This is a genomic window from Acinetobacter towneri DSM 14962 = CIP 107472 (assembly GCF_000368785.1).
GTDB classification, from domain to species: domain Bacteria; phylum Pseudomonadota; class Gammaproteobacteria; order Pseudomonadales; family Moraxellaceae; genus Acinetobacter; species Acinetobacter towneri.
Genome location: NZ_KB849688.1, coordinates 4943 through 62173, shown reverse-complemented (window position 1 = coordinate 62173; position 57231 = coordinate 4943). Strand labels below are relative to the sequence as shown.

Here is a 57231-nt window from a genome sequence, read left to right as displayed (position 1 = left end):
ACAAAATATAATTGAGCTTTATTTGGCATATTTCATGGCTTGCCATGCTAAGGTCAGCCAGCCCGCAATCATGAGCACACCACCAATTGGGGTAATCATGCCCAAGCCGCGTACAATGTCCAATGCCATGATATAAAGTGAACCGCAGAAAAATAAAATACCCAGTTGGATTAGAATAAAACTGGCTTTAATGGGAAGTTGTGGAATCACTTTAGCTAAGATGCCTAATGCCAAAAGTCCAAGGGCATGATAGAAAAAATAATCTGTTGCAGTTTGCCACCAAAGCAATTGCGCTTCAGTTGCACGGGCCTTTAAGCCATGTGCACCAAATGCACCGAGCATGACTGCTATAGCTAAATTCAGGGCAGAAATTGCAATCCACATACGCAAATTGACCTATTTAATTTTGCGCTTAACCTTAGCACATTTTTAAGCTTGGGAAAATCTGAGAATTGCCTGCCCGTATGTGGGTTGTACAAATCCAAGACAATAAAAAAGGGCAGTTTGCCCAATTTTATTTTTCGATGTGTTTGTATTCATCTTGAGAGTGTCAGTTTAGTTTGATGACATTGCCACTTTAATTTTTTCCATGGCATTTTTTTCGAGCTGACGAATACGTTCTGCTGAAACATTATATTCTGCTGCCAATTCATGCAGGGTCGATTTATCATCATCTAACCAGCGACGCTGCAAAATGTTACGTGAACGATCATCCAACTGCTCCATGGCTTCATGTAGGGCAGAAGTGCTTTGTTCTTCGTAGTCTTCGTTTTCGACTAAACGTGCAGGGTCGTAACGGTTATCTTCCAAATACAATGCAGGTGCAACATAAGTTGAACCTTCATCGTCATCATCGCCCTGTGCTTCAAAAGCTGCGTCATAAGCGGTTAAACGACCTTCCATTTCCAAGACTTGTTCTGCAGTTACATTTAAGTCATTGGCAATAGATTGTGCTTCTTCAAGCGTCAGTTTTTTGCTAGATTTTTTGAGGCTACGCAAATTAAAGAACAATTTACGCTGCGCCTTGGTGGTGGCAATTTTAACAATACGCCAGTTACGAATCACATATTCGTGAATTTCAGCTTTAATCCAGTGCACGGCAAATGACACCAAACGCACGCCCATATTCGGGTCAAAGCGTTTCACGGCTTTCATTAAGCCCAAGTTGCCTTCCTGAATTAAATCGCCCTGCGGTAAACCATAGCCCGCATAACTTCGTGCAATATGCACCACAAAACGTAAATGCGACATGACCAACATTTTGGCCGCGTCTAAATCTTGATCGTAATAATAACGCTCGGCTAACTCTTTTTCTTGTTCAGCCGTTAAAATAGGAATTTGGTTAACAGTACTAATATAAGCCCCGAGGTTTACCCCTGGTGCAGATAATGACAGGGGCATCAACTGATTGCTGCTGTCACTCATGAGATCTCCTTATAGGATTGGGTAGGTAAAATAACCGATGTCTTTATCTTAATGCCAATATTCTACTTAAATAAGTAAAATTGGTGTAGATATGTAAATCTTTATAGCAATAAGCGGCGAATATTAAGTCATTAAAATAAATGAACAATCAAATAGATGCACTTATTGCGATGATTTTGGCTTGGCAACATCAATCACATAATGAAACTCTGTTGCCGAAATCTGGCTTGCTTCACAGCCGTATTGATGTAACTGACAATAACGCGCCACATCTTGCTGGCTGTGCGGATCAGATGACTTCAATAAAAACCGTGCAGAATCTGAATGTTTAAGGGCACGTTTCAACATCAATAAAGGCATAGGACAAGGTTGTCCCATAGCATCAATCACTATGATAGGTTGTTCAGCATCACACAGCATTGAAGTAAAATTTCGCCTTAAAAAACAGAATGATCATATTAGCAAATTCGTTCACAAATCCCAAATAAATTTCATCTGAAGCATCGGGGCTATTCATTGCGCGGCTTACTGCGCATAAGGGCAAGAGAATTGGCTTATTTTGTGAGATATTTGCAATAAAATTTATAGATCAAAATTGTGCTAAGTCACTTAACAGAAATAAAAATTTTCCATTTGTTCAAATCGTTTCAAACTGAACAAGATAAATCAAAAAAAATCTATTAATTGTCATAAACCCGTGTTAAGCTCGATGCGTATTTAGGATTTTAGATAGACAATCGTTGTTTGTCGCCCTATTACAAATGGATGTAACCGGGATTTTGTTAATAGTTATACAGAATGATTACAAGCTTAGAAATAAAAATATTTTTAAACTTTGTTTGCTCTGCTGTTTGCAACACCGGGTGGTCCTTCTTTTTAATCAATGAGGATTAACTTATGACAGCTCGTGAACAAGGCGTAGTTAAATGGTTCAACGACACTAAAGGCTTTGGCTTTATCCAACGCAATGGCGGCGACGATGTATTCGTTCACTTCCGTGCGATCCAAGGTGACGGCCACCGTTCACTTCGTGACGGCCAACGTGTTGAATTCAGCGTAGTAAAAGGCCAAAAAGGCTTCCAAGCTGAAGAAGTACAGCCACTAGACTAATCACTCGATTATTCTAAAAAAACGCTCCAATCCTGATTGGGGCGTTTTTTATTTGTATTTCTGTTTATAATAGGTCAGTTTTTTGTCTGTATAAGTTCGAGCACATATTTATGTCATCTGGTTTTGAAACCTTAAATTTACATCCGCAATTGAAACAGGCTATTGATGCTTTGGGTTTCAAGGAAATGACGCCAATTCAGCAAAAGGTTTTAAAATTTACTTTGGCTGGACATGATGCCATTGGTCGTGCGCAAACAGGTACAGGAAAAACTGCTGCCTTTTTAATTAGTGTCATCAACGATTTATTGAATAACCCAATTCAAGGGCAGCGTTATCGTGGTGAACCACGTGCATTGGTTTTAGCGCCTACGCGTGAATTGGCTTTGCAAATCGAAAGTGATGCAAAAGACTTAACCAAATTTACCGACTTAAATGTGGTGACTTTGTTGGGTGGTGTAGATTTTGATAAGCAAAAGTCACAACTCAATAAAAACTTTGTCGATATTATTGTTGCGACACCAGGGCGCTTGATTGATTTTGTAGAACAAAAAGAAGTTTGGCTAGATCAGATTGAGTTTTTAGTGATTGATGAAGCAGACCGCTTGCTGGATATGGGCTTTATTCCATCGGTAAAACGTATTGTGCGTTATTCACCGCGTAAGGAACAGCGTCAGACGTTAATGTTCTCGGCAACTTTTAGTTATGATGTGTTGAACTTGGCTCAACAGTGGTTATTTGAACCTGTTACAGTCGAAATTGAACCTGAAAAGAAAACCAATGCCGATGTTGAGCAACGGGTATATATGGTTGCCAAAACCGATAAATACAAATTGCTTGAAGAAATTTTACGTGATGAGCCGATTGAAAAAGTCATGATTTTTGCCAATCGGCGTGATCAGGTGCGTAAGCTTTATGATCATTTAAAGCGTGATGGCTATAAAGTGGTGATGTTGTCAGGTGAAATTGCCCAAGACAAACGCTTAAAAATGCTGGATCAGTTTAAAAATGGCAAACATAACATCATGATTGCAACAGACGTTGCAGGGCGTGGTATTCATGTCGATGGTGTTTCGCATGTGGTGAATTTCACTTTGCCTGAACAGTCAGATGATTATGTGCACCGTATTGGTCGTACAGGTCGTGCAGGTACACGTGGTGTGAGTATTAGCTTCTTGTCGGAAGATGATGCGTTCTATTTACCAGAAATTGAAAAAGCCATTGGTCAAAAATTGCCATTAACACGTTTAGATGGTTATTGCTAATTACTCATTTAAGCTATTTTTTAGTTTAAATCCTGCTGTTCTTAGTTTAAAAGTCGCTCTCAGTGGAGCGACTTTTTTGTATTTGCTTCTTATGTCGTGCTGTAATAATTTACTTTGCCTGACATCTAAAGGTCAGCACAGTTTGATAATCATCATCACGGGCAATATCAGTATTACGTCCCGCAATTGTACCTAAAACAGTTGCTGCCGCCTGAATCATTTGTCCCGTTTGCTCATCGACTACACCTTTGAGTGCGCCGTTATAAGATGTTTTTTCATCAACCAAGACTGGAGCGGCACGAGTACCACAGGTTTTATTGGCAGCTGTAATTGCATTATTTTTGGCAATAATATTACTTTTACCTAAACCTGTGACTTCATATAGGTTGTTTTCTTTTTGAATGGCAAGAGAATTATTTGGCGTGGTGGCACATGCGGTTAAAAGTGCAAAAACGGCAAGGCTAGAAAAGGCGACTATTTTTTTCATATCTACCTCGGGGCTAAAACGCTGTAGCGCGTATTGTTTGTTGATGATATTTCAATTCAAATGTGTAGAGATTGAAAATAACAATTTGATCTAGTTGAACATAATCTGGATGGTTTTAGATGTAGACACTGTATAGGCTGTGTTGATAATTCGTCATTCATTTATACACATCAAACCCAATCCATAATGTATTTTCATGCTCTTAAACTATAGATGAATGCGTCAAAGCATCATTGTTTAGATGTGCTGAGCAGGTTCATCTTAAAAGTGCAGACATATAGACCCTAATCAGAATCTTGCAAATAAGCATACGGAAATAGCGCAATTTTTTGAGTTTATGCTAATCTTAACCGAGCTTTTTGAAATAGTTATATAAGTCAATGACGGATACAGCGGTAGAAATCGTTCATCAAAATATTCATCAACGTCAGTCTACGGGGCAGTTAGTTGAACCTGCACCAAATACTGAGCAGCTAGAAATGGCTTTTCAGGCAGCTTTAACCGCGCCAGATCATCATCGTTTAAAACCTACGCGCTTTGTGGTGATTACTGCCGAGCAACGTGCAGCATTTGGTGAGTTACTTTCTCAAGCCTTGGCAGACATGGGCGAAACCGATGCGGTTCAGTTGGAGCGAGTGAAACAGCATCCATTTCGTGCGCCACTTTTAGTGTTGGCGTTAACACAATTTCAGGATCATCCAAAAGTGCCATGTTTTGAGCAGACTTTAAGTACAGGTGCTGCGGTACAGAACTTTTTATTGTCTTTGCAGGCGCAGGGTTTTGCTAGTATGTGGCGCAGTGGTGCAGTCGTTGAGTCAAACTTGCTGAAACAAGCTTTAAACTTAAATGCAGATGATTTAATTTCAGGCATTATTTATGTGGGAACAGCGGCTAAAGCCATTCCTGCACGCGCTGAGTTGAATACGCAAGCTTATGTTCGTTATTGGAACGCATAAGTCTTTATTTTTAGGATATAACAATAATGTCAGAGTTAAATTTTGCCGATTTGGTTGAACCTGTTGCAATAGATCGAAAAACTGCGTTACGCATTACAGTGCTAGGTGGTGGCAGTTTTGGTACAGCAATGGCCAATACAGCAGTGCGTAATGGCTGCGACACGATGATTTGGATTCGTGATGAAGCGACTGCCAAAGAAATTAATGAAACGCATATTAATCGACGTTATTTGCCAGATTTTCAGTTGGAGCAGGGTTTAAGAGCCGTTTCAGATTTGGAAACTGCAGTTCGTGACCGTGACATTATTTTAGTGGCTATTCCAAGTCATTCTTTCCGTGATGTGTTGCGCCAAATTAAACCTTTTATTAGCGCACAAGCAGTGGTGTCTTTAACCAAGGGTATTGAAGCCAAAACCTTTAGTTTTATGAGCGATATTATCCGTGAAGAATTGCCAGAAGTGCCGTATGGTGTATTGTCTGGCCCGAACCTTGCCAAAGAAATTGTGGCGGGGCAGCCTGCAGGTACGGTTATTGCCAGTCATTCTGAATTGGTGCGTTATGCGGTGCAGCAAGCTTTACACAGTGCGTTATTCCGTGTTTTTGCCAGCGATGATGTGAATGGTGTGGAATTAGGCGGTGCGCTGAAAAATATTTATGCTGTGGCGATGGGCATGGCAGCCGCTTATAACGTGGGTGAAAATACCAAGAGTATGATTTTAACCCGCGCTTTGGCAGAAATGAGTCGTTTTGCGGTTAAGCTTGGTGCAAATCCATTGACCTTCTTAGGGTTGTCTGGTGTCGGTGACTTGTTTGCAACATGTAGCAGTCCATTGAGTCGTAACTATCAAGTGGGTTATGCACTGGGTAAAGGTAAAACTTTGGAACAAGCCACAGAAGAATTGGGGCAAACAGCCGAAGGGATTAATACCATTGTACAAGTGCGGGCGCGCTCGAATGAATTAGATGTGTATATGCCAATTACTTGTGCGCTTTATGAAGTGATTTTTGAAGGTGCGCCACCCATGAACATTGCGCTGTCTTTAATGAAGAATGGACATCGTAGTGATGTGGAATTTGTCTTGCCGCATCATCAAGTTTAGTTTTACATCCATAAAAACAGCGCCACAGTAGGTAAAAACTTGCATGGAATATGACAGTTTGGTGAACTGAATTGTCATATTCTCAGGTTATACTGAGCGCATAATTTGAGTTAAATTGACACAACTTAATGTGTATCATCCTATAAGGAAATTCTATGCAACTGACTCTTGTTCGTCATGGTGAAGCCGCTCCTGCGATTATGGGCAATGATCATCAGCGTCCTTTGACTGAGCGTGGTCATATACAAGCACAAGAAACGGCAGACTATTTAAAAAATATCATTCAGCCCGATGTGTTTGTGGTTAGTCCTTTATTGCGTGCACAAGAAACCTTGGCACATTTGCAGCAATATTTTAAAGATGTGCCTGTGGTGGTCTGCAATACCATTAAACCTGAAGATGATGCAAAAGTTGCGGTGGAATGGTTGTCACAATTGCCGTATGAGTCAATTGCGGTGGTGTGTCACATGAATGTGGTGGCACACATGGCAGAAATTTTGACTTCAGAATCTTTCCATCCCTATCATTTGGCAGAAGCACGTATTTATGAGCAGGCAGTAATTGCTGCGGGACTTTCAACCCAAATCAAAAGTTTTATTCCAAACGCATAAAATAAATGTATAAAGTTAAATACAATTCAACGGTAGAACGATAATAATGCTGTATTTATGGATGCCAGAAGCCAATGGGGTTTGGCAATGGTCAAATGGGGAACACTGGACACAGGCAGATAATCTTGATGCCTTGATTCAGGCATTGCAATTTTTTCAAGGAAAAGATGCTGTGGTGTTTTTCCCAAGCCGTGATGTGCAAATCATGCAACAAACTTTGCCTAAAGCTCAATATAAACAATTGGGTACCGATGGCGTGAAGTATTTATTAGAAGAATATACCGTATTGCCAATTGATGCGATGCAGGTGGTTCATCATTTTCAGCCACCTGAGCAAATAACCGTGCTGGGAGTTGCCAAGCATAGTATTGAAACCTATTTGCATGTATTAAGTTTGTTGCCAGTTAAAATCAGTGCATTGTTACCTGATTTTTTAATTTTGCCGCAACCTGAACCAGGGCAAACGGTGATTGGAAATATTTGCGGACGCTTGTTGGTACGTGAAAGTGAATTTTTAGGTTATTCAGTTGATGATCTGGCGCTTTATCTAGATTATCAAACTGCAGAACGAAACTATAAAATCACCAACTTTAGTGCAGAACAAATGCAAAGTATTGAAGCATTTGCAACACAAGAACAATTAGAAAGCTTTCATTATGTAGTACCTGCATTAGTGAAAGCCAAACAGCATCCATTCAATATGCTGCCAAAATCCAAGCAAGACACGGGTGTTTCAGGTTATTGGAAAGCCTGTGCAGCAGTATTTCTTGGGATTTTAATTGTACAGTTTAGCTATGATGCACTGCGTTGGAGCAAACTTAAAAAAGTAGCAGATCAAACAGCGGTTCAAGCCATAAAACAATATCAATATTGGTTTGGTGCAAATAGTCGTATTACCGAACAAAATATTCAAAGCCAGTTTGAAAGTCAGGTACGCATGAGTAAAAATGCAGATACTCAAGCGCTGCAATTGCTCAGTCGTGTTGGCCCTGTGTTGATGCAAAATCAAATTGTGGCCAATCGTGTGAGTTTTGATGCCAATATGTTGAACATGGAATTGAATGCCAACTCGGCAGCGACCTTACAAGCGCTCACTCAGCAATTGAATCAGCAGGGTTTTAAGGTCGAGCTGGGTAATATTCAGCCGAGCGCGTCAGGTGCAGTAGGATTGGTGAAAATACAATAATGAAAGCCATTGAAAAAATGTCAACTTGGTTCGATCAACGTATTGAACTGATACAAGATTATCTAGATCGTTTAAATACACGTGAACGTGTTTTGGTGGTATTTACCACAATCTTTGTGATCGTTGCTGCTGTGGGTTCTGCGTTGTGGTATATGCATGCCGCAGCCGAAAAACAGCAAAAACGGGTAAATGACCTTAAAGATTTGGTGGTGGTGATGCAAAGTCATGCAGTCACCATGAAACCTGCCAATGATGCACAACTCAGTGCAGCCGATAAAATTCAGCGTGTGGCTCAGCAACAGGGTTTATCGGTTGCTTCGCAGCAAAGTGGTGACAAGATGCTACTGGTGGCGAGTCATGCCAATTATGCTGTGTTGGCAAATTTTTTAACCCAATTGGCGCAAATGGGTTTAAGTATCGAAAAAATGGAATTAATTTCTGAAGCAGGGCAGATTAAATTAACAGCGACAGTCCAGTAAAGGTTAAAAATAAAGTCCGAAACTCGGAAAATAAACCCATGTCAAGCATAGCGTTTTGACTGGGCTAAGCCTATAATATGGCGACTTAGAAAGCAGTAGACTTTTGCAGATATGTTGTATTCTCTAGCCCGCCCGTTGTTATTTTCTTTAGCACCAGAGCGTGCACATGAGCTGACACTATCACTATTGAAATCGAGCCATAAAATGGGCTTGATGCGTCAAAAGACTGTAGCGAAACCTGTGACTTGTATGGGAATTGAATTCCCTAATCCAGTAGGTTTGGCAGCAGGTCTAGACAAAAATGGTGCATATATTGATGCCTTGGCTGGTTTAGGCTTTGGGTTTATTGAAATTGGCACCATTACGCCACGTCCTCAAGCGGGCAATCCGCATCCACGTTTATTCCGTATTCCACAGGCCAAAGCCATTATTAACCGTATGGGTTTTAATAATGATGGGGTCGATCAGCTGATTGAAAACGTCAAAGCGGCAAAATTTAAAGGTATTTTAGGGATTAATATTGGTAAAAATGCCGATACGCCTGTTGAAAATGCGGTAGATGATTATCTGATTTGTCTAGAAAAAGTCTATAACTATGCCTCTTATATTACTGTAAATATTTCATCACCCAATACCAAAAATTTGCGCAGTTTGCAAAGTGGTGATGCGCTGACTGAATTATTGCAAACCCTCAAACAGCGTCAGTTGGAGTTGGCAGAAGAACATCAACATTATGTGCCGTTGGTCTTAAAAGTTGCTCCAGATTTAGACCCTGAAGATATTCAGTTTATTGCCAAGCAATTATTGCAATTCAAAATTGATGGCCTGATTGTGACCAATACCACTTTGTCGCGTGAAGGCGTAGAAAACTTGCCGCATGGCGATGAAGCAGGTGGTTTATCGGGCGCGCCTGTGTTTGAAAAAAGTACTGCATGTTTGGCAGCATTTTCAGCAGCACTGAAAGGTGAAATTCCTTTAATTGGTGTCGGTGGCATTTTGTCGGGCGAACAAGCGGTTGCCAAAAAAAATGCAGGTGCAAGCTTGGTTCAGGTGTATAGTGGTTTAATCTATGCAGGTCCTGAGTTGGTTCAAGATTGTGTGAACGCCTTATAACTTATGAATACCATTGATATCGTTATTCTGATTCTCTTGCTTATTGGAGGGTTGAACGGTTTGCGACAAGGATTTATTAAAGCCTTTGCGAACTTGGTAGGATGGATTTTTGCCCTAATTGTTGCGGCAAAATATGCAGTTGTCCTAGCACCTTCGATGACAGCACTCAGTAGCGATCCTGTGGTACAAAAAATTGCAGCCTTTGCATTTATTGTCTTGGTGATTGTGGTACTGACCTGGATTGTAACCGCTGTTTTAAATGGTGTTTTAAAGAGCTTGAAACTTGGCCCATTAAATCGTTTGGCAGGCGGTGCATTTGGTACCTTGAAAGGCTTACTCATTGTTCTTATTACCATTCAAGGCATTGGTCCTTGGGTCGAAAGCTCGCCTTATTGGAAACAGTCTAAATTTGTGCAAACTTTATTGCCGTATGCACCGTGGGCAACAGAACTGTCCAAAGACGCTGCCAATGAGGCTTTACAGCACATCAAGTCGAAAGATGCCGCGCCATCTTCCGACATCGCATCTGACGCAAAAGAAAATCGCTCTGGCGCAGATGGCTCAACGAATAATCCTTTTTATTAATCCCTAGCTGGTCTGCGAGGTTGCTATGTGTGGAGTTGTTGGTATAGCTGGTAAATCACCTGTTAACCAAATGTTGTTTGATGCATTAACGATGTTACAACATCGTGGACAGGATGCAGCTGGGATCGTAACTTGCCACAATGGGCGTTTGTTCTTGCGTAAAGATAACGGTATGGTGCGTGATGTATTCCATACGCGTCACATGCGTGCGTTGCAAGGTAATTATGGTATTGGGCATGTGCGTTATCCAACTGCAGGTTCATCAAGCAGTGCTGAAGCGCAGCCATTTTATGTGAACTCGCCGTACGGGATTACTTTGGCACACAATGGCAATTTGACCAATGCCGAAGAAATTCACGAAGATCTGTTTAAAACAGATTTACGTCACATGAACACCGATTCTGACTCGGAAGTGTTATTGAACGTATTTGCACATGAGTTGCAAAAACGTGGCAAATTAAATCCAACGCCTGAAGATATTTTTCATGTGATCAGCCGTGTGCATGAGCGCTGCAAGGGTGCTTATGGCGTTGTCGCAATGATTACAGGTCAAGGCTTGGTTGGCTTCCGTGATCCAAATGGTATCCGTCCATTGATTTACGGTTCACGTGAAACTGAACAGGGCATGGAATATATTATTGCATCAGAATCTGTGGCAATTACTGCACTTGGCTTTAAAGTTGAACGTGATATTGCGCCGGGTGAAGCGATCTTTATTAATGACGCAGGTGAATTATTTACCCAGCAATGTGCCGCTAAACCTGAATATCGCCCATGTATTTTTGAGTATGTATATTTTGCTCGTCCAGATGCGACCATTGATGGTATTTCAGTGTATAAAGCGCGTTTGAAAATGGGTGAAAAACTGGCGCATAAAATTACCCAAGAGTGGGGCGAGCAACACGATATTGATGTCGTTATTCCAATTCCAGATACATCACGTACATCAGCTTTAGAATTGGCAAATACTTTAGGGGTTAAATTCCGTGAAGGTTTTATGAAAAACCGCTATATCGGACGTACCTTTATTATGCCAGGTCAGCAATTGCGTAAAAAATCAGTGCGCCAAAAACTGAACCCTGTAGAGCTTGAGTTTAAAGGCAAAAATGTACTGTTGGTGGATGACTCGATTGTCCGTGGTACGACCTGTAACGAAATTATTCAAATGGCACGTGATGCTGGGGCGAAAAAAGTATTCTTTGCTTCTGCAGCGCCAATGGTGAAATATCCAAACGTGTATGGTATTGATATGCCAGCCAAAGATGAATTAATCGCGTCTAACCGTAATGTCGAAGAAATTCGTGAAATTATTGGTGCAGACCGTTTAATTTTCCAAGATTTAGAAGATTTAAAACAAGCCGTTCGTACCCATAAAGTACCGCATTTAACTGAATTCGATTGTTCAGTATTTGATGGCGTGTATGTAGCTGGCGGAATTGACGAAGCTTATCTGAATGATCTTGAGCAAAAGCGCAACGACTTGGCTAAAAAAGGCAAAGATGGTTATATTGATGTCAATATTGATGCCGCGTCAGTAGACTTAACTGGTGTAAAAGAGAGTTAATTTTTTTTCTGATCAGCTCAGTGAGAAAAGCGGGAAATTCCCGCTTTTTTCATTTATGATGGTGGCTCAAATACAATGTAATTCAGGATGTTTACATTGAGGTCTGTGAGTAGTTACTTGATTAAAAACAAAAATATGATTTGGTCTGCAATTTTATGTTTGGTTGCAGTCGCTTTGACCCTGTTTATCTTAAACACAGTTTTGGGTCTGTTGGTCTATTATGTCGATTCAAGCCAATCCATCTATTGGCACAGTCTAAGCCCATACTGGATTACGGTCTTGGTGCTGATTATGACAGTATCCGTCATTTTGGAATTTTACGTTTTTCGCTCAGGTGGTCATTCTTTGGCAAAACAATTGGGTGCGCGTCGTTTAACCCAGTTCGAAAGTACCCCAGAAGAAAGTACCGCACTTAAACTGACCGAACAATTGGCCGATACCTTTCAAATCCCAGCGCCTACTGTATATGTATTGCCCGATGAAATTGGGGTAAATGCCCTCACTGCAGGCTTTAGTCATAAAGATATTGTGATTATTTTGACTTGGGGTGCTTTGCAAAACTTGGATGAGCAAGAGCTTTATGGACTACTCAGCCATGAGTTTAACCATATTTTAAGTGGTGAAACCATTGATAATACCAAGCTTAAAATCCTCTACAGTAGCCTAACCACGTTTAGTAAGTGGGGCAGTAGCATCGCCAAACTTGGCTTTGGACAACATCGTGATGCACCGCCACATAAGTTAGCGACTTTTTTTGTTGCTGTAGGTGGTGGTATCTGGTTGTTTGGTAGCTTGGGCGTGTTGATTACCCGCTTAATTAAATATATTAGTCTAAGCGGACGTACCTTTAAAAATGATTTAAAAACCAAACGTTTGATTCAAAATAATGCCAATATTCAAACTTTGCTGCGAATTTATGTGCATCATGCAGGGTCGCAAATTCATAGTGAATATTCAGAATCTATTTCCCACATGTGCTTTGCTAACTCGCTCAGTCCGCAAAGCTGGATGAACATTCATCCAAGTATTGAAGCCCGTATTTTTGAGCTTGATCCAACCTTGGTGCAAGACTTACAACTCGAAAATTTGAAGCGTTTACGCAATCAGCCTTTGTTTAGCCTATTTCGCTCGTTAGAAGAAATGAATGCTGAATATTATGCGCCGTGGAGCTCGCCGCAACCTTTGCCTTTGCTGCGCTTGTCGCCGATTAGCTTTGCAATTAATGATGCAATTAAGCCACTCAAGCCTGAAATTCGCAATAATATGCCGCGTCCAGAGCTAATTCAGCGTGCCTTACAAACGGCAACGGGTTCGCGTGAGGTGATTGTCGCTATTTTGATGATTCGCCAATATCGTGAATTTATTCCTGCTGAAGCAGAAGTGAGTCGTGCAATTGTAGATGCTTTATTACATTTGGATGGGCGAGTACATATCTCGATTTTCCATGAAGCGTGTAAAAATATTGGTGGTATGCCGCTGAGTATCGCACGGCAGTTTCTAACCAAATTGGCAAAAATCATTCAGGAAGATGGCGAGATTGGTTTGTTGGATGCCTTGCTGCTTGAACGTATTAAGTTTGAATTGAACTTGCTGCCTTTACATACACCTGCAGCGTTACACGAAGTTAAACCGCAAATTGTACGTTTAATCGATGCTTTATTGCATGTGCAGCAAATTAATAGTGTTAATCAGTTAGATGTACGTGAACGTATTTTAGAACGTGTTTTAACTGCAGATGAATTGATTGATTATGAAGAAATTTCAGATGAACCGATTGATTTATCAGAAATTTTAAATGATATGGCAGGTTTGCTGCTGCGTGATCGACTGATGGTGTTAGGCATTGCTGAAATTTGTTTGTGGAATGACCGTATTATCACCCAAGATGAATTGGATGTTTTGGAGTTGCTCTATTGGCGTTTAGGTTTTAAAACCGAAGAAATTGTCGAGCAAATGCAAAAACAAAACAGTTTGATGATTGTGTGACACTGATTGACTAGGTGTGTTTAAAGCAGATTTTGAAAAAATACGAATAGGTCAGATTGGGTGAAAGAAAGCACAGCATTGTGCAGCCTTTCTAGGTAGAATAGGTGCTATCTTGCATGTTGTTCTGTGATAAATACGTGCAGCGAAAAATTAGATAGGTGATGATAAACATGATGGGGCATCAGCGTGACATTTTAGCCAGTTTGGGAATCGATATTTGGGTTTCCAGAATGGCTGTGTCTCAAACTTTGCCACAATCATCGGTTTGGCGCGACCAAGCTGCACCTGAAATACACAGCGAAATTATTGTTCCTGCTGCAGTACCTCAACAATTAAAACAACAACAGCCGATTATTCACGAAAAGCCTAAGCAAGAACCATCTCCGCAACATACGACAGTTGAAGCGGCCGCGCCAGAAGTTGTTCCTGAAGCGCGTGTCATGCTGCAAATTGAAGCATTTAGTATTGAAGCTTTGCAGTTGCCACATTGTGTCATTTTGGTAGAAAGCACTACCTTGAGTCAGGAACAGCAACAATTGTGGCGTAATATTCAACATGCGCTACAGGCCGAATATCACGTATTGCAATGGCCTTTTGCTTTAGAAGTATTACAAGACGGCATCGGGGTAGAAAATTATGTGCAAGGTTTTGTTGATGTCTTGAGCACAGATAAAAACATGCTGATTTTAGGTCAATTACCACATTTTAAATCTGAACAATGTTTGCATTTAGCCAGCTTGCAAGAGATGTTAGATCAACCGCTGTTGAAAAAAAGTCTGTGGGATGCGATACAAATCACATCGTTACAGCCTAAAGCCTAAGTCAATTCAGATATTTAAAACTCTACATATACAAGCAATTGTAGACACGAAACAGGGATAATCATGCGTAAAAAAGTGGTAGTGTTTAGTCAAATTGATGCAGAAATTTTAAGTAAGCTAGAGCAAGATTATCAGGTGGTGCAGGTCAGCCCGAAGTTGGGTGACGTGAATCAACAGTTGCTTGAGCATGTGCAAGATGCGGATGGCATGATTGGTGCAGGGCGCTTGCTTAATCAAAGCAACTTGCATACTGCGACTAAACTCAAAGTGATTTCGAGTGTAAGTGTCGGTTACGACAACTATGATGTAGATTATTTAACCCAACAAAAGATTAGTCTTTGCCATACACCGCATGTCTTGACTGAAACCACAGCAGATTTAGCCTTTACCTTGCTAATGAGTGCCGCACGGCAAGTCCCGTATTTAGATCGATGGACCAAACAAGGGCAGTGGAAACGTACCGTAGGTGCAGCGCAGTTTGGACGGGATATTTATGGTAAAACTATCGGTATTGTAGGTTTGGGGCATATTGGTGCTGCTATCGCACGTCGAGCATTTCATGGTTTTAATATGAAGGTGGTGTACCACAATCGTCGTGAAAAAATGGAAGTGGCGCAGGCATTCAATGCGGAATATTTAAATCTGGATGAATTGCTGCAACAGTCTGATTTTGTGGTACTGGCAGTCGATTTAAATGCAGACTCTAAAGCCTTAATTGGTCAGCGTGAACTTGATTTAATGCCGTCTCATGCAATTTTGGTCAATATTTCGCGTGGTTCGGTCATTGATGAGCAGGCACTTATTCAGACCTTACAAGCAGGCAAAATTTTTGCCGCAGCTTTGGATGTCTATGACAAAGAACCACTGCAAGAATCACCATTATTTGAGTTAGATAATGTCGTGACTTTGCCGCACATTGGTTCAGCAACTGCAGCAACTCGTCGACAAATGGCAAACTTAGCCTATAAAAATTTAGTTGATGCGCTGGAAGGACGTCGCCCGCAATATGTTGTTAATCCTGCTTGTTATACGTCTTAAAGTTAAAGATGATTTGGTAAAAATTGATACACATCATTGCAAATGCGTTCATTTTTCAATGTTATAGTGAATCATTATGCAAAATATGTATTTGAGATCATCCATTGAAACATCTATTACTGATCTGCGGTTTGAGTTTTGCCAGTATTGCGACAACCCAAAGTGCCAATCTAACCACCACACCACAATTTAATGTGCCTGAAATAGGCAGTGGTGTGGGATTAATTGATCAGCAAAAAGAACGCAGTATTGGTGAAAAAGTCTATCGGGAAGTGCAGCGTAAAATGCCTGTCACGCAAAACCCGTGGCTGGAAGATCAATTAATCAATACGTTTTCGCATCTACTCAGCCAAACTCAATTGGGGCAACCCATTGGGCTACTCATTATCAATGATCCACAAATTAATGCTTTTGCTGTGCCGGGTGGTTTATTTGCGTTAAACACAGGTCTTATTAATTCTGCCCGTAATATGGATGAAGTTGCGGGCGTGATGGCGCATGAAATTGCGCATGTGTCGCAACGTCATTACAGTCGCTCTCAAGAGGCATTTAAAGGACAGGGTTTGTTGGCACTCGCTGGGGTTGTGGTTGGGGCATTGGTTGCCTCACAAGCCGATGGTGATGCAGGCGCAGCGGTGATGATGGGTTCTCAAGCCGCTTTAATGGATCAGCAATTGACTTATAGCCGTAATCAGGAACGTGAAGCAGACCGTATTGGCATGCAATATATGTATAGCGCAGGCTATAACCCACAAAGCATGGCAGACTTTTTTGAGGTGATGCACCGTACTACGAGTCGAGTGAGCTTCTTACCTGACTTTTGGTTTACCCATCCCTTAACCACAGAGCGGATGAGTGAGGCGCGTTTACGTGCCAATCAATTGCCACCAGTGCCAACCTCGCTGCGTGATGAAGACTTTGAGATTTTAAAGTTATATAGTTTGGTGGTTTCGCAGCAGGCGACAGAACAGCAGCTTAAAGCATTTGCAACCCGTAACCATTTTGCGGCGAATTTGGCTTTGGCTTATTTTTATAGCCAGCAAGGCGATTTTGTTTTGGCGCAACAAAGTATAGATCAGGCCAAAAGTCACAATCGTTTACATAATTTATTGATACTTATTCAAACTGACATTTATTTAGGGCAAAATAAAATTGATTTAGCGCTCAAAACAATTGGTTCACCTGCGCGAATTATGCCTGAAAATCGTGCGCTGAATTATAAATGGGCCGAGGTTTTGATTCGTCAAAATCAAACTACGCAAGCAGAAAGTATTTTGAAGGATTTCTTGCAAAAAAATCCACGTGATTTATCGGCATGGAATTTAATGCAGCAAGCGGCAAATATAGACCGAAGCTCTGCATTACGCACGGTAAATGTGTTACGGTATCGTGCAGAAGTACAGTATTGGTCAGGTTGGGAAGAAGAGGCAATTAAATCATTACTGCACGCGCAGCGTTTAGCCAAAGACAATCAGGCGATGTCGGCAAATATAAAAAACCGTGTGACTGAAATGCAAAGAGAACGACAGTTAAAAATATAAGTCGGGCGTACATACGGTGGCATAACAATAAAGAAAAGGAGTTTAAGAATGATTGAGGGACAATGTTTATGTGGTGCGGTGTATTACCGTTACCATGCCGAAATTGAAAAAACAATATTATGTTTTTGCCAGCATTGCCGTCGTGTGCAAGGCGGTATTATGGGATGGAATAGTCCAGTGGCACGCGAACATTTTGAAGTGGTGCGTGGCTTAAAATATCTAAAAGAATATTTTCATAGTCCCAATAAAGCACGGGTATTTTGTCAGGAGTGTGGCAGCCCGATTTATTCTTATCGGCTAGATTTACCCGATATTATTCGCTTACGCTTAGGGACAGTGACTCAAGGCAAAGTTCCCGAACCATGTGAGCAAGCATTTGCGCAATACAAACCCAACTTTTTGGCAATTGAGTCGTGTGAATAGTTATTCACCGAATATACAATGCTAAAATAGAACTTGAGTTGAAACGACCCTGACTTGAAAATGAAAAAATATATTTATTTATGCCTTACTTTGGGGATGACCTTGCAAAATGTCTATGCTGCGAGTGCAGAGCAGTATGTGTTGGCTGTTGAAGAAATTAATGCGCAATATAAACAAGATACCCGACAGTTTTTACGAGGCTTAAACCCACAACAGCAGGGTTTTAATCCGCAGCAACAGCAGCAGTTTTGCGGCATTGTTAGTCGTTATGTTGATCGTTTATATCAGGCAGCAGATGAAAACCGTGCCTATTTGGATCGTCGTTATCAGAATATTAATAAACAGGACGTGATTCAGCAGGTCAGCACATCTAAAGAAATGCAATTACTGAAAAAATATCAAGTGAACTGCGATTTAAAGTAAAAAGTTAAAGCAGAAGTGTCTAAGGGTGAATAGATAATCTATCTCATCCTAGGTTTAGCATTTTACTTAATAGCATTAGATAGAAAGATTAAAGCGGGCTTAATCTGACATTTAAATCAGTGTTCGGAGAAGCACAAATTTGGGGTGAGCTAATTAGCTTAATTTGGCTTTAATTTTGGCAGATACTTGAGCAGGATCGGCGCGCCCGGCTATGAGCGGACGCAGAGAGTTCATCACCTTACCCATATCTTTCATGCTAGTAGCTTGTTGCGCTTCAATGGTTTGCGCAATCATGGAATCAAGTTCTTCCTCAGTCATAGCTTCTGGTAGAAACTGAGATAACACCTCAATTTCGGCTTGTTCCTTACTAGCTAAATCTTCTCGGCCAGCGCCTTCAAAGGCTTTAACCGATTCTTTACGTTGTTTAATTTGCTTTTCAATGACCGCAAGAACCTGAGCATCGTCAAGCTCTTTGCGCTCATCGACTTCGATTTGCTTAATTGCCGCCTGTAGACTACGAATTACCGTTAACTTATCCATTTCTTTGGCGCGCATTGTCGCTTTCAAAACGACAGTAATTTGGTTTTTTAAAGTCGTCATCATTTAATCCAGACAGGCAATCACAAATTAATTAGTAAAGGCGAGTAGTACGTACTGATTCACGTGCCAATTTCTTTTGGTAGCGTTTAACAGCAGCAGCTTTTTTGCGCTTACGTTCTTGAGTTGGTTTTTCGTAGAATTCACGCTTACGTACGTCAGCTAAAACACCTGCTTTTTCGCAAGAACGTTTGAAACGACGGATAGCTACGTCTACTGGTTCGCCTTCTTTCAATTTAACTTGTGGCATGAAGAATCCTCATTAAGTTATGGATAAGATCTGGGCGAAATTGCCCACGATCACAAGTGAAGGTCAGTATTTTACTCATTTACATCTCATATCACAAGTCTATAATAGGTTTCGCAATAGAATTGATACAGGTTATAGGCAATTTAATGATCGTTTTAGGCTTAGAAACATCTTGTGATGAAACAGGACTTGCACTGTATGACAGCGAGTTAGGTTTGCGCGGGCAAGTACTGTATAGCCAAATTAAATTGCATGCAGAGTATGGTGGTGTGGTACCCGAACTGGCTTCACGTGACCATGTGCGCAAACTTATTCCTTTAATCAATCAATTGCTTGAGCAGAGCCAAGTCAAAAAATCTGAAATTGATGCAGTGGCTTATACCCGTGGGCCGGGGCTAATGGGCGCACTCATGACAGGCGCATTATTTGGACGAACTTTAGCTTTTGCCTTAAATAAACCTGCAATTGGGGTGCATCACATGGAAGGGCACATGCTTGCACCATTATTGTCTGCGACGCCGCCAGAATTTCCGTTTGTCGCTTTATTGGTTTCGGGTGGACATACACAGCTCATGGCAGCTTATGGCATTGGCCAATATGAATTGTTAGGCGAGTCGATTGATGATGCTGCAGGCGAGGCTTTTGACAAAGTTGCCAAAATGATGGGTTTACCGTATCCGGGTGGGCCAAATATCGCCAAACTAGCTGAACAAGGCGATGCCAAAGCTTTTGAATTTCCACGTCCAATGTTGCACCAAGGCTTAGAATTTTCATTTAGCGGTTTAAAAACTGCGGTTTCAGTACAAATGAAAAAGTTAGGTGATGAAAACCGTGATGCCGATATTGCGGCAAGTTTCCAAGAAGCGATTGTTGATACTTTGGTGAAAAAATCGGTAAAAGCTTTAAAACAAACAGGTTTAAAACGCTTGGTGATCGCGGGTGGGGTGAGTGCAAATACTCGGTTACGTGAGCGTTTAGAAGCAGATTTAGCTAAAATTCGTGCAACGGTTTATTATGCAGAACCTGCATTGTGCACCGACAATGGTGCAATGATTGCTTTTGCGGGCTATCAGCGTTTAAAAGCAGGGCAGCAAGATGGTTTATCGGTTACGACTACACCACGTTGGCCAATGACGGAGCTTACCAATCCAACTGCGGGTTAAGTTGTTCGTAGCATAAAATCAATCAGAGGCAATAATCTGCCTCTGACTTTATATGCTAAATTTTTACATTAATATTAGAAACGAATACTTAAGACTTAGCGAACTGCGTCCATTAAACCTTTGGTAAGATCTTTCATCATGCCTTGCATCACAGCATTCCCTGCATTTGTACAGTTTTCTAATTTTTTACCTTCTAGTGATTTACCTTGATTGGCCATTTCTTCGCACTTCTGCAAAACTTTTTTAGCTTCATCTAAGTTCTCGGCATAATACTCTTGCGTTTTCACTTGTGTACATGCTGTAAGCGTTGTAATTAAACTTACTGTAATTAACAAATTTTTAAATTTAAACATTATTTTTTAACCGTTGTTTGTTTTAAAGAGATTGCATCTTAAGCGAATAATGGGTTCATAAAATAATACAATGGACTAAAGTTGATCTTATTAAGTAAAATTAAATAATTGCAATATAAATATTTTTAATTTTTTTGAAGTTTTATAGTCATATTCTATCCCAAACTTTATTTCACGTATTGGTTTCAAATAGAACTGCTTTATTTTTTTTGTGCACTCATCCTACAATTTATAGAAATCCATAAAGTAGCTGACAGCAGTATTTAAATCTGTGAATCCTGTCCAATTGTTGTGTTTTCAACTTTAAACTATGATTTTTGGTAGATATTTAATATAAAACCAATTGAGATAAACATGCGATTTAAAAATACATTTTGCATTATTTGTGTGATGGGGATGATGGTATTGACCGCTTGCGAGGGCGCTGAGTCAATACAGCAAAATATAAATAGTACAGAAAATCAGCCGAGTTCAGTGACAGCCCAACAGGTCGAAGTACCGACTCGTTTGACTACTGCAGCAACTCATCCTTCGGCTATCACACCTGAAGCGACAGCACCGCAAGAAGTATATGTAGGAGAGCCGACTGTGGCAGAAATGCAGGCGCATGGCGAAGAATTTTATAAAGACACATTGGCACGGATTGCTGCAGAACAAGGTCAGTAGTCGCTCAGTCATTTAGCGCGTTTAAATAGAGTGGGTTGCTGACTATCTTCTATATGCAAACAACCCATTAAAATATTTAAAGTGCTTTAAGTTGCTGCGAGCCAATCCAGTGTTTAGAAAATTGATAGGCAGCACGCCCTGAACGCTGTCCACGTGCCTGACACCATCTTAATGCTTCTGCACGTACTTCGGCAGTCATTGGCATTTCGGCTTTGTGTAAATAATGCTCCACAATTTCTAAATATAGATTTTGATCCATTGGATAAAACGACAGCCATAGACCAAAGCGATCAGACAGTGAAATTTTCTCTTCAATTGCTTCTTGAGGATGCAACTCAGTATATTGCGGTACATCTACACGAGTGACAGGTGTATTTTCATGCATAAATTCAGGTAATAGATGACGTCTGTTACTGGTTGCATAAATAATAAAATTACTGGAACCTGATTGTAATGAACCATCTAAAACACTTTTTAAACTACGATAATTTTCATCTTCTGCGTTAAAAGCTAAATCATCACAGTAGACAATAAATTTTTCAGGACGATGCTGAATGATTTTTTGAATTTCTGGCAATTCAGACAAATCATCGCGTTCAATTTCAATTAAACGTAATCCTTGATTGGCATACTCGGTCAATAGGGCACGTACAATAGATGATTTTCCCGTACCGCGTGAGCCTGTAAGTAACACATCATTGGCAGGTAAGCCATTTAAAAACTGCAAGGTGTTTTGAATGACTTTTTCTTTTTGCTTTTCGATGCCTTTTAAATCATCTAAATCAATTTTTCTTGGTTGTTGAATCGCTATCAATTGTCGATCTTGCCATTTGAATGCGAGGGCGGAAAAGTCGGTTTCTTGTTTTAAAGCAGGTAAACTTTGCTGTAGTTGTTGGAGTACATGAGAAAGTGATAATAAGATGTTGTCGGGTAAATCTAGGTTTGCCATGATAATTCAGCTTAAAAAATGCAGATCAGATTGCTACACTTTAAGACTAGCGCAATTGACCTAGATTTGACAATCAAAGTGTGAATCGAGTCATTGACGCGTATTACAATTTTTTAGATATTGTTGTGTATAGTAGGCATAGGCAAGCGTAGTGCTGCGAATAAACCAACGGATTGAGGAATGCTATGTTATTTAAAGATTTCACCGAAGATGTTAATCCGCATCAAGCCTATCGCATAAAAAAACTCAAGCGCCAAATTCAAAATGCCGAATCGTATGAAGAATGGAAAAGTATTGCCATTCGTATAGATGAAGAAACTGGTGCGCAAGAATGGAAATATGACAACAGTTCGCCATATTTTGATGCGGAAATTATCTCGCATCGTTTAAATTTATTACGCCGTTATCGCACCACCGAACGCAGTCACGATTTAATTTATATTTTGCGTGAAGGTTTAACTTTTGACATAGCCAATATTGCCCATCCGATGTTGTTTACTGCAACCTATGTGGGTACTAAAAAAATTATTGAAGATTATGTGGATGAAGTCAGTAAAAGTTTGGCTTTTGTCGCTTCAGATGAATGTCAGGCTTTAACCAAAGTAGAAAAAATAGAGTTTTTTCAGCAATGCCAAACTGCATACGGACAACCTGCCTTGATGTTCTCTGGTGGGGCAACGCTAGGTTTGTTTCATACAGGTGTTTGTAAGGCCTTACTTGAACAGGATTTAATGCCTAAAGTGCTGTCGGGTTCGAGCGCGGGTGCAATAATGACTGCAATGCTAGGCATCGCAAAACCTGAAGAAGTACAGCATATTTTGGGTGGTGAGTCATTTTTCCACGAAGCATTTCAGTTTAGACAAATGCGCGAAATTCTTAAAGGCAATGGTGGAATTGCCGATGTGCATTATTTAAAAAAATTCCTGATCAAAAACTTGGGCGATACCACGTTTGAAGAAGCTTTTCAAAAATCAGGTTTGCATATTAATGTGGCGGTTGCGCCTTATGATGCATCGCAAGACTCACGCATTATGAACAGCTTCACTGCGCCAGATTTGTTGGTTTGGAGTGCGGTGTTGGCCTCGTGTGCTGTGCCAATTTTATTTCCACCAGTACGTTTAACCAACAAGCGTTATGATGGCAAACACACTCCATATATGGGTAAAACCCGTTGGGTGGATGGCAGTGTGCGTAGCGATTTCCCACAGGAAAAAATGGCACGTTTGTATAATATTAACTACACCATCGCCAGTCAGGTCAATCCGCATGTAGTGCCTTTTATGCAGGATGATATTAAGCGTTATCGTAAAGATATGCTGAGTTGGCCAGAACGGATTATTCGTCGTCAGGGCAAAGTCATTAGTCGTGGGGTAATGGATTTTGTACGTGAGCGCGCAGGAGCTGTACCGCCAGTGCGTCGTTTGCTAGATCATGGCTATGGTATTGTCGATCAACGCTATTATGGTGATGTGAATATTGTAGGAAGCTATAACCTGCGTCATTACAGCTATATGTTGCAAAACCCGAAACCACATTTATTTAAAATTTTACAGCGTGAAGGCGAGCGTGCGACTTGGCCGAAAATTTCATCAATTGAAACACATGCACGTGTCGGTAAAACTTTGCAACATTGCTTAGAGTTATTAAATGTACCACAAATAGAGGTATCCACCGAAGTCGCAGCAGAAATGCGCACTGGCGCAAGTGTTGTTTAATGTTTTAAATTTGGATGTTCAACAGTTAGATACTGCGCAGTTCGAGCTGCGCAGTAAAGCGCAAAGTTTGCAATATGGTCGGCATATCTATCGTTTTGAACATCAAGGGCAGTTTTATTGGCTGAAAGCCCAACAACAAGGTGTTCATGCGACAGTAGAGCAGGGTTTTGCACAAGAATGGAACTTTTATAAACAGTACGCGCAATCATCATATTTATCTTTTTTATTGCCATGTGAATTGATGGATGCTGCACCCATTCATATTCAGTCGCAGGGTAATTCACATGACATTTCATCGCATTATTCACAGGTCTATTCACGTGCTTTAATTTTACCTGAAGCGCAAGCTGTTTTTGTGATGGGTAATTTACCTGAATATACAGAAGCGATTAAACACATATTTTTGCGTGTCTTTGAAGCAGTGGAAGCATTACATCAATTAGGTTGGATTCATGCTGACTTAAAAGCTGAACATATTGTGCAGTTGGATGGGCAAATCAAACTGTTAGATTTTGAGCAAGTACAGCAAATTGCAGATATTCAATGTCAGGGGATGACTGCAACGCCACGTTATATGGCACCAGAATTATTTCACGGACAGCTCAAAACTGCACAAAGTGATATTTATGCTTTAGGCATTATTTTTTATGAATGGTTAACGCAACAACGCTTGCAGGCAAATAGTTACCACGATTGGGCGTATTTACATTGTCAAAGATTGCATATCCAACTTTCTACGCATCTACAAGCATTTTTACCACTGCTGAATCACATGTTGGCAAAGTCCTATTCGCAGCGTGCAACGAGTATTGCAGAGTTGAAATTATGGCTTAGTGGCTGAATATGCTTAAGAAAAAATCAAAAAATAGTTTTTTGTTTTTTATTTAAACAGTCATTGTGCTTTTTTATAAAAAAGGCTTGTCATCAGGAAGTGATCTCTATAATATACACAGCCATCGGGGACGTGGCGAAATTGGTAGACGCACTGGATTTAGGTTCCAGCGCCGCGAGGTGTGAGAGTTCGAGTCTCTCCGTCCCCACCACTTAAATATCAAGTCAGCTTGATTTTAAGTTACAGAGGATTGGTGTAATGGTAGCATGACGGTCTCCAAAACCGTTCGTCAAGGTTCGAATCCTTGATCCTCTGCCAAATTAAAATCCAACAACTCAGTTGGTACCCGATGCTGGGGACGTGGCGAAATTGGTAGACGCACTGGATTTAGGTTCCAGCGCCGCGAGGTGTGAGAGTTCGAGTCTCTCCGTCCCCACCATACATTAAAGAGCAAGGCAATGACCTTGCTTTTTTATTGCCTGTTATTTTAGCTTTAAATCATTGCATCTCTTTGACAAGGCTTAGATGTATTTTAAGATTTAAAGTTCAGTATAAAAAAAAGCCCATAAACAGGTTATGGGCAAGATCATCTTTAAGTGTTGATGAAATACGATTTGAATTTTTATTTTTGCATCCTATCAAGTTCAACCGTTATCGCATACTTATCTATATTGTATAAGTACTTATGCTTTTAAGTGATCTTCAAACTCCTCGCCTAATTTCATGGCCAAAGCGTTACCTGAAAGTTCACAGGTCACCAAACCGTACTCTTTTTGAAAACTAAAAGTAAAACCGTGTCCATCTGCTAAGTTTTTAACTGAATAACCTAACTTTTCTAACCAAATACGAAACGCAATTAAATTTTTTGCTTTCACAACCTTTTTCACGAGAGAACTCCTGTATATCCATTTATTTATTAATAGGGATATTGCGTGAATTTTTAAAGGGCAAAAATGTATTTCTGCAGATATTTTTAGAAAGCTTTGTGCAAAATAAATACGAAGTTCATTGTTTGGAAAGGATTATGAAAAATGATGAATTTTAATTAATTGATATTGAAGTAATTAATTTTTGAGTTGGTAGTTGATACAATACCTAAATTTTTGACCAAGATATGACTTGGAAATATTTTGTTAATTATTTGCATTTATCTTTGTGCTACTCATGTTAGTAATTAACGCTATCCAAAACGATAGGCGTTCTAAAAGTACTAACACGGGCAAAATAAGAAATTAGATTTTATACAGCAAGCCATTGCAGCAGCAGTAAATAAGTGGGGATTTGTTTATACTGGTGCCTGATTGAAATTTTAAATTTGAATAATATGACAGTGCCCAGTATTGAACAGCAAGTGATGAGTATGGTTGAAAATATGCGTGTACAGGGGCAAGAGGCTGTGGCCGTGATGCTCGGTCATGAAGACTGGCTGTTGTTTTCCTCACAATCCAAAGTGGCTTATACGCCTTTTGGCAGCGCACGCCGTTATCAGCCTGCATTGTCCAATTTGCTGTTGGTGCGGGTCGATGAAATGAATGCTGTGCGTGTGGTGACGCAAACTCAATTAGATGAGTTTGCTGCCAGTAATCAGATTTTATAATCCGAGAGAAATATCAGATGCTTTATGATCAAAGCATCAATTTAAAAGTTGTCTTTGAGTTCACGTAATTTCTGAAATTCTTCGACACTTTCGGCTCTTAAAAATGGATTGGTTTCCAGTTCTAGTTCGATGCTGCTTGGCAAAGTGGGTTTATTAAGCATGCGTAAACTTTCAATTTGTTGATAACGCTCTTGAATGGCAGCATTGTCGGGTTCTACATGCAGTGCAAATTGTGCATTCGCCAATGTATATTCATGGGTGCAATATACTCGGGTACGCGGAGGCAGCGCTGCCAAGCGGTTTAAAGATTGATACATTTGCAAATATGTACCTTCAAAAACACGCCCACAGCCCATCGCAAATAAAGTGTCGCCACAGAACAATACATCCAACGCATCTATAAAATACACAATATGCCCCAAAGTATGTCCCGGAACGGCAATAACATCGACCTGTAAATCATGAAAATTGATATGGTCTTGGTTTTGTAAAGGATGCGTGATAAACGGAATTTTGCTCAATTCTTCACGTGGCCCATAAACAGGTAAATTACGTTCTGCAATGAGTTCAGGCACACCGCCAATATGGTCTTGATGCCAATGCGTCAACCAAATTTGCGCGATCTCTAAACCATGATTTTGGCAAAAATCTTCAACAGGTTTGGCATCGGTAGGGTCAACCACCACCACTTGTTTGCTAGCACAATGTTCAAGCAACCAAATATAGTTTTGTGATGGTTTTTGCGCATCAATAAGATGGACTTGGTAGTGCATGCTCAATTCCTGAAACTTAATCGCTTGTGGCTATTACAGCATGCTTTTGCGGGCGTGTAAAAGTGTATCCCTAAGTGTCTGAGTATCGCTTTGCTGTGTTACTGCTTGGTGATGAACAATAGGTGAAAGATAAAATAGAAATAAAAATCAAATCCATAAAAAATGCCGTGATCAACACGGCATTTTAAAACAGAGATTCGGTTTGATCTTAGCGGATTTTTGCCAAGAAACGGCCTAAACGTGTCATTGCTTCACGTAATTCATTTTCTGCAGGCAAGAATACTACGCGGAAATGATCAGGCGTTGGCCAGTTAAAACCTGTACCTTGAACCAATAAAACTTTTTCTGCTTTGAGTAAATCGAGCATTAACTTTTCGTCATCTTCAATTGGATAGACGTTTGGATCAAGTTTCGGGAAGCAATACATTGCACCCTCAGGTTTGACACAAGACACGCCAGGAATGTCGTTCAGCATTTCCCATGCAATGTTACGTTGTTCGTATAAACGACCACCCGGACGAATCAAGTCATTGATAGACTGATAACCACCCAATGCTGTTTGAATCGCGTACTGCGCCTGATGGTTGGCACACAAGCGCATAGACGCCAACATGTCTAAACCTTCAATGTAGTCTGCAGCGCGTGATTTATCGCCTGTAATCGCCATCCAGCCTGAACGGAAGCCCGCAATGCGATACGATTTAGACAAGCCATTAAATGAGATACAGAGTTGATCACCCGCTAAAGCTGCAACCGCAACATGCTCAATGCCGTCATAAATAATTTTGTCGTAAATCTCATCGGCAAATAAAATTAAGTCATATTTTTTTGCCAATGCTACAATTTGTTCCAACACATGACGTGGATAAACCGCACCCGTTGGGTTATTCGGGTTAATAATGACAATACCGCGCGTATTTGGCGTGATTTTGCTTTCCATATCGGCAATGTCTGGATACCAAAAGTTTTCTTCATCACATTTGTAGTGAATAGCAGTACCGCCCGATAAATTCACTGCCGCAGTCCAAAGCGGGTAGTCAGGCATTGGTACCAGCATTTCATCGCCATCGTCCAACAAGCCTTGCATCGCCATAACAATCAGTTCAGACACGCCGTTGCCAATATACACATCATTGACATGCATATCGAAAATGCCTTTTTGCTGATAGTACTGACAAATCGCTTTACGCGCAGGGAAAATCCCTTTGGAGTCGGTATAACCAATCGCATTAGGCAAGTTCAATGCGACATCATTAATAATTTCCTGTGGCGCTTCAAAACCGAATGGGGCAGGGTTGCCAATATTCAGTTTAATAATTTTATGACCGGCCTCTTCCATTTCATTGGCCGCTCGTAACACAGGTCCGCGAATGTCGTAGCATACATGCTCAAGTTTTGATGATTTTTTTATTTCGCGCGGAGTCGTGTTACCTAGTACGGACATAGTTCCATCCAATGATTAGAAGATAAATAAATTATAGATTACTGAAATATCACAATCTATGCTGAAATTTAGCTAGATATTTTGCAAGGTCTAGCGTAAAAATGGAAGTACTGAAGCATGACACTGAATGTCAAAGATTTAAAGGAGTTAGTGATGGGAAAACTCAATAAAACAGACCGAGAATGGCAAAGAGAGTTATCACCAGAGGAATTTCGGATTACACGTCAAAAAGGCACGGAGCCTGCTTTTACGGGGAGATATTGGAATACTAAACAAGAGGGGATTTATACCTGTCGTTGTTGCGGTACAGCGCTATTCTCATCTGAAACAAAATATGACAGCGGTAGCGGTTGGCCAAGTTTCTATCGTCCAATCCAGCTTGGGGTGATTGAAGAACATCAGGATGGTTCGCACGGCATGCAGCGTACTGAGATTGTTTGTCATCATTGTGACGCACATTTAGGGCATGTTTTTGATGATGGTCCACAGCCAACAGGATTGCGCTATTGTGTCAATTCGGCTTCTTTAGAACTCAAAACACAAGAAAAAAATGATGAGGGAAATTATCCATGACCAGCATTTATCAGTTTGAAGCTGAGTTGTTAGATGGACAAAATAAAGCCTTTAGCGATTATGAAGGGAAGGTTTTGTTGATTGTAAATACAGCCAGCAAGTGTGGTTTTACGCCTCAATTTGCGGGTTTGGAAAAGTTATACCAACAATATAAAGACCAAGGTCTTGAAGTTTTGGGCTTTCCGTGCAATCAGTTTGGTGGGCAAGATCCAGGTTCCAATGAGCAAATTGGGAGCTTCTGCCAAAAAAACTATGGTGTCAGTTTTCCAATGTTTAGCAAAATTGATGTGAAAGGTCCTGAAGCACATGCGATTTTCCGTTACCTGACCAATAACAGTAAAGGTATTTTGGGCAACGGAATTAAATGGAATTTCACCAAGTTTTTAATTGGCAAAGATGGCAAGGTGTTGAACCGTTTTGCTCCGACCACAAAACCTGAAGATTTGCAGGCGGAAATTGAAAAGGCTTTACGATAAAGGCTTGCGCTTGTGCAAGTAAGATAATTAAGGCGATCAGATGATCGCCTTAAATTTAATTGAAATCATTAACTTATAAAATCGCTTTAAGACGTTGAATTACTTGTTCACATTGCGCCAAATCTGCAACCAAAGCTAAGCGAACATGGTTTTCACCCGGGTTACCTTGTGCGGTTTCACGAGATAAATACCGACCTGGCAGCACTTTAATATGGGCTTTTTCCATCAATATTTTGGCAAAATTTTCATCATGGTCGACTTTGAGCCAGTAATAAAAACCTGCATCTGGTTTTTTTAATGGCAGTAAATGCCCAAGTTCCGTTTGGAATAATTCAAACTTGGCGCGATATTGTTGACGATTATCTTCAACGTGCTGTTCATCATCCCAAGCTGCAATAGATGCCAATTGATGTTGTACAGGCATTGCCGCACCATGATAGGTACGATATTGCAAATAAGGTTTTAATAAGTTGGCATCGCCCGCAACAAAGCCTGAACGCATGCCGGGTAAGTTTGAGCGTTTAGACAAAGAATGGAATACGATGCAGTTTTTGTAGTCATCGCGTCCAAGTTCGGCACAGACTTCCAGTAAACCTGTAGGCGCTTGGTCAAACCATAATTCTGAATAACATTCATCAGATGCAATGACAAAATTATATTGATCTGACAGGGCAATCAGCTTTTTAAATTGTTCTTTTGAAAGGACAGCACCCGTTGGATTTCCCGGTGTACAGACAAATAATAAAGCAGTTTTTTCCCAGACTTTTGCAGGTACAGCATCAAAATCACCCAAGTAATTATTGTCTTCGGTGCAATTGATGAAATAGGGTTGAGCACCTGCCAATAAAGTTGCCCCTTCATAAATTTGATAAAACGGATTGGGCATCACTACATAAGGCGCATCTTCACGTCGAATCAAGGCTTGTACAAAGGAAAAAATCGCTTCACGTGTACCTGAAACGGGGAGAACTTGAGTGTCTGGGTTAACTTGTTTTAAATGAAAGCGTTGTGTCAGCCAATGGGCAATGCTGTGACGTAATTCAGGCAGACCTTTGCTGTTCGGATAAGTCGATAAATGCTGAAAATTATCAATAATGGCTTGTTTGACAAATTTAGGTGCAGGATGTTTAGGTTCACCAATAGACAGTGGAATTAACGGCAAATTTGCAGGTTGTACGTCCTGAAATAGTTTGTTTAGCTTTTCAAAAGGGTAAGGATGTAATAAGGACAAACTTGAGTTCATGGATGTTCCGTAAATTGAAGTTAATGTTGACCACAGACCTGATTAGAGGCCTCATCTAAAGCAGCTTTGAGCTGGATTGCAAAGGTATCTGCTTCAGACTTTGTCATTGGGTTGCCATCTTTTTTGGTGACGAAGAAAATATCTTCGGCACGTTCGCCCAGGGTGGCAATTTTGGCGGAGTGAATATCTAAGCCTTGCATCATAAACAAGCCGCCAATTTTGGCGAGTAACCCGGGATGATCTAGTGTGGCAATTTCGACCATGTTTTGATTCAGCGCTGCATTGAAAGTCACTTCTACTGTATTTTCAATGTCAAAATGACGTAATTGACGCGGAATGCGGCGTTGCATCAGACCCGGATATTTATCTGACTGGCTCAAGGCATTCACTAAAGCCTCAATCACCATTTCTTCACGTTCAGGGTCTGTTAAGAGTGTGCCAAAACGGTCTAAGACCACGTAAGTATCCAAACTAAAGGCTTTGGTCGCAGTAATAATTCGTGCATCCTGAACGTCAAGGTTCATGCGGTCTAAAATAGCGACAGTTGTGGCAAATAGGTTGGGTTGGTCTTGCGTGTAAATAAAGATTTGTACTGCGTCTTGTGCTGATTTTCGGTGCGCGCGCATGAGCACTAATGGTGCAGGATTATCGCCATGCTCCAAAATCGCGCGGGTATGCCATGCAATTTCATCGGCAGATTCTTTAATAAAGTATTCATCGCCCAGTTCTTGCCAGACTTTTTCAACAGCACTGAGTTCAAAATCTTTAACCAGTAACTCGCTTGCCGCAAATTTGGTGTCTTCAATCAGCATTTGATAATCGACGGGACGCCCAAGTCCTGAGCGAATGACATCACGCGCTTGCGTATAAAGTTGGCGCATTAAGGATGCACGCCATGAGTTCCAGAGTGTTGGATTAGTCGCATTAATATCAGCAACCGTTAAGGTATAGAGATAATCTAAATGCTCCATATCTCCCATTTTTTCGGCAAATTCCTTGACCACATCGGGGTCAGAAATATCTTTTTTCTGTGCTGTGACTGACATCAACAAGTGATTTTTGACTAACCATGCCACAAGGTTACATTCACGTTCAGTAAATCCGTGTTTACGGCAAAACTCAATCGCATCTACCGCACCAAGTTCACTGTGATCACCACGACGACCTTTAGCAATATCATGGAAAATCGCAGCCAAATAAATAATGTCACGACGGGCTAAACGCTGAAATACCGAACTGACCACAGGAAAATCTTTCGCGAATTCAGGTTCTTTGAAGCGGCTTAAATTGCGGAGTAATAGTAAAATGTGCGCATCGACTGTATAAATATGGAATAAGTCGTATTGCATTAAACCTGTAATTTGACCAAAAGCGGGGATGTAATTGCCCAATACACCTAAGCGTTTCATAGTCACCAAGGTATTATACAAGCGGTGCGGTGAGCGCAAAATTGCCATAAACAGCGCTTGATGCGTTGGATCATCACGGAAACTTTGGTCAATACGCTTGGCTGCAAGTGTCAGCAGGCGCAGTGTTCGTGCGCGAATTCCTTCAATTTCAGGACGATTAGCCAATAAATAGAAAATTTCTAAAATTGCGCTTGGTTTTTCTGAGAAAATTTTGTGGTGCTGCACGGCAAGTTTGCCATCGACCAGTTTAAAATTTTCATTAATTTCTTCAATGTTACGTTCATAATTAGGCAAACGCGGGGTAATGACCGACTCATTAAAATAGGCCAGCAACATTTCATTTAAAGTGGAAACTTGCTGTGCAGAGCGATAATAACGCTTCATAAATTGTTCAATCGGGTAATTTTGCGGTTTACCTTCTTCTCGAACATAGCCAAAAGTTGCTGCAATATCTCGTTGATAATCAAACAATAAACGGTTTTCATCACGTTTGGTTAAACGATGGAGATGATGACGGATTTCCCATAAAAAGCTTTCGGCTTCTTCAAGTACACCCAATTCAAATTCTGAAATAAAACCTAAATGCACCAAGTCGTAAATACGATTGACGCGAAAATGGCGTTTGGCAATCCAGCCAATTTGGTTGATGTCACGAATACCGCCCGGAGCATTTTTAATATCAGGTTCTAAATTACTTTCGGTGTCATTGTGCTGCGCGTAACGCTTGCTTTGCTCTTCCATTTTGGCATCAAAAAAGGTTTTATCTGTCCAAGTTTGCGAAACAATACGACGCGGCCATTTGGCAAGCTGCTGATTTCCTGTAATTAAACGCGCTTCAATCAAGGCAGTTGCAACAGTTAAATCACTGGTTGCCTGAATCACACAGTCTTGAATAGTCCGCACGCTGGTGGCAGGTTTGAAGTTGCCAACATCCCATAAAGACGAAATAAAGGTCGAAATAAGTTGTTCTTGTTCTGATGTGATTGCATCTTCCGACAACACCATAATATCGACATCGGAATAGGGCAGCATTTCTTTACGCCCATAGCCGCCCACTGCAAATAGGCTCAAATCGGTTTTGTCTAATTCAGCATGTTGCCATAAGAAAGTGAGCGCTTCATCAATCAGGTTAGAACGCGCCAAAATCACTTCACGAATGGATTGTCCATTTTCAAAACATTGTTGTAGCTGATTTTCGACATCGGTGCGCCATTGGTTAATGGCCTGAATGTCATGGTTGCTTTTTACATAATTCAGCAAGGGTAATGTAATGATCATGGACAATTCCGTTATGCAATGACGAGCTTAATTTTGATTTTCGTTTAAATGTACGCGAACAGTGTCCGCAGTCTGCTGAGCTAGCTCACGCGCTTGCTCTGTGGTTTCTGCTCGTGCAGTGGCAACGCCCATACGACGACGCTCAAAACCTTCAGGTTTGCCAAATAAACGTAAATCTGTATCGGGATGTGCTAATGCAAGATTCAGGCCAGAAAATGAAAGATTCGTTGCATCGACACCTGCATAAATCACCGCACTGGCTGCAACGCTATGGCGTGTGGTATTGACAGGTAAGCCTAAAATCGCGCGGGCATGTAATTCAAATTCACTTTGGAATTGTGAAGCCAATGTCACCAAACCTGTGTCGTGTGGACGTGGAGATACTTCACTGAACCAGACTTTATCGCCTTTCACAAACAGCTCTACACCAAAAATACCGCAACCACCTAAGGCAGTAGTCACTTTGTGTGCAATTCGTTTGGCTTCAGTCAAGGCAGCATCACTCATGGCTTGAGGTTGCCAGCTTTCTACATAGTCGCCTGCATCTTGACGGTGACCAATTGGGTCGCAATATGAAGTTTCGATCGCACCAGTTTCTGGGTTTTTAGCACGTACGGTTAATAAGGTAATTTCAAAATCGAAGTCAATTTGTGATTCAACAATCACAGTGCCTTGATTGACGCGTCCGCCAGTCTGGGCATATTCCCAAGCTGCATCAACTTCATCAAAGCAGGTGACACGCGATTGTCCCTTGCCTGAAGATGACATCACAGGCTTCACAAAGTTTGGATAACCAATGTCATCACATGCAGCGCGGAAAGATTCGAGTGAATTGGCAAAGCGATAAGCGGATGTCGGCAAACCTAATTCTTCTGCAGCCAAACGACGAATGCCTTCACGGTTCATGGTCAAATTTACCGCTTTGGCAGATGGAATCACTGTTGCAATATTTTGCGTTTCAATTTCAAGTAAAACTGATGTCGCAATGGCCTCAATTTCAGGCACAATTAAATTGGGTTGAATTTTTTCAATCAGTTGTTTTAATTCTGTGGCATCTGCCATGTTTAAAGTATAAGCATAATGTGCGACTTGCATGGCTGGCGCATGGTCGTAGCGATCGGCGGCATGTACTTCTACGCCTAAGCGTTGCAGTGAAATTACCACCTCTTTACCGAGTTCCCCTGAACCCAATAGCAAAACTTTAAAAGCAGAAGATTGAAGGGGAGTACCAATGGTCACGCTCATGTGAATCGTCCTTGCTAAAGTGGGCTTTTAGCATAGCAGAACTGTTCCATGAGTTAAGCCCTGTTTGCAACAAAATCATGATTTTGTCATCTACTTATATTGCATTCAGTGCTTTAAAGCAGTTAAGGCTGAATCCTGAAATAGATCATTTGGACGATTCAACCTCTAAATTTCAGCAACATTAGAACGAAAATGGCACATAAGTATAAATTAAACCATAGGTGATGGCTGCGGTAAGCGTTGCAGGTACGATTTTCTTAAACTTAAAATACAAACCTGTCAGCACTAAAAAGCCAATCAACATCGCAAAACTTTTATTGGGTGTTTCAAGCAAAGGTGGCAAGGTTGCAACCACGAGCATAGAGCTAATTGCGGCTATACCAATGCTGCCCAAAGCGATTTTAAGCCATAAAGCACCACGTTGCTGTGAGCCTTGTTGAAACTTTTGAATCACAAAAAATGGCCCAAAACGTGAGGCGAAGTTTGCGATACCGACCATAATACCGACCAAAATAATTTCTAAACTCATGATTTTGCTCCTGTATGTTCAGGGTCGGGTTGTTTTAAAACATAGTGTTTAAATAATCCCGCCAAAATACCTGAAGAAATCCCAATAAAAATTGCAGCAGATAAGTCAATAAAATAACAAGCTACGGCAGATACTAGAATGGTGATTCCCACGACAAAGGTGTGTTTCTTTTCAAATGCTGCCAATAAGAAGCTAAGGAATAAAGCGGGCAGTAAAAAGTCGAGCGCCGCTTGCAAAAACTGTGGCATTTTAGTGACTTGATCGGCAAATAATCCACCTAACAAAGAGCCTAATGCCCAAGACAACCAACTAAATAAACTCAGTCCAAGCATCCATGATTCAGACCATTCCTGACGGCGCTGTGACAGTTTAATCATGCCTGAGGCAAAAACTTCATCGGTCAGACCCCATGACCAAATTGCAGTTTTTTTTAGGTTTAAACGATCTTGAATCAGGTTTTGTAAGGCCGGGCCGTAAAGTAAATGTCGAATATCCAAGGCGATTACCGTTAATGCGGTCATCCAGATTGAAGTTCCACTGCCCAATAAGGCAACGACTAAAAATTGACTCGCCCCTGCATACATCGAGCAAGATAAAAATAAGGCTTCCCATGCGCTAAAGCCGAATTGAGTTGCAGAAACACCAAAAGCAAAAGAAACAGGCAGATAGGTGAAAATAATCGCCTGACTATCTTTTGCACCTTGCCAAAAACTTGCTGCGGGCGCAGTTTGAATATTGTGTACGGACACGACACACCTTGTGGGAGAAAGTTGAACGATGGGTCAAATGAAGATTGTGTATTATACTTGAATTCATTAGCATGATGCCGAATTGTTTGTATGGGCGAACCGATATGTTGAAATTGAAAACACCTGTAATCCTGCTTGCTTCAATGTTATGCAGTAGCCTGTTATTGCAAGCGTGTAGCAATGACAACAACCCGCAAAAAACAGTAGAAATTAAGCCTGCGCCAAAACTCACCAATGATGCGACTGTGTATGCGCAAGCCGCGTGGGAATTAATGAATGAAGTTGAGCCGTACGTGTATCGTAAACAGCGTAACTTAATTGAAGATAAAGTCCGCAAACCTGCCCGTAAATTAAGTACCGACTGGCGTATTAATGTCAAAATGACCGACTCTGTAACGGAAGGGAAATATGCGCTGTGTCGTAAGGCTTTGACCAGTTTGGAAATTTGGGCACGTGCGACGATTGACAGTTCAAGCAGTCTTGCACAAAAACAAGCTGATTATGAACGGGATAAAAAACAATGTGCTGATGCTTTGGCGCATCCTGAATTGGGCAATACTGACCCGAAACAAAAGGGCAATGTGGTGCAGTCTTAATTGAGGTTGTTCTGCATTAATGTGATGCGGAATCGCCCATAAAAAAACCTCGATGTAAGCATCGAGGTTTTTTTATTGAATCAATGCTCGGCTGTAAGCATTGTTCTAAAACTAAACATAAAAACAATTAAACATTAAAACGGAAGTGTAAAACATCACCGTCTTGTACGATATAAGTTTTACCTTCCAAGCGCCATTTACCTGCTTCTTTTGCACCTGCTTCGCCGTTGTATTGTACGAAATCCTCATAAGCAATACATTCTGCGCGGATAAAGCCTTTTTCAAAGTCAGTGTGAATTACGCCTGCTGCTTGTGGTGCAGTTGCACCTACTTTCACTGTCCACGCGCGGACTTCTTGTACGCCTGCAGTAAAGTAAGTTTGCAGACCTAACAGCGCATAACCTGCACGAATCACTACGTTCAGCCCTGGTTCTTCCATACCAAGAGCTTCTAGGAATTCTGCACGGTCTTCATCTTCAAGTAATGAAATTTCGGCTTCAATTTGGTTGCATAAAGGCACCACAATCGCATTTTCTTCTGCAGCAAGTTTTTTGACTGCATCTAAGTGCGGGTTGTTTTCAAAGCCATCTTCTGCCACGTTCGCAATATACATGGTTGGTTTTAAGGTTAATAAACCAAAACCACGAACCAATTTGCGTTCATCGTCATCTAAATTGGCTGCACGTGCAGGCTTGCCATCATCCAGTAAAGGTTGGATTTTTTCTAAAACGGCTTTGGTCGCTACGGCTTCTTTATCGCCACCTTTGGCAGATTTTGCTAAGCGTGTAATGGCTTTGCTCACCGTTTCTAAATCGGCCAACGCAAGTTCGGTATTGATGGTTGCAATGTCATCTAATGGGTCAATTTTACCATTTACGTGAATGACGTTTTCATCTTCAAAGCAACGAACTACATGCGCAATCGCATCAGTTTCACGAATGTTGGCAAGGAATTGGTTACCTAAACCTTCACCTTTAGATGCACCTGCAACCAAACCTGCAATATCCACAAATTCCATCGTGGTGGGTAATACACGTTGCGGATTTACGATTTCCGCCAATTTGTCCAAACGTGAATCTGGCACAGGTACAATGCCTGTATTTGGCTCAATGGTACAGAACGGGAAGTTTTCCGCTGCAATTGCAGCTTTGGTTAAAGCATTAAAAAGCGTAGATTTACCAACGTTTGGCAGGCCCACAATACCACAATTAAAACCCATGAATAACTCACAACGTGTTATTTAAAAATTAGGCACGATTTTACATGAAAGGGCAGATAAAGTCAGGTCATCGGACAGATGTTTCTCCAATCTAGCGTGCTTGATGCTGTACGTTGAATTTCTTTTCGGAATTGATTTTGAATTGCTGACTGTTTCGCCTGATTTTTGAATAAAAAGTACATTGTAATTATAAGAGGCTATGACTAAAGTATGACAAGCACAGTATTGATACTGCTTTGGATATCAAAATTTTAAATATGGAGATTTTATGCGCATCTTATACCAGTTTCCTTTGTCTCATTTTTGTGAGAAAGCTCGCTGGTTATTGGATCATAAAGAGTTAGATTATGATGCGCAAAACTTAATTCCAGGCGTGCATCGCGCTTTTGCCCAATTAAAAACAGGGCAAAATAAATTACCTATTTTACGTGATCAAGATCGCTGGATAGCAGATTCGACTCAAATTGCTTTTTATCTGGACGATGTTTATCCCGAACATGCCTTGTTGCGTAGTGATGCCGAACAATATAAACATGCATTGGCGATAAATACTTTGGCTGATGAATTGGGCCAGCATGTGCGTCGTTGGGGATTGGCGCATGCATTATCTGAAAGTGAAGAACCTTTGGAAATTTTAATTGGCGAAAAAGGCTATTTGCGTCAATTTTCTAAATATTCCAAGCCAATTATTAAAGCCTTGGTGTCTAAGGGCTATCAGCTCGATCAAGATAAAGTTGCAGAATCCAAACAGCGGATGGATGAATTAATTGTCATTTTAAATCAGCATTTGATTGATAATTACGGGCGTTATTTTGTGGGTGAGCGTTTAGGTTTAGCCGATATTTCAGTGTGTTCGATGCTTGCACCTATTTTGGAAATTTCTGGAACGCCGTGGGAAAAAGAACATGATGAAGTGATTTCTGAAGAATTTAAAGATTATAAAAAATATTTGCTGGATTTACCTTTAGGGCAATATGTTTCTCGTATTTATCAAACTGAGCGTAATGCACGTGTAGATTGGCGCGGTATTTAAATGTTATCGCCTCAGATAAAATACGCGCAATCTGCGCGTATTTTTTTGGATACTGATGTATAAAATCTAGAACTAAGAGTTAGAACAAAGAATTTAAGTTATTCAAATCAAAATTCTGTACCAAGTTTGGCAGGGTAGCTAAATCAAATTGTGTATCAGATGTTCCACCAGTTAAACCACCAAGCGCATCGCCTAAAGCAGGGGTATTACCCAGGAACTAAGCTATCAATATTGATCTCTGAACTGGTTGTAGATGACGCACCTTGCAGTAAGTCGCTGATGTTAAAATCTGAACCAGAAATTAAGTTGTCAAAACCATCACTCAAGCCATCTGAGCTGAAACCACCAGTTGTATCTCCAGTCAGATTATTTAATAAACCACCTAGATCAAAGTCACTTGCAAGCTGACCTTCAGGATTAAGCAACGCAAGAATTGGTTCTAGAGCAGCGATATCTAGACCACCTAAATCACCACCGATGTTACCGCCAATTAAGCCGCTTGCCAGTTGCGCAATTTGTGCAATATCAAGATCGCCATTGCCTTGCATTAAACCGCCTACTAATTCAGCAATGACCGCGATATCCATACCGCCTAAACCGCCACCGATATTGCTGCCAATCAAGCCGCTTGCCAGTTGAGCAATTTGCGCAATATCAAGATCGCCATTGCCTTGGATTAAACCGCCTACAAGTTCAGCAATCACTGCGATATCTAGACCGCCTAAACCTCCACCGATGTTGCCACCAATCAAGCCACTAACCAGTTGAGCAATTTGAGCAATATCAAGATCGCCATTGCCTTGGATTAAACCACCCACCAGTTCAGCGATAGCACCAAAATCCATACCGCCTAAACTGCCAGTATTGCCGCCAATTAAACCACCAACCAGTTGTGTGATTGCGGCCATATCGAGGTCACTATTACCCAAAATCAAACCGCTGACCAATTGAGTAATTTGAGCAATATCAAGATTACCCGTATTACCACCGATTAACCCACTCACTAATTGGGTGAGTTTCGTAATATCTAAATCACCTGCATTGCTGCCAATCATGCCACTGAGTAAATTGGTGATGGAAGCAATATCGAAGCTACCGCCATTGGATTGTGTCAGTTTGCTAATTAAACTGGTGATATCTAAGTTGGTATTCGAGCTTGAAAATTGGCTGATTAGATTGGTTAGGCTAGAACTATCTAAGCTGCTGCCAGAGAGTAAACTTTTTAATAAAGAATCTAGGGTAGGTGTGGTCGAGGTCGAACTAGTCAGGCTGCCAAGCAAACCAGAAAAGGTATTGCTTAAAGAGCCACCACTTAAGAGTCCATCGAATAAAGAGCTGGTCTGAGTTTCTACGGTAAATACAGAGCTAATTTTATTTTCAGCAAGCTTAGAGATTTAAAAGCCATGACGATTCCTTGTATTTTTATTGGTTTTGTTGTGCTGCATTGTGCTTATTGTCGAGCGCATCTGTTTTAATACATTTCTATGCACTTGTAAAAGATAGACGGTCGGGATTGTGAAAATGTATGAGTAGATTCGTTGTTTTGTTGAGTTTTTTAAATTTAAAAATTTGAAAATCAATAAATTAGAAAGCTGTTCCGTTTGTCTGTTAAGTTGTTCAAAACGATAAGCGGTGATCTGTTGAATCATAAACATTTTGCTTTAATAATGGAAAATAATTTTCGATACAGATGCTTAGTCTGCAAAATAATTTAAGTATAATGGCAGCATGAGTTTAAATTTTATCAGATTAGATTGAGTGCTTGAAAATGGAATTAGATCGCTACGATAAGCATATTTTAGAAATTTTAAGCAATGAAGATGTCAATTTGAATGAACTTTCCGAGCGGGTTAATCTGTCGGTAAGTTCGGTGCATCGCCGTATTAAAAGTCTGATCGATCATAAAATTATTTCAGGTTTAAAGCGTGAAATTAATTATCAAAAACTGGGCTTTAGTTTGCATGTGTTGTTGCAGGTGTCTTTGAGCAAACACGATACCGATATTTTTGCCAAATTTTTGGATGAATTGGAAAGCATTCCTGAAGTGATACGTGCATTTTTGGTGACAGGACAGACTGCAGATTTTATTGTAGAGGTTGTGGCACGAGATATGGAAAATTACAGCGAAATTTTATTAAAACGGATTGGTAAAATTGAGCATGTGGCAGGTTTGCATTCTAGCTTTGTGATTAAAGAATATGATGTTTTAAACTGTCATGGTTTATTAAATAAAGTTTAATTTATTAGAATCTTAGAATTATTTTGACTGGATCTATAAAAAAACGCACGAGAACGTGCGTTTTTAGGAATTGCAGTTAGACCGATTATGCGTCTAATTGTGCTAAAACTTCATCAGAGAATTCAACGTTGGTATATACGTTTTGAACATCATCTAAATCTTCAAGCATATCGATCATTTTCATAATTTTTTTCGCTTGATCGATGTCTGTAATTTCTGCTTTGGTCGATGGACTCATAACCACTTCAGCATTGTCAGATTTCAAACCTGCTGCTGTGAGCGCATCTTGAACCGTACCAAAAGCTTCTGGCGTGGTAATAACCAAAATGCCATCTTCAGACACTTCAATATCTTCTGCGCCAGCTTCTAAAGCCACTTCCATCACTTGATCTTCTAAAGATGAATCTTCAAATGAAATTTCACCACGTTTGGTGAATAGGAATGCTACAGAACCATTGGTGCCTAAGTTACCGTCAGTTTTAGAGAAACAGTGACGTACATCTGGCACGGTGCGGTTTAAGTTGTCTGTCATGGTTTCTACAATAACCGCAACACCACCTACACCATAACCTTCATAGGTTACTTCTTTAAGATCGTCGTTATCTTCACCGCCTGCACCACGCTGGATGGCACGGTTAATGACGTCACGTGTCATGTTAACTGAAAGTGCTTTTTCCACAACAGCACGTAAACGAGGGTTACTTGCCGCATCTGGACCGCCGAGCTTTGCAGCAGTTGTTAATTCACGAATAAATTTGGTAAACAACTTACCACGACTAGCATCTTGTTTGGCTTTACGATGCTTAATGTTGGCCCACTTGGAATGACCCGCCATGCGAACTATGCTCCTTACAGATTGGCAGTATGCCTATCAAAATTGCGCCCATTCTAACATAAGCCCTTTTTTTAGATAAAGGGCAGAGTTTTAGGTTTTTTTAAGTGTTACTTTGAGTTGTTTTAGGCTCAGGAATGACAATATCTAAGCCCACATGTTCTTTATATAATTGTTGGATAAGTGCCATATCGTGATCTAAATCTGTCGGATAGATTTTGCCAAAAATCCCACCTTGTTTGGTTTGTGAGTTGGCATACATTAAAACGATAGGCACATTGGCTGCTTTGGCAATATGCCAAAAACCTGTACGAATTGGCTTGCGGGCTTCACCTGTTTTTGCGCGAGTTGCTTCGGGTGCGATGACCAAATTGAAATGTTCATTTTGATCAAAAAGTTCGACCATTTGCGACACAATATCTTTGTTAGATTTACGGTCTACTGGAATACCGCCGACTTTTTCTAAAATAGGTTTAAGTGGCCCTTTAAAAAGCTCTTTTTTGATTAAAGTATGAATTTTAATATCATAAATTTGGAACAGAGCAAGCGAGAGGATTGCATCCATCATTGAGGTGTGTTCAAAACCGACGATCACTTGTTTATTTTCGAGGATGTTGGGTTCTACCTGATATTGCCATCCTGCAAGTTTGAATGCGGATTCGCCTATAAATTTTTTCAACATAGATGTAACAGCTGATGAATCTGGAAATGCATAATTTCTGCTTGTTTTATATAAGAGTCAACAGAAAATTGTTTGAAATATAGCAATCTCAAGTGATGCAGTTGATATAGCGTTATATCTTTTATTGGTTTTAACTCTAAATACTTTGTTTTTAATATTAAAAATATATGAATTGAGAGAAATTAAGTCTTAAATTGAGCAAAAATGCACTATTCAAATGATTTGTAAATCATTAGACTTTGGTCGTAATTAGCTATGATTCTATTCATCATTTCACTATTCCACGCATCATGGAAGGATACTAAAGTGGCTTATTTGACGACTTTTCTTGTGGCATTGACTGTGTTGTTATTGGTCTTGGTATGGTCAATGTTTGAGTTGTTTTTAGAAGTGCGTAAAGAGAAGCGTTTAAAGTTGCATCGGGCAATGTTTCGGAAAGTGAAGGTGTAGTTTTTATATTTCAATAATAATCAAATTCGTCTGCTGACTATCTATACAGCAATTTCTGAAAATGGCTTGTGTTTTTAAAAAATCTTCGCTAGTATTCTTTGCGCTTGAACTTGTTGAAATATAACAAATTCAATTATAGGGCCTATAGCTCAGTCGGTTAGAGCAGCGGACTCATAATCCGTTGGTCCCCAGTTCAAGTCTGGGTGGGCCCACCAAATTCGACCTCGTAACTCTTTGAGTTATGAGGTTTTTTAATGCCTGTTATTCTTAGACCATCGGATTTTTCGGTCTATTTTGTGGTCCATCCGTTCGATAGTCCGTTGGTCTATATCCCTCATGTAAATCCATCTCCCAATTAACGTTTCCTAGCACTTCGGCTTTCCACTCGATCTACGATGAAGATGAATCTTCTATGATCTAGGTCATCGAGGCGTAAAGCGTGTGGAAAACGATTAGGCTTGGGGGAATTGGGACTTTTTGTTGTTTGACCTTTTTCCCCTATCTGCATAGGGGATTTCTGATTGAGGTATGGGGAGTTTTTATAGAAATTAATTTGCTTTGTATATTGCATAACTTTTAACTTTCAATATTATTAATGGCTTAATAACTGAATTAAAGGAAAAGAATATGCCATCTCCAAAAGACACAAAAGGTCCAGTTGTAAAAACAGGTCCAACTGCTGGTCAAAATCGCACACGTAATGATAATGGTGAATGGCGTAAAAAGCGCTCTGATGCAGGAAAACCGCGTAGTAAGTAATAGCGAATTTAACTGATTTTCAAACACATATTATTTTCATGGTCTTTAACTAATAAAGGAGTGACCATGAAAAAACACTATCCAAAACTCGAATCTGTATCGAAAGTCATCGAGACTCTTCCACATCCCCAATGCAAATCTATAGCCAAAGCGATTCGGGTCTGTAATGATAAAAAGACAGACCTAACAACAAAGCTTTGTGCTGTTGCTCTCGTGTTTGTTTGAATGAGGAAATCGATGCTTATCTTGCAACAATGGCTGATTGAGCAACGTCAGGCAAAAAACCTAAGTTTGGAACAATTGGCAGATCGGTTAAATAAACCATTTTCCTATGTTCAGGATGTTGAAAATGGACAATATTTATTAGATGTCGTGGAATATTTGTTCTACTGCAAAGCTTTAGATATTAACCCTAATCAGGGTCTTGAACTTATTCAATCAAACTTAACTTCAATCTAGATCATTCTATTCAGACGATCAGTCTTTAGAGGCTAAGAGCACCTGCTCAATCAAAAGTAATCCATCTTGTGGATTAACACCTAGCTTACGACAATACCAAACATATTCAACCACATCTAAACGTCGCTCACCTTGTTCAACCTTTTGAACAAACGAGTGAGGTTTATCCATGCGTTCTGCTAATGCTCGCATAGAACAGTTTTGGTCCTGTCGTGCTTGCTTCAACCAATTCGTCAAAGCCTGCATCTCTTTCGTATTGATACTTGCTGTCATGCGCTCATTATCGATACAATGCGCAATGTACCCAATATAGGTACATTACTTTGATTTAGACTCGGAAGTTGAGCTTAAGCTATTACTTTATAATCATATTTAAAGGAAATTGTATGGGGTTTTCTAATCTACTTAGTTCTGCTTTAACAGCGGTAGCAACTTTATCAGGTGATCCTGATATACAACGTACAGCAAACTCTGCAAATGATCTTGTTGTGTCTTATCAAACACAGCAACAGCAAGCAATGGCTGAGCGTATATTAAATTCTCCTGATGGGATTATTCCTGTCACAGAGAAAGGAGTCACTGTTTGGCGAACATTGCAATATGACGGAAATGGTGATGTTGTTGGTTTTTCTGACTTTAACAGCAAAGAGGAATATCTCTTATTAAAGCAACAAGAACTCAAAGCTCAGCAACTGAGACAGCAACAACTTCAAGCCGAACAAGCTCAACGGAAGTATGCTCCGCAGATCAAGAAACAAGGTGATGTCTCCATATCTGATATCGATGCCTATGGTCAGACCTTGGGCGGATTAGAGCGTGCTGTAATGGCATGTTCCAAATACCGTGAGAATACCAAACCTTGGAATGACTGCATTTATAGTCAGGTGAATTAATTAAATCGTGAGATCATTATGAAAACTTTCAAATTCTTATTTTGCTTTTTAGCAGGTCTTGCTATTTCTAATGTCGCATTAGCAAAGACTGAACAAGTCACACTGAAAAAGAATCTGATCTTGAGTGGTGAAGCGGTTATCTTCCCAACGACTCAAGGTGAAGTCATTTTGAATGCTTATATGTTACCTGAAAAAGTAACAAAGCAAATGAAACCCTTTAAAAAAGGTCAATGTCTACAAATTCAATCCAAGAATGGATTTTTTAAAGACACCAACGATGGTCAATACATCCAAAGTATTCGTCCATGTGTGAAAAAGTAATAAACAACAATAGGATTCTTTTATGAAAAAGCTCATACTCATATCATTACTAGCTGTTACTGGGTTTGCTCATGCAGCACCCAATGTATGGCAGTCTAGTTATTCTCAAGGTTTTTCAGAATATTCAATTCAGGATGCTCAAGGCAATACGCTTTGGGTGACATGCAATGATGGTGCTGGTGATAATTATGATCACTCTGCACGTTTGGAAACCAAGAAAAGTAGTTATGAAAATACGGATTCAAAATATCCTTTAACATTTCTGTTTGATGGTAAAAAACAAGCAGCACCTTCTGCTTCTACAAAGTGGCGTAATGGTGCAAATGCTTGGTATGAATTCTCCCAAGGAATTTCTAAAGCCAAAAAGATTGATGTGTACCTAAACAATAAAAAGGTCACAACATTTACCCCTAATCAACAAAGCATCAAATCTGTAGCAAAACATATCGCTGCATGTGAAGCAATGTTCTAACCCATAATCTTAAATTTAGGTCCCGATGTGCTCTTGCAGTACATCGGGATTTTTTATGCTTAAAGGAAGCCATTATGCAACCAAGATTTTTTGACAAAATGAACCAAACTCTCATTAAAACATGGAGTTGTAATAAGTTATCGGACAGAGCTAAAGGTCAGCTTAAATATCAACTATGGCAAGATAATGACGATCAAAGCTTTGGTATCGCTCTAAGTGAAAATGAATCATCTGGTGGATTCAGCACAGAATTGATCAAAGTTGAGCAGATCATTTTAACCTTACAAAAGCTTTATCAATCAGCAAAGCCATTCCATGCTGTTGCATTGAAAGAATTATTCGTAGGTAAGTCAGTCAACAATGCAAGTTTTCTAGGAGCTGCCTTAGTTGATCAAGGCGTAATCCGACTGCATCCACAAACTGCACGCTTACTTGAAGTTAACGATGAATATGAACTTTGGCCACTTTCATTTGATGATGTCGTGCAACAAAACTCATCAACATCTGAATCCTCTAATGATATGAAACCTGTAAACGGAAAACGTGGTCCAAAACCGAAGAGTCCACAATCAACTCAGGATGATAGCTCAGATTCCTTAGCCAGTGTGGAGGATGAAAATGCTGTACATCAAGAGCCAATCTGACTTACAGCAAGTGTCAGATGATTCAATTCGAGCAAGTATTTCACTGCATATACAGACACTCGAACATCAGTATGATGAATCTTATCAAGCCACCCTGCATGGGTGGTTTGTTATATGTGAAGATGACAATGATTTAACTAAGCCTTTTCCTCAGCTCAGTTTTAGCTTATCTGAAAAATTGTCATTAGGTGAGGTTGAATTCGTTGAAAAAAAGCAGGATTGGTATGAGGTGTATATTATGCTCAACGACAATGAAGGCATTTTGATCTATGTTCCGACTGAGATTTTAGAACGCCATAAGATCAATCAAATCTAAACATCTTCACAGACCACCGCCCACACAGTTTTCTATTAATTTTTATGTGAGACGTATTTATGACAAGGCAACGATTATTCGCTTTGGGCCAAGTTGTGTCTACACCCAATGCTTTGGCTTTTGCAGAAAATCATCAACTTGATCTACTCCAATTACTTTATCGTCATCAAACGGGTGATTGGGGAGACTTAGAGGATGAAGACAAAGAATCAAATGAGGAAGCATTAATCAATGATACTCGTATCTTCTCAAGCTATTCGATAGCCGAAGATAAAATTTGGATCATCACGGAAGCAGATCGTTCTTTAACGACATTGTTGATGCCAAGTGATTACTGACCTAACCGTAAAATAGACCCCAAGACCGTTCTGGCCTTGGGGTGATTTTTTATCGTTTTAAGAGAAACAACCAATGATGCTCTACTCAAATAACCTGTCGGACGTTCTACTGGTCCTCGGGACTGTAGTTAGGATTTATTACAGTATGAAAACCTATTCGATTAACTGGCGATCTACATATTAAGAGCTTAAATTTACTTTGCTCTAAATTCTCACGAGCAGTCTTGAAATACCTATTAAAATTTCTTCTAGATTGAGGTTCGCCATTATTTACTGAGTAATACTTATCATAGTATATCGCTCTTAAATGAGATGTAGATTGAAATCCGCTGCTATTTAAAAGCTCAATTAATAGATCAGACATGTATTGTGACTGATGGTTTATTTTCCTCCAAGTCTCAATTTTAGTCTTATTTATCTTATGGTGAACTTGCTCAGCATAATCACAATCTTTTTTTAATGATTCGAAACGCTGCCTATATCGGGCAGCAGTTGAGTACGGCGTGCCTTGTACGTCCATAATTTCTTTAATCGTTAGATTTGGATTAGCTATTAAGGCTTCGTATACCAGTTTGGGGAGATAAATAGACATTGTTTTAGAGGTTTTATAAAAGTGAACTGTATTTTACAGCAAAATTATTAAAAAAAGATTCAAAAAAATATAAATTGAGTTATTTAGCAATTGCTTTTTATTTAATAATTTATATAAAAAAATTTATGTTATTCATGCAAAAGATTTGCTGGTTGTTTATTTCAGGACATTTCGAATGATAATTATTGCTTTTGTTTTTTAACTGCAATAAAAACAGTAACATATGTAATTTATATTATATGAATTCATAAGATGTATTTAAATCTCTTACCATTGTTCAAAAAATTTCTTATATATAAAATGTATTTACTCAAACGGCATTGGTAGAAAATGTCAGGGGTTGGGTGCTTGAATTGATCTGATAAGACGTTGAAAGATTCATACAAGTGCTCACAATTTCACTCGCAATAAGGTAAAAGGTATGAACAGCCAAACTCAAGAAAAAAATGTTACGTTGATTAATTCAGAAGAAGATTTGGATCTTCTTCAAGGTCGAATTGAGTTCCAACGTTTTCAGTTGCATAAAAATCTTTCAGACTTTCCAAATACTATAAGCTTTATTAACAGCTCTGATAAAAGTGACTTTAATAATACAAATCCAACGGTAAGTATTACGTGTGATCTATCGGACATTAATGATAGAAAATTTGCAGAGTACTTATTATCTTCTCTGGCTGAGTTAGTAGTTAAATATATTGTAGAAAATAATCTTCAAGCTTTTATAGGGCATGAAATGAGTGAGAAAACTTGGCTCAGTATTGATGCTCAAGCTTCTCAAGTAGACTCAATGAATGAAGTTGAGCGTTTGTTAAATCAGTTCAAACCATCTAAGCTAATTTATTGTGATCTTATGCCGTATATGAACATCGACTCAGTATTCGGGTTTGGTCTTTATTTGTTTGATGAAGCCAACAACCTTATTGCTAAATTGGTTTACAAGTTTTTTGATGAAAGCATCGCCCCTGAAAATGCTCGTAAACTCAATACACCAACTACTTTTGAGCAGCTTGATGACAGCTCAAGACCTTTCTTCTAAGTCGTAATTCCATCGACCTAGCTTAACTATCTAAACGCATTTATTTCCTGATTCTCTGAAACATGGTCTCACGATCAGGGATAAGTGCGCCATTTTTTCTATAAGGAGAGCTTATGAACACACCTTTTCCACTTAAATCATCAACAAATTTTGGGCTGTCACAGTTCTTCAATATCGAACAACTCACTCTACCAGAGAATAAATCCAAAGTCGAAATCTCGGTTCCCCAAGTGAAAGGGCTAAAAGTTGTAATTTCGAATGTAAGTAAGACTTTTATGTTTAGAGCTGTCTTTAAGGGAAAAAAGATCAGCACGACATTAGGTAAATATCCTCAAGTGTCCTTACAGCAAGCAATCAGTCTTGTAGATAGTTACCAACTTATGTTGAGTAAAGGCATTAATCCTCTAGAGGAGAAAGCACGTATTGAAAATATCCCTAAGCTTGCAGATTTCTTTTATAAGGTCTACATGCCTATGGCGAAGTTAAATAAAAAGTCTTGGAAGGATGATGTTTCAAGGTTCAAGAATCACATTGAACCTACTTTAGGCAATATTCAATTAAATCAAATTACTTCAGCAATGCTTAGTGATTTGATGCTTGAAATCAAAACTGAAGATCGTGCCAACGCAACGGTCAATCGAACACGAGCACTATTAAGCAGTATGTTTAATGTGGCTTTTGAACGAGAGATTATCGAGCAGTCTCCGATGAGCCGTGTCAAAAAACTGGTTGAACAGAATCAGATTGAACGTTATCTCAGTGATGATGAGCTAAAACGTTTAATGCATGTTCTCGCCAATCACCACGCTCATGACATCGATAATCAAATTATTGTCGGTATTGTGGAAATGCTGTTATTGACTGGTGCTCGCAAAGGTGAAGTATTGAATCTCAAATGGAGTGATTTAGATGAGAACAACCACCTTTGGAAGCTCAATGAGAATAAATCAGGCAAACCTAGAATTATTCAACTCAACAGTCAAGCACAGCAAATTATTCGCAGAATGTCACGAAAGTATCTATACGTGTTTGCTAATCCTAAAACTGGACTACCTTTTAATGATATACGCAAAACTTTTCAGAAAATTCTAGAAGCCGCTCAGATCGAAAACTTTCGAATTCACGACCTACGCCACAACTTTGCCAGTATGGCCGTAAACAATGGTTGTGACATTTATGTGGTTCAACATTTGTTAGGCCACGCTTCTCCAACTACGACTCAGCGTTATGCACATCTTCGCCAAGATACGCTGCGCAATGCTTCTGAAATGCTCGCTGAACGTATCAACAGCGCTCGTCCAAATCTCTAAATCTTAATTTCTAAAACTGTCAGGGCATATCGCAAATCGATATGCTCTATGGAGTTCTCATGTCTAAAACCACCTTATACCTCAGCATCGGCCAATATTTAGCATCAATTGGTATTAAAGTCGAACCGAATCAATTTATGTCCTTAGTTTCTCCAACGGGTACAGGAAAGACGACTTTCACTATGGAGAAGTTAAAAGCTCGATCCAAACTAGTAATCATTGTAGTGCCTACTCAAGCAAAAGTAATGGAATTACAAAATGAATATTCTGGAAAAGTTGCTTTAAAATCCGAATATTTATTTTTTTGTGCAAATGAGAATCCTGATGAGACTATTCGAAAATTCAAGGGTATCATTGTTGCAACCTATGATAAATTCGACAAAATTATTAAATTAATGTCTGATTCTCAAAAGAAAGAAGCTCTACTGGTCATTGATGAAGTTCATAAATTATATTCTGCTGGTTCATTTAGGGATGATGCTTTAACGCCTATAATTTGGCATCTACAAAAACGTTCGATTCCAACTTGCTTATTCTTAACTGCAACCAAAACGACAGAGCTATTTGATCAGCTTAAAATAGAGATTGATCATGAAATTTTTGTGAAACATCAAAATCCTCCTGTACGTGATATCCGTGTTACCTCTTTACCAAATGGGGACCAATACACTGCTATCGCAATTATTGAGCAGAAAATTAGAGAACTAATCAAATCATCGGATTCATCAAAAGGAAAATGTGGCAAAACAATTATTGTACGTGTCAACTCTAGGGATAAATGCGAGAGCTTTAAGCAATACTTTGAGCAACGCTATAAACTTAACTGTATTGTGGTACATAGTAAAACTAAAGGTTTAGCAGATGTTAAAGAGATTTTTGAAACACAAAAAATTCCAACTGGTGTAGATATCGTATTTACAACCTCAATCATGGATGAAGCTGTCAATCTGAATAATCCTGAAATTGAAGTTGATTCAGTATTTGTTTTGGGTAAGCAGGCTCATGTTGAAGAATTGGTACAATTTATTGGTCGATTGCGCATTGCAAATGTACCTTGCCACATCTTATTGCACACTGGTTTGACTAGATCTAATCAAGACCCTGAAAAACTACACCGTAAGCACCAAAAACGCTTGGATGACTTTATTACTCGTGTCAATGATATTGCTCATGCATTAGCAAGTTTAGCTGAAGACTATAAGTTTGATTTTCAAGATAATGATAAACCAAGCATTTATGATAAAGTCAATCGAATGAATGAAAGTTTCAAAGATTGGTTTGATTGTAAACTTTTTGCTGTATATCAAGGTAAATCAATTCAGAATACGGCCAGTCTTGTTTCAGCCTTGTATTTAATTGACACAAGCTACTTTTATAGTAGCTATGAATATATGGCGTGGCGTATTAAGCAATTCTTGCCGAACTGTGAAATTCAATTCTGCGAAGATACAACAGCTACACCTAGCTATATCACTCATTTTTTTGATGAGCAAAAAGTTAATGCTGACAAGGCTTATGCTGAAAGTATTAACCCTGCGCTCAAAATTTTTATGGAACACTTTCAAATAGGGTTAAAAAAACCTGAATCCTTAAAGCAGTTATCCACTAAGTTTATTGAGCATAAACAGCAAGATGAGGAATACATTAATAGCTTAGCTTATCGTGGAAGCAATCCTGCTCCTTACCCTGACAAAGTTGCCCAAATTTTGAATGAAATTGTCTACTTAGCTCAGCACATTGGCAATATACATGATATTCATCAGATTCTAACCCTGAGAATTTTCAATACAATTTCTAAAGTGGCTAATGCATATAAAGATAATGAGTTTGTGCGGAATCTAACTCATAAGTTTTATAAGCTTAATCCCGAAAGATACTTAACCAATCAGCACCAACTGAAAGGACCACAAGCAAGTAAATTGCTGTGTAGTACTATAAAGGCTGTGCAGAAACAGACCAACCTTCCAATGAAATCCATCATTAAAGCTTATCTTATTAAGGGGATGACTCATGATCCTATTTCTGATTCATTTGAAATCGAAGAAAGCAAAGCACTTAACTATCTTGCGACATATTTTGATGTCAAAGATCGGAATAAGAATAAACCTGAACGACGCTATCTTGAGTTTCAAGGGATTGCTCTAGGTGGTTTTGAATATTTGCATCTAAAAGATTGGCAAAGCAAACATCTTGCGCCTAAAGAGCCATTTATTATGGATGGTAAAACCTATGATGCTTATACAGGTGCGACCAATATGTTACGTAAAGCTACTCAGGAAGAGATTGATGAACTGTTTGGTTAAGTTGGCCAAATCAACTTCTTAGCTTGATTCATACTATCGCATAGGCCAATGTCCACAAATAAGTTACTTTCAGCTCTCACGCTTTCATAGGAGGCTCTATCTGAAAGTAACTTATTTCTGCACGATGTAGCAGAATTTTTGTGGGGGAGTTTTTTGGAGTGAGGGAAAATTTTGGGAGTGTGTTACGTTGCATCGTATTGTATGGAGATGTCTAGGGGGAGTTTTGTTATAGTAAATAAATAGTATTAATTTCATTTTTAGTTGAGTAATTCCTTATGCAAAAATATTTAGAAAAACTCCGTTTAAATAAAAAAATTGAATTAAATGATTTAATTTATTTAATTGAAAATATCAAGGATTGCAATCATTTTTTCAAAATAAATAAATTAGATGAAAAATATCTTATAAAATTATTGAAATATATTAATTTAACAGTAAGTCATATTTTAAATAAAAATGATTACATAAATTTCTTTATTTCAAAACTACAATTTGGCAGGGATAAATTTAATAAAAATCAATTTTTTCAAAACCTTTCAGAATTGGTTGTGGCTGGAGGGATGTTTGAATTAATCAAAGAATACCCTGACATATATTCCAGCTTTAAATATGAAAGGAAGTTTGGTGGGAAAAAAGATGTGGATTTTAGCTTTTATTGGAAAACTCATGAGTGTGATATTAATATTGAAGTTAAATGTCCAGATTATGATGAAGAAATGGATTATTATAATAAAGAGGTTTTATGGGGTAGAGTTCCATATTTTGATAATACTCTACATATTACTAGAAGGGATCGTAAAGCTATTTCTTATATTAAGAATGCACACGATAAAGTCAATGGAAGTAAAGAAAGTGATATAAATATTTTGGTTGTGTGTACTTCAGGAATTATTGATCAAGCTGAATGGGTTAACTATTATATTAAAAATAAAGATAAAAAATCAAGTGGTGGAGTTTTAATGGATGGTGAAACTTACGGAATCAAGGAAAGTGATTATGAAAATATTGATTTTATAATAATAACAGATGTATTCTATAGGCTTGAAAATTGTATGCACATGGATTTTTTCAACTTTAATCAATGTCATAATTTTTTATTCCCTAATGATCAATCTAAAAGAAATAAAGAGGTTTTAAAAGGTTTAACAGAATCCGAGTTAATTGAGATTAAAAAAATAAATAATGAAAAAGATTACTTAGAACTTGATCAAAAATATCCTTTGCTTAGAAGATACTTTGATATTTCAAATTTATTTAATAATGCATCAACCGAATATATGAATTTTTTTCAAGAACATAGTTTGTATTATCACAATTATAATTGGATTTTACCTGCATTTATTTTTTATAAAGAAATTAAATTAATGTATCCCTTTGTTAAAGTTAAAATTCTAGATGATTACCCAGACTGTATTGAAAATAAGTACAGTGATATTACTGAGTTAAACAGGCAAAAATTAATCGATTGCTTTGAAAGCCAAAATTTAAACTTAGCAGTAGATAATAGTTATGATAATTTTTTTTATTTCTTAAATACATTAAGCAATGATTTTATTTCAACTCTAGGATGTGAAGAAAATATCCATAAAATTTTCATTAGTGATGAATATTGTGAATTTAATACTTTTCTGGAATTTGGGATTAATATGTTTAAATTTAAACAAGAGAATGAAAAAAACACTCCTTTTAAAATTATTTTCTAGGCATAAAATTTAATTAAATCATATTTTAATAAAAACTGTAATAAGTATATCTCCAACTTATTACAGTGCCAAATTACATTAAATTTTGTATTTCTTCCAATCATACAAACATAATAATCTTTTATTGTTAGTTTCTTTCATTTGATCGGAACTTAAAGTTTTTAAATATTTCTCAACATCATCCAAGCTAATGAAGTCATAATATAAATTCCAAAATATTAGACAATCTTTTTTGTGTTTAGAGCATTCAGATTCATCTATAATATCTTTAGTGCTGGTGTATTTAGAATTTTCTGGGTTATAAGTATTAAATGTTGAAGATTTTATATGAGTTTCAATTTTATTTAATTGAAGTTCCTTTAATTTATCAATATTATTGATTTTGTCATTTATTGAAGAAAAACCAAATACTGGGAAAACTCTTTTTCCTGCGACAATCTCATGTTTGTTAATTACTTCAATAATAGGAGTGTTATCTTCTTCAATAATTACAAAATACTCTTTTATTAATTCATCTAATTTCTTAAATTCATATCGAATATTATCTTTGGCACCTATTGCTAGCACCATCTGATTGTTATCTAAATCATCTATATCTTCAGTAATAGTTACTGATATACCTTGCTCACCTTTTAGAATCTCATGATAAACACTTTGAACTTTTCTAATCTCCATCGCAGAAACATGTAGAACCAAGTTTGAAATTTCTTTATATACAGCTGAGTAATTATCAGTATTTATTTTATTGATTCTAATAATTCCAATATCTTCTACATCAATATCATGTTTTACAACTTCTGTTGACATATTATTTTGGTCAAACTCAACCAATAGAAAATTATTTTGAATTTTTTTAGCCTCATCAGAGTTCGGGTCGACATAGGAAAATATTGTTTTCAATATGCTCCTAATATTCTCATCACCCAAACTATATCCGATAAAAATGACAGGATTGTGCATGAATAGTGATAACATTTGAGCTTTAATTAGTTCATATTTTTGATTAAATAATTTATAATCATTATTTGTAATCACCATACTGCTTGGGTCACTAACACACCCATGAATTTTGTAAACAGATCCGTATGGATTGCTTAAAAGAATATTATTTCCAATTAATGGAGAAAACTTAAAAAAATGCTCTGCATATAAATCATAGTTAGTTGTTAGAATTGAACCAATATTTTTTCTAGCTTTTATCAATTCTGCTAATTCGGGGGCCATTTCTTCTTTTTGAGTTGTATCTTCAAGCAATTTACAAATATATATTTTAAATCTGCTATATCTTTTTCCCTTTGCCATATTGTCGTAAAATATATTATTTATTTCATCAAAATTAGCGTCAGTGCTAACCAATTCATTGAACTCTATTTCTAATTTCTCTGCAACCATTTCTAGAGAAAGCTTTCCACCTACATAACAGCTATCAAGTAGATCTAAGAATTTCCTTTCGTTACCATGTAAATCAAAAGAGATTTTTTTCAGAAGGTCTATCCAAGAATACGATTTTTTTAAATATCTAAGACTAAATCCAGTCCCCAAAAATAGAATAGGATGATTTCTCATACCTACAAAAAATTCTGCAAGTTGCATGATTTAACTCAATTGAAGTATTTATTTCAATAATAGTAATTCAAAAGAAAGCTGATGTCATATAATCATATCTAAAAATAAATTAATGTGCTGTCTAACATCTTGTACACAAAGCTAGCATGGTCTTTGCGGTCTATAAAAAAACCTTTGTATTTCTACGGTCTATCTTTGCGGAACCACAGTAAACAGCGGTCTTTTTGCGGTTTTCGTGAGTTTTTTGAACAAAAAATAGCTTATTATTCTTATACCTAGAAAAACTGACATTTTGGTCATCTTTGCCTTTAAAAAGACAAAAGCCTTAATTTTCTTACACTTCCAAATTTATCTGCGGTCTCTTTGATTTTATTCGCTTCAACCACCTTCATAAGATACAAGATATTGTTTTATATTGTAAAATTATAAAAATCTGTCTCCGCTCATAATCCGTTGGTCGACAGTTCAAGTCTGTCTGGGCCCACCAGTTTTTTGTAATCATATGCACAGTTTTGTAATGATTTAATATATAAACCCATGAATTATAATGATTCATGGGTTTTTTATTTCTGCTTTTTGCACAACTATGTTTGGCTATGCACAGCTTTATTTGGCCCTCTTGTGTATCCAATCTTGTATCCGATACTCTTTCTGCATTACTCGGATACAAGAGATTCTGCTATGAAAAGAACGGCTTTAGATAACATCAAACAAATCAAAGATACCCGGTAATACCCCCTAAAAATAAAAGGATCTAAAAGTAGAATTTTCTCTTAACATACAAGCAGGAGATTCAGTATTTGGATGGAATAACTTTTTTGCTGAATTTGCTAGCAATGCTGATGAATTTAAAGATTTTAACCTTAGAGCTGAGTAATGAACTTTTGTAGTGTCATACGCTATAGTTTTTAAATTCATCCTCATGAGCATATGATAACTTCAGTATTGACTGAATATTAAAGGATTATTTGTGAGTAGAAGTGTAAAGAAGCAACTCAGTTTCTTTTTAATCGTACTTTGCGGAGTGATTAGCTATAATTATGTAGCTACTCGCCCAGTAGAAAATACAGCGGTGAATTCCAACGTTCGAGAGCGTGAGCGAGCATTTATACAAAAACGCGCTGAATACATAAAAAATCACGGCGAGACAAGTATAGCAGAGCAAGAAATTAATAAAGAATTGGCACTCAGAAGAGGGCATTCTTTAATTAATAGTTCGTCTTCGTATCAGCGTGCTGAAGAGCAAGATCTTGAAAAATTTGTAAAGTGAGATAGATATTATAGTAGATCGGATAGAGGTGGTTCCACTTGTTTGAACAACTAAAAGCGTATTTATAAGTGATATTCCGCTCTAGTTAAGCCACCTTGTTTTGTTGGGGTAGCTGATCATAGTAAAACTCATTTGGTGTCATTTTGTCTAGACTTGAATGAGGTCGTTTCAGATTATAAAACTCAAAATATGCACTCAATTGCTTTTTCGCATCTGTGACACTGCTATAAGCTTTGAGATACACCTC

General features: G+C 38.9%; 63 protein-coding genes and 4 tRNA genes. 44 read left to right on the top strand and 23 right to left on the bottom strand.

The window, feature by feature from the left end:
• Positions 1–18: 18 nt before the first annotated feature.
• The 3 genes from F947_RS01845 to F947_RS01835 all read right to left on the bottom strand — a co-directional run bounded on the left by F947_RS01845 (position 19) and on the right by F947_RS01835 (position 1845).
• The gene (locus F947_RS01845; protein WP_004971498.1) at positions 19–384 is read right to left on the bottom strand and encodes a DUF423 domain-containing protein; all 366 of its coding nucleotides are present in this window, start codon (positions 382–384) and stop codon (positions 19–21) included.
• A 171-nt stretch (positions 385–555) separates the two neighbouring features.
• Entirely contained in the window at positions 556–1425 is an 870-nt protein-coding gene (gene rpoH / locus F947_RS01840) for an RNA polymerase sigma factor RpoH (RefSeq protein WP_004971496.1), read from the bottom strand.
• A gap of 162 nt (positions 1426–1587) precedes the next feature.
• Positions 1588–1845 carry a sulfurtransferase TusA family protein gene (locus F947_RS01835; protein ID WP_004971495.1) on the bottom strand — a complete coding sequence of 86 codons (258 nt, stop codon included), beginning with the start codon at positions 1843–1845 and terminating at the stop codon, positions 1588–1590.
• Positions 1846–2322: 477 nt separating this feature from the next.
• On the opposite strand from F947_RS01835, the gene F947_RS01830 reads away from it, so the two are divergent.
• Both F947_RS01830 and rhlB read left to right on the top strand, forming a co-directional pair.
• Positions 2323–2535 (top strand): cold-shock protein, encoded by a 213-nt coding sequence (locus tag F947_RS01830; RefSeq protein ID WP_004648643.1) that lies wholly within the window; start codon positions 2323–2325, stop codon positions 2533–2535.
• 110 nt (positions 2536–2645) lie between these two features.
• The gene (gene rhlB, locus F947_RS01825) at positions 2646–3797 is read left to right on the top strand and encodes an ATP-dependent RNA helicase RhlB (RefSeq protein WP_004971493.1); all 1152 of its coding nucleotides are present in this window, start codon (positions 2646–2648) and stop codon (positions 3795–3797) included.
• 109 nt (positions 3798–3906) lie between these two features.
• Here the strand turns inward: rhlB and F947_RS01820 are convergent, their stop codons facing one another.
• Complete coding sequence (locus tag F947_RS01820; RefSeq protein WP_004971490.1) at positions 3907–4284, bottom strand: hypothetical protein; 378 nt, start codon at positions 4282–4284, stop codon at positions 3907–3909.
• Positions 4285–4664: 380 nt separating this feature from the next.
• Between F947_RS01820 and F947_RS01815 the strand changes: the two genes are divergently transcribed.
• The 14 genes from F947_RS01815 to F947_RS01750 all read left to right on the top strand — a co-directional run bounded on the left by F947_RS01815 (position 4665) and on the right by F947_RS01750 (position 18110).
• Positions 4665–5240, top strand: a complete 576-nt coding sequence (locus tag F947_RS01815) for a nitroreductase family protein (RefSeq protein ID WP_004971488.1) — start codon at positions 4665–4667, stop codon at positions 5238–5240.
• Positions 5241–5266: 26 nt separating this feature from the next.
• Entirely contained in the window at positions 5267–6340 is a 1074-nt protein-coding gene (locus tag F947_RS01810) for an NAD(P)H-dependent glycerol-3-phosphate dehydrogenase (RefSeq protein WP_004971486.1), read from the top strand.
• Between the two features lie 155 nt (positions 6341–6495).
• A complete protein-coding gene (locus F947_RS01805) occupies positions 6496–6951 on the top strand; it encodes a SixA phosphatase family protein (RefSeq protein ID WP_004971483.1) in 456 nt (151 codons plus the stop codon).
• Between the two features lie 46 nt (positions 6952–6997).
• On the top strand, positions 6998–8137 hold the full coding sequence (gene gspL, locus F947_RS01800) for a type II secretion system protein GspL (RefSeq protein ID WP_004971480.1): 1140 nt from the start codon (positions 6998–7000) through the stop codon (positions 8135–8137).
• On the top strand, positions 8137–8616 hold the full coding sequence (gspM, locus tag F947_RS01795) for a type II secretion system protein GspM (RefSeq protein WP_004971478.1): 480 nt from the start codon (positions 8137–8139) through the stop codon (positions 8614–8616). The genes gspL and gspM overlap by 1 nt, the downstream gene beginning before the upstream one ends.
• A 111-nt stretch (positions 8617–8727) precedes the next feature.
• Entirely contained in the window at positions 8728–9729 is a 1002-nt protein-coding gene (locus F947_RS01790; RefSeq protein ID WP_004971477.1) for a quinone-dependent dihydroorotate dehydrogenase, read from the top strand.
• 3 nt (positions 9730–9732) lie between these two features.
• The gene (locus F947_RS01785; RefSeq protein ID WP_004971476.1) at positions 9733–10314 is read left to right on the top strand and encodes a CvpA family protein; all 582 of its coding nucleotides are present in this window, start codon (positions 9733–9735) and stop codon (positions 10312–10314) included.
• Positions 10315–10339: 25 nt separating this feature from the next.
• On the top strand, positions 10340–11878 hold the full coding sequence (gene purF / locus F947_RS01780; protein WP_004971473.1) for an amidophosphoribosyltransferase: 1539 nt from the start codon (positions 10340–10342) through the stop codon (positions 11876–11878).
• 96 nt (positions 11879–11974) lie between these two features.
• The gene (locus tag F947_RS01775; protein ID WP_004971472.1) at positions 11975–13864 is read left to right on the top strand and encodes a M48 family metalloprotease; all 1890 of its coding nucleotides are present in this window, start codon (positions 11975–11977) and stop codon (positions 13862–13864) included.
• 170 nt (positions 13865–14034) lie between these two features.
• Entirely contained in the window at positions 14035–14685 is a 651-nt protein-coding gene (locus F947_RS01770; RefSeq protein WP_004971470.1) for a hypothetical protein, read from the top strand.
• Positions 14686–14748: 63 nt separating this feature from the next.
• Positions 14749–15723, top strand: coding sequence for a 2-hydroxyacid dehydrogenase (locus tag F947_RS01765; protein WP_004971468.1), 975 nt, complete (start codon positions 14749–14751; stop codon positions 15721–15723).
• 104 nt (positions 15724–15827) lie between these two features.
• Positions 15828–17264 carry a M48 family metalloprotease gene (locus tag F947_RS01760; protein WP_004971466.1) on the top strand — a complete coding sequence of 479 codons (1437 nt, stop codon included), beginning with the start codon at positions 15828–15830 and terminating at the stop codon, positions 17262–17264.
• Positions 17265–17312: 48 nt separating this feature from the next.
• Positions 17313–17687 (top strand): GFA family protein, encoded by a 375-nt coding sequence (locus F947_RS01755; RefSeq protein WP_004971464.1) that lies wholly within the window; start codon positions 17313–17315, stop codon positions 17685–17687.
• A 60-nt stretch (positions 17688–17747) separates the two neighbouring features.
• Positions 17748–18110, top strand: a complete 363-nt coding sequence (locus F947_RS01750; RefSeq protein ID WP_004971462.1) for a hypothetical protein — start codon at positions 17748–17750, stop codon at positions 18108–18110.
• Positions 18111–18263: 153 nt separating this feature from the next.
• On the opposite strand, the gene F947_RS01745 is transcribed toward F947_RS01750, so the two are convergent.
• Both F947_RS01745 and rpsU read right to left on the bottom strand, forming a co-directional pair.
• On the bottom strand, positions 18264–18710 hold the full coding sequence (locus tag F947_RS01745) for a GatB/YqeY domain-containing protein (protein ID WP_004971460.1): 447 nt from the start codon (positions 18708–18710) through the stop codon (positions 18264–18266).
• Positions 18711–18741: 31 nt separating this feature from the next.
• Positions 18742–18957: a 30S ribosomal protein S21 gene (rpsU, locus tag F947_RS01740; RefSeq protein WP_001136722.1), complete on the bottom strand. Its 216-nt coding sequence runs from the start codon at positions 18955–18957 to the stop codon at positions 18742–18744.
• Positions 18958–19103: 146 nt separating this feature from the next.
• Here rpsU and tsaD point away from each other — a divergent pair, with 146 nt between their 5' ends.
• Positions 19104–20120 (top strand): tRNA (adenosine(37)-N6)-threonylcarbamoyltransferase complex transferase subunit TsaD, encoded by a 1017-nt coding sequence (tsaD, locus tag F947_RS01735; protein WP_004971458.1) that lies wholly within the window; start codon positions 19104–19106, stop codon positions 20118–20120.
• 95 nt (positions 20121–20215) lie between these two features.
• Here tsaD and F947_RS01730 read toward each other — a convergent pair whose 3' ends face one another.
• Entirely contained in the window at positions 20216–20473 is a 258-nt protein-coding gene (locus F947_RS01730; protein ID WP_004971457.1) for an EexN family lipoprotein, read from the bottom strand.
• A gap of 354 nt (positions 20474–20827) precedes the next feature.
• Here F947_RS01730 and F947_RS01725 point away from each other — a divergent pair, with 354 nt between their 5' ends.
• Positions 20828–21139 (top strand): hypothetical protein, encoded by a 312-nt coding sequence (locus tag F947_RS01725; RefSeq protein ID WP_004971456.1) that lies wholly within the window; start codon positions 20828–20830, stop codon positions 21137–21139.
• A gap of 76 nt (positions 21140–21215) precedes the next feature.
• On the opposite strand, the gene F947_RS01720 is transcribed toward F947_RS01725, so the two are convergent.
• On the bottom strand, positions 21216–22088 hold the full coding sequence (locus F947_RS01720) for an ATP-binding protein (protein WP_004971455.1): 873 nt from the start codon (positions 22086–22088) through the stop codon (positions 21216–21218).
• Positions 22089–22273: 185 nt separating this feature from the next.
• Here F947_RS01720 and F947_RS01715 point away from each other — a divergent pair, with 185 nt between their 5' ends.
• From F947_RS01715 to F947_RS01695, 5 genes are all read left to right on the top strand, one after another.
• The gene (locus F947_RS01715) at positions 22274–23803 is read left to right on the top strand and encodes a DUF3336 domain-containing protein (RefSeq protein ID WP_004971454.1); all 1530 of its coding nucleotides are present in this window, start codon (positions 22274–22276) and stop codon (positions 23801–23803) included.
• A complete protein-coding gene (locus tag F947_RS01710; protein ID WP_004971453.1) occupies positions 23793–24644 on the top strand; it encodes a protein kinase domain-containing protein in 852 nt (283 codons plus the stop codon). The genes F947_RS01715 and F947_RS01710 overlap by 11 nt, the downstream gene beginning before the upstream one ends.
• 117 nt (positions 24645–24761) lie before the next feature.
• Positions 24762–24846 (top strand) — tRNA-Leu (locus F947_RS01705).
• A 33-nt stretch (positions 24847–24879) separates the two neighbouring features.
• Positions 24880–24953: transfer RNA gene (locus tag F947_RS01700), tRNA-Trp, on the top strand.
• A 36-nt stretch (positions 24954–24989) separates the two neighbouring features.
• Positions 24990–25074: transfer RNA gene (locus F947_RS01695), tRNA-Leu, on the top strand.
• A gap of 244 nt (positions 25075–25318) precedes the next feature.
• On the opposite strand, the gene F947_RS01690 is transcribed toward F947_RS01695, so the two are convergent.
• Positions 25319–25522 (bottom strand): hypothetical protein, encoded by a 204-nt coding sequence (locus F947_RS01690; protein WP_004971452.1) that lies wholly within the window; start codon positions 25520–25522, stop codon positions 25319–25321.
• A gap of 437 nt (positions 25523–25959) precedes the next feature.
• Here F947_RS01690 and F947_RS01685 point away from each other — a divergent pair, with 437 nt between their 5' ends.
• Positions 25960–26232: a hypothetical protein gene (locus F947_RS01685; RefSeq protein ID WP_004971451.1), complete on the top strand. Its 273-nt coding sequence runs from the start codon at positions 25960–25962 to the stop codon at positions 26230–26232.
• 41 nt (positions 26233–26273) lie between these two features.
• On the opposite strand, the gene gloB is transcribed toward F947_RS01685, so the two are convergent.
• A complete protein-coding gene (gene gloB, locus F947_RS01680; RefSeq protein WP_004971449.1) occupies positions 26274–27005 on the bottom strand; it encodes a hydroxyacylglutathione hydrolase in 732 nt (243 codons plus the stop codon).
• Positions 27006–27213: 208 nt separating this feature from the next.
• On the bottom strand, positions 27214–28449 hold the full coding sequence (locus F947_RS01675; RefSeq protein WP_004971448.1) for a pyridoxal phosphate-dependent aminotransferase: 1236 nt from the start codon (positions 28447–28449) through the stop codon (positions 27214–27216).
• Between the two features lie 153 nt (positions 28450–28602).
• Between F947_RS01675 and msrB the strand changes: the two genes are divergently transcribed.
• Together msrB and F947_RS01665 are read left to right on the top strand one after the other, a co-directional pair.
• Positions 28603–29022 (top strand): peptide-methionine (R)-S-oxide reductase MsrB, encoded by a 420-nt coding sequence (msrB, locus tag F947_RS01670; RefSeq protein WP_026438319.1) that lies wholly within the window; start codon positions 28603–28605, stop codon positions 29020–29022.
• Positions 29019–29498: a glutathione peroxidase gene (locus F947_RS01665; RefSeq protein ID WP_004971446.1), complete on the top strand. Its 480-nt coding sequence runs from the start codon at positions 29019–29021 to the stop codon at positions 29496–29498. The genes msrB and F947_RS01665 overlap by 4 nt, the downstream gene beginning before the upstream one ends.
• Before the next feature lie 73 nt (positions 29499–29571).
• Here the strand turns inward: F947_RS01665 and dapC are convergent, their stop codons facing one another.
• The 5 genes from dapC to F947_RS01640 form a co-directional block, all read right to left on the bottom strand.
• Complete coding sequence (gene dapC / locus F947_RS01660; protein WP_004971444.1) at positions 29572–30741, bottom strand: succinyldiaminopimelate transaminase; 1170 nt, start codon at positions 30739–30741, stop codon at positions 29572–29574.
• 20 nt (positions 30742–30761) lie between these two features.
• Positions 30762–33428 carry a [protein-PII] uridylyltransferase gene (glnD, locus tag F947_RS01655; RefSeq protein ID WP_004971443.1) on the bottom strand — a complete coding sequence of 889 codons (2667 nt, stop codon included), beginning with the start codon at positions 33426–33428 and terminating at the stop codon, positions 30762–30764.
• Positions 33429–33455: 27 nt separating this feature from the next.
• Positions 33456–34673, bottom strand: a complete 1218-nt coding sequence (gene purT / locus F947_RS01650; RefSeq protein ID WP_004971442.1) for a formate-dependent phosphoribosylglycinamide formyltransferase — start codon at positions 34671–34673, stop codon at positions 33456–33458.
• A gap of 181 nt (positions 34674–34854) precedes the next feature.
• On the bottom strand, positions 34855–35202 hold the full coding sequence (ygaH, locus tag F947_RS01645) for an L-valine transporter subunit YgaH (protein WP_004971441.1): 348 nt from the start codon (positions 35200–35202) through the stop codon (positions 34855–34857).
• Entirely contained in the window at positions 35199–35936 is a 738-nt protein-coding gene (locus F947_RS01640; RefSeq protein WP_171062558.1) for an AzlC family ABC transporter permease, read from the bottom strand. The genes ygaH and F947_RS01640 overlap by 4 nt, the downstream gene beginning before the upstream one ends.
• A 119-nt stretch (positions 35937–36055) precedes the next feature.
• On the opposite strand from F947_RS01640, the gene F947_RS01635 reads away from it, so the two are divergent.
• The gene (locus F947_RS01635) at positions 36056–36547 is read left to right on the top strand and encodes a hypothetical protein (RefSeq protein WP_026438320.1); all 492 of its coding nucleotides are present in this window, start codon (positions 36056–36058) and stop codon (positions 36545–36547) included.
• Positions 36548–36674: 127 nt separating this feature from the next.
• Here the strand turns inward: F947_RS01635 and ychF are convergent, their stop codons facing one another.
• Positions 36675–37766, bottom strand: coding sequence for a redox-regulated ATPase YchF (gene ychF, locus F947_RS01630; protein WP_004971435.1), 1092 nt, complete (start codon positions 37764–37766; stop codon positions 36675–36677).
• A 268-nt stretch (positions 37767–38034) separates the two neighbouring features.
• On the opposite strand from ychF, the gene F947_RS01625 reads away from it, so the two are divergent.
• A complete protein-coding gene (locus tag F947_RS01625; RefSeq protein WP_004971433.1) occupies positions 38035–38799 on the top strand; it encodes a glutathione S-transferase family protein in 765 nt (254 codons plus the stop codon).
• Positions 38800–39005: 206 nt separating this feature from the next.
• Here F947_RS01625 and F947_RS01620 read toward each other — a convergent pair whose 3' ends face one another.
• Entirely contained in the window at positions 39006–40079 is a 1074-nt protein-coding gene (locus tag F947_RS01620) for a hypothetical protein (protein WP_004971432.1), read from the bottom strand.
• A gap of 488 nt (positions 40080–40567) precedes the next feature.
• Between F947_RS01620 and F947_RS01615 the strand changes: the two genes are divergently transcribed.
• Positions 40568–41038, top strand: coding sequence for an Lrp/AsnC family transcriptional regulator (locus F947_RS01615; protein WP_004971430.1), 471 nt, complete (start codon positions 40568–40570; stop codon positions 41036–41038).
• An 85-nt stretch (positions 41039–41123) separates the two neighbouring features.
• Here the strand turns inward: F947_RS01615 and F947_RS01610 are convergent, their stop codons facing one another.
• Together F947_RS01610 and F947_RS01605 are read right to left on the bottom strand one after the other, a co-directional pair.
• Positions 41124–41873 (bottom strand): YebC/PmpR family DNA-binding transcriptional regulator, encoded by a 750-nt coding sequence (locus F947_RS01610; RefSeq protein WP_004971429.1) that lies wholly within the window; start codon positions 41871–41873, stop codon positions 41124–41126.
• Between the two features lie 100 nt (positions 41874–41973).
• Positions 41974–42552: a 1-acyl-sn-glycerol-3-phosphate acyltransferase gene (locus F947_RS01605; protein WP_004971428.1), complete on the bottom strand. Its 579-nt coding sequence runs from the start codon at positions 42550–42552 to the stop codon at positions 41974–41976.
• 306 nt (positions 42553–42858) lie between these two features.
• On the opposite strand from F947_RS01605, the gene F947_RS14565 reads away from it, so the two are divergent.
• From F947_RS14565 to F947_RS01595, 4 genes are all read left to right on the top strand, one after another.
• A complete protein-coding gene (locus tag F947_RS14565) occupies positions 42859–43002 on the top strand; it encodes a hypothetical protein (RefSeq protein ID WP_154320842.1) in 144 nt (47 codons plus the stop codon).
• A gap of 138 nt (positions 43003–43140) precedes the next feature.
• Positions 43141–43217: transfer RNA gene (locus F947_RS01600), tRNA-Ile, on the top strand.
• Between the two features lie 412 nt (positions 43218–43629).
• Entirely contained in the window at positions 43630–43761 is a 132-nt protein-coding gene (locus F947_RS14900) for a hypothetical protein (protein WP_004971427.1), read from the top strand.
• A gap of 237 nt (positions 43762–43998) precedes the next feature.
• Complete coding sequence (locus F947_RS01595; protein ID WP_004971424.1) at positions 43999–44220, top strand: helix-turn-helix domain-containing protein; 222 nt, start codon at positions 43999–44001, stop codon at positions 44218–44220.
• An 18-nt stretch (positions 44221–44238) separates the two neighbouring features.
• On the opposite strand, the gene F947_RS01590 is transcribed toward F947_RS01595, so the two are convergent.
• Positions 44239–44493: a helix-turn-helix domain-containing protein gene (locus tag F947_RS01590; protein ID WP_026438321.1), complete on the bottom strand. Its 255-nt coding sequence runs from the start codon at positions 44491–44493 to the stop codon at positions 44239–44241.
• A gap of 113 nt (positions 44494–44606) precedes the next feature.
• Between F947_RS01590 and F947_RS01585 the strand changes: the two genes are divergently transcribed.
• From F947_RS01585 to F947_RS01535, 10 genes are all read left to right on the top strand, one after another.
• Complete coding sequence (locus F947_RS01585) at positions 44607–45113, top strand: hypothetical protein (protein WP_004971421.1); 507 nt, start codon at positions 44607–44609, stop codon at positions 45111–45113.
• Positions 45114–45131: 18 nt separating this feature from the next.
• Complete coding sequence (locus F947_RS01580; RefSeq protein ID WP_004971420.1) at positions 45132–45434, top strand: hypothetical protein; 303 nt, start codon at positions 45132–45134, stop codon at positions 45432–45434.
• A gap of 22 nt (positions 45435–45456) precedes the next feature.
• Positions 45457–45906 (top strand): hypothetical protein, encoded by a 450-nt coding sequence (locus tag F947_RS01575; RefSeq protein ID WP_004971418.1) that lies wholly within the window; start codon positions 45457–45459, stop codon positions 45904–45906.
• Between the two features lie 74 nt (positions 45907–45980).
• Positions 45981–46550: a hypothetical protein gene (locus F947_RS01570; RefSeq protein ID WP_004971417.1), complete on the top strand. Its 570-nt coding sequence runs from the start codon at positions 45981–45983 to the stop codon at positions 46548–46550.
• Positions 46525–46866, top strand: a complete 342-nt coding sequence (locus F947_RS01565) for a hypothetical protein (RefSeq protein WP_004971415.1) — start codon at positions 46525–46527, stop codon at positions 46864–46866. Before F947_RS01570 ends, F947_RS01565 begins: the two co-directional genes overlap by 26 nt.
• 59 nt (positions 46867–46925) lie before the next feature.
• Entirely contained in the window at positions 46926–47204 is a 279-nt protein-coding gene (locus F947_RS01560; RefSeq protein WP_004971413.1) for a hypothetical protein, read from the top strand.
• A 1013-nt stretch (positions 47205–48217) separates the two neighbouring features.
• Positions 48218–48832 carry a hypothetical protein gene (locus tag F947_RS01550; RefSeq protein ID WP_004971410.1) on the top strand — a complete coding sequence of 205 codons (615 nt, stop codon included), beginning with the start codon at positions 48218–48220 and terminating at the stop codon, positions 48830–48832.
• Between the two features lie 113 nt (positions 48833–48945).
• Positions 48946–50142, top strand: a complete 1197-nt coding sequence (locus tag F947_RS01545) for a site-specific integrase (RefSeq protein ID WP_004971409.1) — start codon at positions 48946–48948, stop codon at positions 50140–50142.
• Positions 50143–50201: 59 nt separating this feature from the next.
• Positions 50202–52445, top strand: coding sequence for a DEAD/DEAH box helicase (locus F947_RS01540; RefSeq protein WP_004971408.1), 2244 nt, complete (start codon positions 50202–50204; stop codon positions 52443–52445).
• 275 nt (positions 52446–52720) lie between these two features.
• Positions 52721–54148, top strand: a complete 1428-nt coding sequence (locus F947_RS01535; RefSeq protein WP_004971406.1) for a hypothetical protein — start codon at positions 52721–52723, stop codon at positions 54146–54148.
• A 78-nt stretch (positions 54149–54226) separates the two neighbouring features.
• Here the strand turns inward: F947_RS01535 and F947_RS01530 are convergent, their stop codons facing one another.
• Positions 54227–55741, bottom strand: a complete 1515-nt coding sequence (locus F947_RS01530; protein WP_004971403.1) for an SIR2 family NAD-dependent protein deacylase — start codon at positions 55739–55741, stop codon at positions 54227–54229.
• Positions 55742–56684: 943 nt separating this feature from the next.
• Between F947_RS01530 and F947_RS01525 the strand changes: the two genes are divergently transcribed.
• Complete coding sequence (locus tag F947_RS01525; RefSeq protein ID WP_004971400.1) at positions 56685–56984, top strand: hypothetical protein; 300 nt, start codon at positions 56685–56687, stop codon at positions 56982–56984.
• An 85-nt stretch (positions 56985–57069) separates the two neighbouring features.
• Here F947_RS01525 and F947_RS01520 read toward each other — a convergent pair.
• The coding region (locus F947_RS01520) for an integrase core domain-containing protein (protein ID WP_004971399.1) at positions 57070–57231 on the bottom strand (162 nt) is incomplete at its 5' end.

Bases quoted from the DNA above. Each gene is read 5' to 3' on its own strand.
- F947_RS01770 (WP_004971470.1), top strand. From the start codon at position 14,035: ATGATGGGGCATCAGCGTGACATTTTAGCCAGTTTGGGAATCGATATT.
- F947_RS01590 (WP_026438321.1), bottom strand. From the start codon at position 44,493: ATGACAGCAAGTATCAATACGAAAGAGATGCAGGCTTTGACGAATTGG.
- F947_RS01685 (WP_004971451.1), top strand. From the start codon at position 25,960: ATGACAGTGCCCAGTATTGAACAGCAAGTGATGAGTATGGTTGAAAAT.
- F947_RS01625 (WP_004971433.1), top strand. From the start codon at position 38,035: ATGCGCATCTTATACCAGTTTCCTTTGTCTCATTTTTGTGAGAAAGCT.
- glnD (WP_004971443.1), bottom strand. From the start codon at position 33,428: ATGATCATTACATTACCCTTGCTGAATTATGTAAAAAGCAACCATGAC.
- F947_RS01785 (WP_004971476.1), top strand. From the start codon at position 9,733: ATGAATACCATTGATATCGTTATTCTGATTCTCTTGCTTATTGGAGGG.
- F947_RS01715 (WP_004971454.1), top strand. From the start codon at position 22,274: ATGTTATTTAAAGATTTCACCGAAGATGTTAATCCGCATCAAGCCTAT.
- F947_RS01845 (WP_004971498.1), bottom strand. From the start codon at position 384: ATGTGGATTGCAATTTCTGCCCTGAATTTAGCTATAGCAGTCATGCTC.
- msrB (WP_026438319.1), top strand. From the start codon at position 28,603: ATGGGAAAACTCAATAAAACAGACCGAGAATGGCAAAGAGAGTTATCA.
- F947_RS01725 (WP_004971456.1), top strand. From the start codon at position 20,828: ATGCGATTTAAAAATACATTTTGCATTATTTGTGTGATGGGGATGATG.
- purT (WP_004971442.1), bottom strand. From the start codon at position 34,673: ATGAGCGTGACCATTGGTACTCCCCTTCAATCTTCTGCTTTTAAAGTT.
- F947_RS01535 (WP_004971406.1), top strand. From the start codon at position 52,721: ATGCAAAAATATTTAGAAAAACTCCGTTTAAATAAAAAAATTGAATTA.
- F947_RS01565 (WP_004971415.1), top strand. From the start codon at position 46,525: ATGCTGTACATCAAGAGCCAATCTGACTTACAGCAAGTGTCAGATGAT.
- purF (WP_004971473.1), top strand. From the start codon at position 10,340: ATGTGTGGAGTTGTTGGTATAGCTGGTAAATCACCTGTTAACCAAATG.
- F947_RS01830 (WP_004648643.1), top strand. From the start codon at position 2,323: ATGACAGCTCGTGAACAAGGCGTAGTTAAATGGTTCAACGACACTAAA.
- F947_RS01820 (WP_004971490.1), bottom strand. From the start codon at position 4,284: ATGAAAAAAATAGTCGCCTTTTCTAGCCTTGCCGTTTTTGCACTTTTA.
- F947_RS01835 (WP_004971495.1), bottom strand. From the start codon at position 1,845: ATGCTGTGTGATGCTGAACAACCTATCATAGTGATTGATGCTATGGGA.
- gspM (WP_004971478.1), top strand. From the start codon at position 8,137: ATGAAAGCCATTGAAAAAATGTCAACTTGGTTCGATCAACGTATTGAA.
- rpoH (WP_004971496.1), bottom strand. From the start codon at position 1,425: ATGAGTGACAGCAGCAATCAGTTGATGCCCCTGTCATTATCTGCACCA.
- F947_RS01560 (WP_004971413.1), top strand. From the start codon at position 46,926: ATGACAAGGCAACGATTATTCGCTTTGGGCCAAGTTGTGTCTACACCC.
- F947_RS01810 (WP_004971486.1), top strand. From the start codon at position 5,267: ATGTCAGAGTTAAATTTTGCCGATTTGGTTGAACCTGTTGCAATAGAT.
- F947_RS01595 (WP_004971424.1), top strand. From the start codon at position 43,999: ATGCTTATCTTGCAACAATGGCTGATTGAGCAACGTCAGGCAAAAAAC.
- F947_RS01570 (WP_004971417.1), top strand. From the start codon at position 45,981: ATGCAACCAAGATTTTTTGACAAAATGAACCAAACTCTCATTAAAACA.
- gloB (WP_004971449.1), bottom strand. From the start codon at position 27,005: ATGCACTACCAAGTCCATCTTATTGATGCGCAAAAACCATCACAAAAC.
- tsaD (WP_004971458.1), top strand. From the start codon at position 19,104: ATGATCGTTTTAGGCTTAGAAACATCTTGTGATGAAACAGGACTTGCA.
- F947_RS01675 (WP_004971448.1), bottom strand. From the start codon at position 28,449: ATGTCCGTACTAGGTAACACGACTCCGCGCGAAATAAAAAAATCATCA.
- gspL (WP_004971480.1), top strand. From the start codon at position 6,998: ATGCTGTATTTATGGATGCCAGAAGCCAATGGGGTTTGGCAATGGTCA.
- F947_RS01750 (WP_004971462.1), top strand. From the start codon at position 17,748: ATGAAAAAATATATTTATTTATGCCTTACTTTGGGGATGACCTTGCAA.
- F947_RS14900 (WP_004971427.1), top strand. From the start codon at position 43,630: ATGCCATCTCCAAAAGACACAAAAGGTCCAGTTGTAAAAACAGGTCCA.
- F947_RS01550 (WP_004971410.1), top strand. From the start codon at position 48,218: ATGAACAGCCAAACTCAAGAAAAAAATGTTACGTTGATTAATTCAGAA.
- rhlB (WP_004971493.1), top strand. From the start codon at position 2,646: ATGTCATCTGGTTTTGAAACCTTAAATTTACATCCGCAATTGAAACAG.
- F947_RS01540 (WP_004971408.1), top strand. From the start codon at position 50,202: ATGTCTAAAACCACCTTATACCTCAGCATCGGCCAATATTTAGCATCA.
- F947_RS01575 (WP_004971418.1), top strand. From the start codon at position 45,457: ATGAAAAAGCTCATACTCATATCATTACTAGCTGTTACTGGGTTTGCT.
- F947_RS01580 (WP_004971420.1), top strand. From the start codon at position 45,132: ATGAAAACTTTCAAATTCTTATTTTGCTTTTTAGCAGGTCTTGCTATT.
- F947_RS01530 (WP_004971403.1), bottom strand. From the start codon at position 55,741: ATGCAACTTGCAGAATTTTTTGTAGGTATGAGAAATCATCCTATTCTA.
- ygaH (WP_004971441.1), bottom strand. From the start codon at position 35,202: ATGAGTTTAGAAATTATTTTGGTCGGTATTATGGTCGGTATCGCAAAC.
- F947_RS01545 (WP_004971409.1), top strand. From the start codon at position 48,946: ATGAACACACCTTTTCCACTTAAATCATCAACAAATTTTGGGCTGTCA.
- F947_RS01635 (WP_026438320.1), top strand. From the start codon at position 36,056: ATGTTGAAATTGAAAACACCTGTAATCCTGCTTGCTTCAATGTTATGC.
- F947_RS01815 (WP_004971488.1), top strand. From the start codon at position 4,665: ATGACGGATACAGCGGTAGAAATCGTTCATCAAAATATTCATCAACGT.
- dapC (WP_004971444.1), bottom strand. From the start codon at position 30,741: ATGAACTCAAGTTTGTCCTTATTACATCCTTACCCTTTTGAAAAGCTA.
- rpsU (WP_001136722.1), bottom strand. From the start codon at position 18,957: ATGCCACAAGTTAAATTGAAAGAAGGCGAACCAGTAGACGTAGCTATC.
- ychF (WP_004971435.1), bottom strand. From the start codon at position 37,766: ATGGGTTTTAATTGTGGTATTGTGGGCCTGCCAAACGTTGGTAAATCT.
- F947_RS01730 (WP_004971457.1), bottom strand. From the start codon at position 20,473: ATGTTTAAATTTAAAAATTTGTTAATTACAGTAAGTTTAATTACAACG.
- F947_RS01720 (WP_004971455.1), bottom strand. From the start codon at position 22,088: ATGGCAAACCTAGATTTACCCGACAACATCTTATTATCACTTTCTCAT.
- F947_RS01805 (WP_004971483.1), top strand. From the start codon at position 6,496: ATGCAACTGACTCTTGTTCGTCATGGTGAAGCCGCTCCTGCGATTATG.
- F947_RS01610 (WP_004971429.1), bottom strand. From the start codon at position 41,873: ATGGCGGGTCATTCCAAGTGGGCCAACATTAAGCATCGTAAAGCCAAA.
- F947_RS01755 (WP_004971464.1), top strand. From the start codon at position 17,313: ATGATTGAGGGACAATGTTTATGTGGTGCGGTGTATTACCGTTACCAT.
- F947_RS01745 (WP_004971460.1), bottom strand. From the start codon at position 18,710: ATGACGACTTTAAAAAACCAAATTACTGTCGTTTTGAAAGCGACAATG.
- F947_RS01665 (WP_004971446.1), top strand. From the start codon at position 29,019: ATGACCAGCATTTATCAGTTTGAAGCTGAGTTGTTAGATGGACAAAAT.
- F947_RS01790 (WP_004971477.1), top strand. From the start codon at position 8,728: ATGTTGTATTCTCTAGCCCGCCCGTTGTTATTTTCTTTAGCACCAGAG.
- F947_RS01605 (WP_004971428.1), bottom strand. From the start codon at position 42,552: ATGTTGAAAAAATTTATAGGCGAATCCGCATTCAAACTTGCAGGATGG.
- F947_RS01615 (WP_004971430.1), top strand. From the start codon at position 40,568: ATGGAATTAGATCGCTACGATAAGCATATTTTAGAAATTTTAAGCAAT.
- F947_RS01585 (WP_004971421.1), top strand. From the start codon at position 44,607: ATGGGGTTTTCTAATCTACTTAGTTCTGCTTTAACAGCGGTAGCAACT.
- F947_RS01765 (WP_004971468.1), top strand. From the start codon at position 14,749: ATGCGTAAAAAAGTGGTAGTGTTTAGTCAAATTGATGCAGAAATTTTA.